The organism is bacterium (assembly GCA_026416715.1).
In the GTDB taxonomy this organism is placed as follows: Bacteria; UBP4; UBA4092; order JAOAEQ01; family JAOAEQ01; genus JAOAEQ01.
On the sequence record JAOAEQ010000010.1, the window covers coordinates 1 to 57,671 of the forward strand.

A 57,671-nucleotide genomic window follows, 5' to 3' on the forward strand; every position below is an offset into this window, starting at 1 on the left:
GCTAGAACTCGACCCCGTCCTGATTCAGGTAACCAAACCTTATTTAACCGCAGATGACCGCAGTGCATTATCCGATGCCCGAATAGAAATTATCCATCAGGATGGAAGACGGTATCTGAAACGAACTGCGGAACGATTCGATATTATCATCGTTAATTTAACTGACCCGAAAACGGCGCTGGTTAACCGATATTATACGCAAGAGTTTTTTCAGGAAATTCAAGGGAAATTAACCGACACCGGGATTTTCTGTATTGGGTTGCTTGGTGGCGAAAATTATCTTGGTCCGGAACTGTTAAACCTTAATCAAACAATATATCACACGCTACGAGTAGCGTTTAATCAGGTTGTTATTATTCCCGGCGACCGTAATCTTTATTTCGCATGCCAAGATGAACGTATCATTTCTGATAAGCAACCGGAACTTATCGCACGATGGATTGCCCGCAAGCGTAACCTGCCGACTCAATATTTCAATGAATATATGATTGAAGTAGTGGTTCAACCGGAACGGGTCAAGTTTATCCAGGAACAATTGGCGAAACCAGCGGGGATCGTTATCAATCAGGATTATCAGCCTACCGCATATTTCTATACGCTCCAACTCTGGGTGAAACAAAGTAAAGGGATAATCAAATCAATATTTACTATTGTAGCTACGCTAAAGTTGTATCAAATTATTTTGGTTATAAGCATCGGTTTCATTTTGCTGGTTATGGTAATGATGAGAAAACGCCATTGGCAGAATCCGATCGCTATTGTTACGGTAGCTCTTTCAACCGGATGTATTGGAATCAGTTTAGAACTAATCTTTATCTATACATTTCAAGCGCTATATGGATATGTATATCAATGGATAGGATTTATCATAGCGCTTTTTATGCTCGGATTAGCTCTCGGTAGTTTGCTCGGCACGAAACTGACAAACTATCAGCCACGCAAAATGCTGCTTATTGCAGAATTATTTATCCTTTTACTGTGTTTACTTAATCCGATTATTTTGAATGCTATCAAGAATCAAGAGAGTGCAGTATTTATCCTACCCCTATTAACCCTGATTATTGGCGGTGTGGTCGGAAGCGAATTTCCATTATGTGTCGCAGCATATCAGTATCACCATGGCAAAACTCAGCGGATAGCGGTTGGAAAAGAAGCTGGCGGATTAATGTATGCGAGTGACTTGATTGGTTCAGCGGTCGGTGCGATAACCGCAGTGATTGTTTTGATTCCGATATTCGGAATTATTGCTAGCATTTACTTAATGGCAATCCTGAAACTCGGGAGCATAATCGTATTATCTATCCCAAATTTTACCAACTGATTTCACGGTTTGTTTTTTGATTTTCAGTTACCATCTTGTAACGCTACGTGGTTTCATCAGGTTGACAATTGACCGTATTTCGCGTTAAGGTATTCAAATAAATATGGAGGTAACGAACTATGCGTAAATGGGTATTGTCCCTTTTTATTAGTATCGTAGCCGTTAGTTCAATTCCATCGTTTGCGGATATAATCACGTTAACCAGCGGGAAAGAACTGTTCGGTGAAATTATCTCCGAATCAAATGGACTGGTGAAAATAATGACACCGACCGGAACATTTGCACTTAATACCGCACAAATCGCAACGATGACCAAAGAAACGATAACTGAAACGCAACTGCGCTTTGGCGATTATTATTTCGAACGGAAAGATTATTATAAAGCGGTAACTGCATACCAGAAAGCGATAGCGGCGGATTCAACTAGTTTGATTGCTGCGGCGAAATTAGCGCAAGCGCAACAGTTTCTTAAAGATATCTGGTTAAAATCGATTGCGGATAGAATCACTGCAATAGATGAATTGGTTAAACAAGGGAATTTCAAAACCGCTTTGGAACAATATGCGGAAATTACTACGTTCGAACTCGATTCCAGCTGGATTGCGCAGGTGCAAAATAAGATGGCTGATGTGTATGTTCAGATATCAATGACTGAACCCGACCTAAATCTGCGAATAATGTATGTCCAACAAGCGCTGGATATTTATCCCGAATCCGCTTCCGGAAACTATATGATGGGCAAATTGCTCCTTCAGCTAGGTAAACTCGACAATGCGGAAGCATACTTAGAAAAAGCGGTTAAATTCGACCCGCAATCTGCTGAAAAACGGATTACGTTAGGTAACGTATATTTACAACGGGAAAATTATTTCGGTGCAGCACAGGAATTCGAAGCCGCTAAACAGATTTCTCCAGCGCGATTCTATGAAATTAAAGATGAATTAGCGAAATCGTATTTCAAACTCGGTGAACAGAAATATCGTGAACGGGACTATGCGGATGCGGTGAAATGGTTAGCCAAATATACGGCTACAGACCCTGCTGGGGATTGGAAACTGTATTATCGCGCGCAATATCAGCAACGTGCACAGGAAATTGACCCGAATTCACCGAAAGACCATTATACCGTAGCGTTATTCTGTATCGAAAAATCGTTGTTTGAAGAAGCAATTGCTGAACTACAAACCGCATTGAACCTTGACCCGGGCTATGCACTCGCGCGGAGTAAACTGGTTGAAATCTATGACCGGTTTGCAACGCCGATATTTCAACAAGGAGTAACTTTTTTCAATCAGCGCAATTATGAGAACGCATTAGAGCGGTTTAGTCTGATAACAGCTAAATATCCGTTAAGTACACTCCGCCTCTCCGCTAACCAATATATTGCGCAGGCACGAGAAGCGTTAGCGCAACAGATATACGAGCGCGCAAAAACTGATTTTAGTAAAGGGTTGATTGATAAATCGTTCTACGAACGCGCGTATGACGGGTTTAGTGAAATTGTAGAAAATTATCTGGATTATTCCGGATGGCAGAGCGCGAAACAGATGCGTGACCGAACCTTAACTGAACTCCAGCGCGCGCAATTATCGCCGGAAGATGTGCGTCAGCAGAAAATAAGAGAATTAGCAACGTATATCGATAGTATGGTCGGACCGGAAAAAGCTACCTGGCAACGAATTATCAGTTTAGCGCAGTTTGACGCTACCGATTTTGAACGGAATATCCTCGGACTTGATGAACCAACGAAAAAAATTATCCGGCAGGAAACCGCACGATTAGTCTATTTATTTAATAATCAATTAGATATATTATCTGAAAAATTGCAGATTCGACGTGACCGGATTCGCACCGAACGCGACCGGATTAAACGACTTGAGTTAACCTTATATATTCTCGCATGTCCCGGTGGCGATTATCCGGTCTGGATGGAAATCAAGGATTATTTCAACGGCGGTCGCGCAGAGTTTGATGAAGCGAAACCGAACTTTTCATCATTTACACAGCAACGGATTCAAGATATCGGAGTAGATGAAATATATCGGGTGCTTAACTTGAAATAATGATTGGTTGTTCGCAACGATTCTAAAACCTAATGGTTGCAGCGATTTATTTTTACTCTAGGTAATCGGATTCATTTAATTGCTGTAATCGTCGCGTTAATAATGGATACTACCAAATTCGTTAATCTCACCGCATATGCTGAACGAAAAGAAGTTATCGGTAAAGTGATAACCGTTCTTGATGCAATGGCGGAATCTCGCGGGTTATGGCTGATATCAACCTATTCCCGTGCGGTACCGAAATACTCAATTCACGAGCTGATTCTAACTGATGAAGCCGAGCCGAAACCTGGAGAAGCGGTTAATCGCATAGCCTATCTCTGTTTTTTTGAAGTAGCTGAAGGTGGTGTTATTCCGGTCGGAGATAAACTCTATCTCAATGACCAGTTTATCGGAACGATTAAAGGATTCGATGAAACGCATCTACCGAATCATCTGAATATTATCGTTTATGCGGAAAAACGGCAAACCGGCAAAGAATTGGGATTTACGCTCGGCGCCCAGTTATCCTTTAAACCGAAATAGAAAATATATTTCTCATTTTGATATAGTGTAATACCAAATGGTACCATCTCAATGTCAAATCAATGTCACAATGACTTGATACCGAAACTATTTTGGTTGTTGGGTTTTGCCATTTGAAAATTAATAAATAATATTTATTTAGGAGAGAAGAATCATGGCTAGTTATAAATATCGGTTTCAGATGTATAAAGAGTTACATAAACAAATCCCACAGATTTACGCTGAAGCGAAAAAATTCGCTGATGATATCGGTTTGCCACCGACATTGAAAGGGAAAATTGGGTTAACTGGTGCGGTATCGAGCTGTCATGGGTTATTAAGTCGTGAAGTGAAAGAAGCGATGGATAAAGCGAGTCGGCAAGTGATTGAAAATAAGTTTCTTGCGGAAGAAATTCGCGAACTGGTTAAAGATGTTTACGGTGACGAATATGACGCCGCAGCGATTAATACCTGTGAAGCTGCATTATGGGTTACGTTCGATTGTTTAGCGAGTCCGCCGATGCAAGGGCGCGGTGATAATTATCAAGCGCGATATATTGCACTCTACGAACGGCATTTGCATCATCAAGGAGCGTATGGAAGACCGTTCCCACCACGATATAAAGATATATTCGCTGATCGGGGCGTTACCGCTGGTGAACTTGGGTTCTATGGAAAACGATTAGAAAATCTCTCGACGGTTATCGTTCCGTTAGTCGGTGCAAAATATCCGGTTCATGGAATTAAAGGATACCCGGTAATATTGTTGAGTCAGGTGAATGCACAAGCGTCGTTAGAGAAAATCGAAGATGTAGCAGAGTTAAATTCCTGCTATCTCACGGCGATAACTTCGCTCGGTTATGATACGGTCGGATATGGGTACGGTACTAAAGATAAAAATGGAACGCCGGAACTGCAAAAAGGATTATCGGTTATCGCGCGGGAGTTTAATGTTCCGTATATCATTGATAACGCGTGGGGTATCCCGTTTATCGGCGCGGATATCCGAAAACTCGGTGGCGATGTTATGGTGTATAGTATGGATAAAGCGAGTGGCGCGCCTACCGTCGGTCTGATTATCGGAAAAGAAGATTCGATGGTGCCAATTCGACGAGCGCTTGGGATGCATAGCGATCGTTCCGGTGCCGGTTTTGCGTATGGAAAAGCAGCGTATGTTACCAACGATCCGGGAAAAGAAGCGTTAGTCGGGCTTATTGCGACTTTAAAAATCCTGCGGGATAAACCGAAAATGATAACTGACCCGGTAGATAAACTATTTGAAATTGTTAAACAGGAATTCTCGAATATCCCGGCGAAATTCCAACCAGATCTGTTAATTAATAAAACGTATAATAGTGCTGCAGTCGAAATTAATTATGAACGGACGTGGAAAGATAACCAGATGGGAATCCCGATTTTCTCGATTGAAGATATGTATGCCGGAACGAATATTCTCCAGTCCGGATTAGCACAAATGGGGATTATCCCTACCATAGGCTACGATGCGAATATTTTCATTTCGTTAGGATTAGGAACTCTCGATGAAGAAGGGAATTTGTTAGAAAATGAAACCCGGATTATTGTTCGCGCGTTAGTCGGATTGATTAATATCATCTGCAAATACGCCGGAGTAGTGTAATATCATTAGTCTCTAGCCCGTAGTTCTAAGAAAAAAAGGAGTTTATTTTATGGCAAGAAATGTTATCAAGACTAACCATGCACCGGAAGCGATCGGACCGTATTCGCAAGGGATACGAATCGGGCAATTTATTTATACTTCCGGCCAAATACCGATAGACCCGAAAACGAACACGATTGTCGGTGGTGGTATCAAAAACCAAACGAAACAGGTGCTTGAAAATATTAAAGCGGTTTTAGCAGCGAGTGGCGGTACTATGCAGGATGTGGTTAAAACGACGGTATATTTAACGAATATGCTCGATTTTGCTGCAATGAATGAAGTCTATGCGACCTATTTTACTGAACCCTATCCTGCGCGAACTACCGTTCAAGTCGCTAAACTGCCGAAAGATGTTGCGATTGAAATCGATGTTGTTGCTTATCTCGGGTAACCACTAAATAACGGAACAATTTGAGAATTGAAGAAAAAATTTAAATAGGAAATTTATATTCTTTCGTTCATCCGTTCTTACGTTATTTTCATTGTTATGAACGTAAAAAATAAAATACTCGATGCAATAGATATCGAAACATTTTTCATCTGCCAGGATGAATTGGAAGCGAAACAGCTGGTTCAAGAGCTATTGAAAGAATTAAATCTGGAACATGGTGATATCGTTTCGCTAGAACATAACGGGCTCGGTGCACAGGTGCGGATTCGTGTGTATATCCATCATCCGGGTTTAAAATACGCCTGGCTAGAAAAAGAAAAAGAATAATGATTACACCGATTGAGTAATATTGATTACATAGATGTTAATCGCTGTAATCGTTTCTATAATCAGTGTAATCAGATTTTAGAATTATGAAAGTACTCCTCGCTCCACTCGACCCTGTCCACGATGTCGGATTGAAACTTATCAAACGTAAACTTGACGATCGTGGACATCGAACGATATTACTACCGCCGGATGTTTTTGCAGAAGAAGTCGTTGATGCGATTACATTACATCAGCCGGATGCGGTGCTAATCAGTCGAACCGTTGGATATGATGCAACAACATTACTCGGTAACCTAATGAATCTCATTAAAGCGAAAGGGTTACGTGATAAATCACGGTTTGCTATCGGCGGGATGGCAGTAACCGCAGAAATGGGTACCCAACTGGGGTATGACGCTTGTTTTCCACCACGGACACCAATTGAAGAAGTTATTGCGTTCGTTGAACAGGCGAAAGGAGTCTCCGTTGGACTTGAACGGAAACCGAAACAGAAACGAGATTTAACCGCAGGGTTTAGTTTTACGGTTAAAGATAATGAGGTAGAAGAATTACTTAACAAAATCACTGATGCAATTATTGAATGGACGAAAGGAAAAACGTCTCCGGGAATTAAACGTGCGCGAATAACCGAATCGCAATTAGAATCGCTTGGCGGGTCGGTCGAAAAATATACCGCACTTCCGTTCACCCGGGAATATCTAGAATTAAGCGACCAAACTATCGTTGATTTCTATCGTCAAGGGAAATTACCGGCACATACTCGGCTTATTGAACGGAAAGAAATCGAACAACTCTATACGTTAATCAAGCAGGCGAATAAAACTATCCATCCGCAAATTCTCCAGTATAAAACGGAAAAACCGGTTGTGTTTATTCAATACGGAACGGGATGTCCTATCATGGATGCGGTACATATCAAAGTTTGCGAAGCGTGGGGAGCTGATGGCGTTTTACATTTCGACCCCGCTTGGGGCGCAAGAACGGAAGGACTGCCTGACGGTTATCTCGCAGACGCAGTTGATGGGACTCCAATAACCTACGCCAATTTAAGTTTGATTAAAGATTCGTTATTACCGTCAACTCTATGGTCAGTTCGAGCGCATCGTGGATTGAATACTCCGGAAATAATTGTTCTCGCCGGGTTCCTCGGTGCGGATTTAACCAAAATAAATATTGCGTACGGTTCGTTAGGAGCGGGAACCGACCCCGCACGGTTGACCGTTGACGGCGTTGAATCGTTACGACTTGCCGCAAAATATCATATGCCGTTCGACATCCCGACTAATGAAGAGTTATGTGGTGTTCCGGCATATAAAGCGTTCGCGGGGATGCTGATTATGGCTGCGCTCGGGTTGAAACTTGGTGCGAAACCGTTATTGAAACCGCTCATCTGTTATTCGCCGGAAATGATTATCAGCGGTAAAATGGAACAGAATTATGTTGATTATAACACCGCGAAAATTCTCGCGTTGCGTGAACTCGTTGATATCCCGATTTGGGCTGGTGAACCTATCGGATTTATGACCCATACCGAAGAGAAAGTACAGTCTGCTAGTGCAACGGCATATCATTTTTCGTTAATGGCAGGGTTAGGAGTTGACGTTGCGACTATCGCATCAACAGATGAAGTTTATTCTCGCGGACCGATAACCGGTATCGGGCGGATCGGAACGTTGAACGCCGTTAAAGAATCGTTCCGCTTCTTCGGGGGAACGAAAATGCTTCCGTCTGACCAGGCACTCCAATGGAAAGATGAACTGAAATCGAATATTAAAGAAACGTTGAAACAGGTTGCTAATGCTCCGTCATTTGTTGATGCGCTTTACGCCGGTATCCTCGGTAGTAAAGAAGACGGCGCTTATCCCGGTCGGTTTGGAAAAAATACTGTGACCTTGATATAGACCTTAAAATATTATTTGGAAACCAGAAATCTAAGAACTGCTTAAACTTCAATGTTCAATATTCATTTTAAATTAAAAATTGTTAATTGAACATTTTTGCATTGTACGTTTTATTTTGCTTTTCGCTCTTCTTCGAGTCGTTTTCTACCATCTTCGAAAAACGGTTCCGCGAATTCAGAATCCCAGGTTCGCTCTTCAAACGTCCGATTGGTAACGGTGTTCAGGAACCGGTCGAAATCGGCAAAATAACTGCCGTAAATATGGAAACTATCCGCAATATCAACATACCGACCGACTTTAACCTCTTGATTGATCCTATCGCTGATTTGGCTCGCGATTCGTTTCTGCAAATCTGTTAATGCGAAAATGTTCATAAACGCAGCTTTATATCCATCTCGGGAACGCCAATGCGTATTCATATTTAGAACCGGGATACCAGATTCATTGGGTAATAACCGACACCAGACACGCTGTAAACATGGCGGATCTTCAGTTGGCGGGTCGGTTAATACGTTCCAGGTTATCGCTTGCGCTCGACGGGAATATCCCGCTTCTGATAGTTTTTTAACGATATACTCAATCTGATTAATTACTTTCCCACCGATTTTATAATTGAATAACCGTTCGTGGTAAGTATACGTCCATTTCCCTTCTTCCGGTTTAATCCAATGGTCATGCACTCCTTCAACTACTTCCTGCCGATATATTTCTAAATCTTCTAATCCCGCAGGAAACGACCGATGGATTCGTGGTTCTTTAAACGGGTCGAGACAAACCATAACCATGGTACAATCGCGACTTGGCGGGTCGTCCGGCTTATCATATTCAGTTTTAATCGCAACGCCTTGCTCCCAACAAGCTAGTACCGCTTTCTCCCATGTTTCTGGTAACGTCTCTCCTTGAACCATTAAAACAGGTATATTCCCATTTTGCATGTTGTTGTATTCCTTTCTGATGAATGATAAGTTACTTAAAAATATCTGCTAAAATGTATTTATTAATTTTCCTACTCTAGAAGCAAGTTCGCCAATGGAGAATTTGCTCTTCTGCTGATATTATTTAAGTTAAACAAACGCCCTAATGGTGAGTTTACTGCCGAATTATTGTCGCTGTGTAACGCTTTTGTACTCGCTTGTCCCGTATAGTTCTTTCATTATTATTTTTCAAATAATTAAAAGCATATCATAAAATAAATCAAAAATACTATATCAAATTTAACCATAAAGTCACTTAACACAAAGTAATCCTATTCAATTTATCTTAGTATCTTCGTATCGTGGTGGTTTGACTTAGGTTTTAATGTAGTTAATATCAGTTAATATTGTTAGTTACTCTAGTTTAAGCTATAATTATCTATTACGTTATCAATATAAAATCCATTTAGGAGGATTTATTCTATGAAATTAGCGGCACGTACTACCCGGATCGAAGCATCACCGACGCTAGCGATTTCTGCAAAAGCTGCACAGATGAAAAAACAGGGGATTCCAGTCATTGATTTCGGAGTCGGTGAACCGGATTTCGATACGCCGGAAAATATCAAACAAGCGGGAATTAAAGCGATTCAAGATGGGTTCACCAAATATACTCCTGCTGCAGGGTTGCCAGCGTTAAAAGAAGCGATTTGTGAAAAACTGAAAAAAGAAAATGGGTTAGAATATACTCCGGCGCAGATTATCGTTTCCTGCGGTGCGAAACATGTTTTATATAATATCATGATAGCGCTTCTTGAAGCTGGTGACGATGCATTACTCCCCGCGCCATATTGGGTAACCTTCCCGGAACAGATTAAACTAGCGGATGCGAATGTTATTGTAATTAATACCGAAGAGAAGAATGATTTTAAGATTACCCCTGACCAGTTGAAACAAGCGATTACTCCGAAAACTAAACTGCTGATTCTAAATAGTCCATCGAATCCTACCGGCTGCGTATATACTAAAAAAGAATTAGAAGCTATCGCTGACATCTGCGTGAAAAACAATATCGTGGTTGTTTCAGATGAATGCTATGAAAAAATCGTTTATGACGGTGTTGAACAGGTCAGTATTGCTACGTTAGGAAAAGAAATATACGATTTAACCATCGTAGTTAATGCGGTTTCAAAAACATATTCGATGACCGGCTGGCGAATCGGGTTTGCTGCCGGGCCGACCGATGTTATTAAAGCGATGAGTGAAATTCAGAGTCATGCGACCAGTAACCCGACAACCTTTGCGCAGATTGGCGCTATTGAAGCGTATAAAGGACCACAAGATAGCGTAAAAATGATGGTTGCAGAATTCGATAAACGACGGAAACTGTTGGTGGATGGATTAAATTCGATTCCAGGCGTTTCCTGTCGGGTGCCAAAAGGCGCATTTTATGCGTTTCCGAATGTTAGCGGATTGTATGGTAAAACATTTAACGGGAAAAAAATAACCAATTCGCTGGAATTATCCGCATATCTGCTTGATGTCGCGCAAATAGCAGTCGTGCCTGGGTCAGCGTTCGGTGCAGATAATTATTTACGGTTTTCGTATGCTACTGCAACGAAAAATGTTATTGAAGGTGTAGAACGAATGAAAAAAGCGGTCGCATTCTAAAAGAGTTTGCGTTAAATGGGATACCGCAGCGGCATTTCCAAATGCTCCCGCAGCGCAGGTTAGAACGTTATCATAATTATATAAGTTTCGGGTAATTTGCGGAATAATTTAAGTTTCGTAAGCGCAGAGGAACCAGTTTTCTGCGCTTTTTTATAAATTATAAATAGAGAAGAGAGTAGATTGGTTTTTGTCGAGCAATTTGCTTTCGGTAAACGAAATCAATCGGTGGTTCGTTTTAGAAAACGATATACCATGTTAACCGTGAGCGAAAGATTCGGCGAAGATTTCAAGCTGGTTTAGCTAAGGATGACATGAGTTATTCACGTTAGAACTTGACAGTTTGATTTCGATTGAGTGTAATAAAATAAATCTGCGGAATCGGTGTTTTATGAATTTAAAACAATATTTTCGAGAACGGCGGAATCTGGTTAATCACTCGTTACGTCGCTGTTTCCCGAAAAAAGAGAAGTATACCAAAACTTTATGGAACGCAATGCATTATTCGGTGTTTACTGACGGGAAACGGTTACGTCCGATACTGGCGATTGCAGCGTATGAAGCGGTAAACAAACAATCTGATGCGAAACACAATGAAGCGTTACTAGCCGCATGCTGTGCATTAGAGTTTATCCATACCAGTTCACTCATTTTAGATGACCTACCCTGTATGGATAATTCTGATATCCGTAGGGATAAACCGTCAAACCATATCGTTTTCGGAGAAGGACCGGCGCTGCTAGCAGCGGATGCGTTATTAACCTACGCTTTTGAAATTTTATCCGCAAAAGTTCCGCCGAAATACTGTATTCCGATATCAGCGATATTAGCTGAATCTGTCGGTCCGAAAGGAATGATTGGCGGGCAGGTGATTGATATCAAATATCGCGGACGTCCTGCGAGTTATAAAACGTTAAAATATATTCATACCCATAAAACCGGAGCGCTATTTGTAGCCGCAGCAACTATCGGAGCGACATTAGCGAATGCAAATGCGAAACAAATCAAATCGTTAGTTGATTACTCTTCTCATATCGGGTTAGCATATCAGATAACCGATGATATTTTAGATGTTATCCAAGCACCGCATCATCCACGGATTGTTCATCCGGAAGTTAATTTCGCGTCTACGTTAGGGGTTGATAAAGCGAAAAAAACGGTGGCTACATTGGTTAATCAAGCGTTGGAGAGTATACAACAGTTAAACCATCACGCAGACCCATTACGCGAAATCGCTAAGTATATTGGAAAAAGAACTCAATAATAATTACACGGATTCACCGTCGCTATAATCTTGTTTGAAAGGCGCTGTAATCATTTTCAATTATGTTATTTGAGAACGGTAAACTTAATCCTGGATATCTAAAACTCGATTTATATTGTCGAGGAATTAAAATAGATGCAAGTTGTGAACTGGAAAAAGATGCCCGAACTGTGCTCCGAACCCGAGCAGGGTTGGGTAGCGGGCTCGAAGCTATCTTGCCGGATAACCTTTATACCAACATTCCGTTAGAAGAACATTTTGTTGCTCATACCCCTTACGTACTCAAGAAAGAAAATGGACAATATGCGATATATCGCGATGGACAATTTGTATGTCAAATTCGTCTGCCGAAACGACCGAAATTTTATGATATGAAAACGAGTAGCGGAAAAATCATGTCATCAATTGGGGTGATGCAAGGAACGTATCTCGGAATATATCCAACAGAAACCTGCGGGTATTGGAAAGAAGATATAAACTGCAAATTCTGTTCAGTCGGACTAAATCTCGGAGTACAGGATTCAGCAGAGAAATCAGTACAGGATGTTCTAGAAACTGTTCTTGCCGCACATGAAGAAGAGAAAATCACGTTCGTTCACTTTAATACCGGAACCTATCAGGTCGGGTTATGCCCGAAAATCGAACTGGATGAATTAGAACCTTATATCACCCCGGTTAAGAAAAAAACCGGATTATTGGTTGGAGTGCAAACTCCGCCTGCACCGGATTTAACCCGATATAATAAACTTCGGGATATGGGGGTTGACCACGTTTCGTTCTGTTTCGAATTATGGAACGATACAATCTTGAACGAACTCTGCCCAGGGAAAGCTACGGTTATCGGAAAAAAGCGGTATCTTGACGCCATTGAATATTGCGCGAAAATATTCAAACCAGGTGCGGTTTCCGGAGAGATTATCGCTGGATTAGAACCGGTTGAAGATACGCTCGCTGCAATTGAATGGATAACCGACCATGGCGCATTTCCGACCATTTGTATTTTTCGACCTTGTGTCGGGACAAAACTGCAAGATTGGAATCCACCGGATACCGATGCTATGGTTCCAGTATTTCGGAGAATGTATGAAGCATGTATTGAAAAGAATGTGCCGATTGGAATTGCGCCGAATGTTCATGTGAGTTTGGTGCTGTTACCGGTTGAAGGTAGATATTTTGTCACCCAGAAAACCTTCAGCTTCCGCACGAAAGAAATGATGATGAATTCACTTAAATATCTCTTCCGCGGATATTTCTATACCCGCCTGTGGTTGCATAAAGTAACGCATTAATCTATTTTCCTAAAAACACCGCATGTTATCTTTCTTTATTCAGAATTATTTTTTTTAATAGTGTAGACCATGAACCACATGTAGCGAAGAAGCAAATTTATTTAACCATAGCAAAATATAAGCGGAATTATACTGTGGATTCTTTAGAATGATCGATTTAATATCTTCAATATCTCGCGGTCTTCCAGCAATAATTTTATGGATAATAACATCTTCAAGCGTTGCAAATTTAACGTTTACTTTACCAATTTTAATCGATCGCGCTCGCTGTATTGCTTGATGCTCATACGGAGAAAAAGAAAAAATAAAATCAATATCAATTTCCTAATGTAATATCAATATCCTTCGTCAACCGAGGTTCGCCATAAATTAACACCGCTTGTCCCCCGATGACCATATATGGCATATTATGTCGATTTAATTCAGTGACTATTCTTTGAATGAGTTTGTCGAACACTATTAACCACCTTTGCAATTTTAATTTTTATTTCTAGCCCTTCAAGCGGATCCTTAACCGGAAGGATTCCAAGCGATTTTGCTTCTTGATACAATGCATTAACAATCTGAAAATTTCTCCTAATATCAACTTTTTCTTTGCGAATTTCTGCCCGTCTAAATTGTTCCCACATTTTAGTATTTTTTATCATAGTTTTAAAATTATGCTTTTATTGTAAACCTTTTTATGTTATTAATCAAGTTGAATTAAATTTTTTAACGCATAACACTGTTCAAATAAATTAACCATTTTCTTTGTATTTTTAACGGAGCGAAAACGGAATTGAACGGAACAATTCCGTATTTACTCCATTCACTCCGTATCAAAACTATATACTATAAAAATTTTCTGAATTTATCGGGGTTCATAATAAACTAAAATTATTGTAAATATTAAATTTAAGCCGTTGACAATAAAGCAAATGTATGGTAGAATATTTATGGTAAAATAATTAATATAAATCTATGATTTTATTAGAGTTAAATTGTTTACGTTACAAAAAAGTACACAAAATGTAAATCTGTTATTTTTTTATCAGAAATAAGTCAAGTTAATTACCTTAAATAATTGAAAAAAAATTATTTTAAAGAAAGTAATGATGATAATTTTATCCCATAAGTTTGTTAGTCAAAATTTCGTTTGATTTGAATGAAAAATAAAAGGGAGTGATACGTTTTGGCGAATAACCATCAAACAAATAATAATGTCGTGTATGATGCATCGAAAATTCAAGTTCTTGAAGGGCTCGAAGCGGTACGAAAACGACCAGCGATGTATATCGGTAGCACGGGCAGTCCTGGTCTCCATCATTTAGTATATGAAGTTGTTGATAATAGTATTGATGAAGCGCTTGCTGGATTCTGTGATGAAATTAATGTTTTCGTCCATGTAGATAATAGTATAACTGTTATCGATAATGGGCGTGGGATACCGGTGGGTATGCATCCGGTACATAAAAAGAAATCAGCGGTTGAAGTTGTATTAACGATGTTACATGCTGGTGGGAAATTCGATGGCCAGATATATAAAGTTTCCGGTGGATTGCATGGAGTTGGTGTTTCTGTGGTTAATGCGCTGTCTGAGTGGTTGGAAGTTGAAGTAAAACGTGATGGTGGCGTTTATTTTCAGCGCTACGAACGTGGGAAACCGGTCTGTCCGTTGGAACAAATTGGAAAAAGTAAAAAACATGGTACCAAAGTTACCTTTAAACCCGACCCCGATATTTTCGAAGTGTTAGAATATAATAGTGATATTCTCGCAAATCGCTTGCGGGAATTAGCGTTTCTGAATGCAAATGTCAAAATCACGTTGGAAGACCAGCGGACGAATCGAAAAGAAGAATTTAAGTATAGTCGCGGAATTAAAGAGTTCGTTGAATATCTTAATGAAGGGAAAGAAGTTCTCCACGATAAACCGATTTATTTCCAGAAAGATAAAGAGTTTACCAACGGCGATAAATTAGACCGAGTTGAAATTGAAATTGCAGTCCAGTATAACGATTCTTATACTGAGAATGTATTTTCCTATGCGAATACGATCAATACTTCTGAAGGTGGAACCCATCTTACTGGATTCCGAACCGCATTGACCCGCTGCGTCAACGATTATGCGTTCAAGAATAATCTCCTGAAAAAAGATGAACCAAGCTTGCAAGGTGAAGATGTTCGCGAAGGACTCACTGCGGTGATAAGTTTAAAAATCACGAATCCCCAGTTCGAAGGACAGACGAAAACGAAACTCGGAAATTCAGAAATAAAAGGAATCGTTGATTCGATTGTGTATGAAGGGTTAACCGAGTTCTTTGAAGAGAATCCAGGCATAGCGCGTCGAATTTGCGCGAAAGCTATTAATGCGGCACAGGCGCGAGAAGCAGCACGAAAAGCAAAACTACTCGCACGACGAAAAGGAGCGCTTGATGTTAGTTCTCTCCCCGGTAAACTTGCGGATTGTTCAGAACGGCAACCAGAATTATGCGAATTATACCTGGTGGAAGGTGATTCCGCTGGGGGAACCGCAAAACAAGGACGAGACCGCCGATTTCAAGCTATCCTACCGTTACGAGGGAAAATTATTAATGTAGAAAAAGCACGGTTAGATAAGGTGCTCTCAAATGAGGAGATTCGAACGATGATTACTGCAACGGGAACTGGTATCGGTGAAGAAGATTTTGATATTTCGAAATTACGGTATCATAAAATTATCATTATGACGGATGCGGATGTTGATGGCGCACACATTCGTACACTCCTATTAACCTTTTTCTATCGGCAAATGCCGAAACTCATCGAACAGGGATATATTTATATTGCGCAACCGCCATTGTATAAAGTTAAACGGGGAAAGAAAGAGCAGTATATCGAAAAGGAAGAAGAATTAGCAAAATATTTAATTGATTTAGGTTCTGATGATGTCGAACTTTACAAACTGAATGGAAAGAAAGAAACACCGGTTGATCCTGCGGTATTCCGGAAACTGCTAGACGATTTACTAGAATTAGAAAAAATTGCGCAAGTGTTAAATCGGAAAGGACTAACATTACAAGAGTATCTTGATTTAAGAGAAAAGAAAACTGGTCGGTTGCCGTTATATAAGGTCATGATTGGCGATGAGGTTAATTATATTTACGATGAAAAAGAATATATTAAACTCATGGAACAACTTGAGGAACAAGAAATCCAGCCTAGTCTTTTTGATGCAAAGAAGGAGGAACAACCCGGGGTAGAACTCGCACTGCCTAAATATACGGTAACTGAATTTGCTGAAGCGCGTGAACTTGATGTGGTGATTAAACGGTTGGAGAAAAAAGAAATTCCGTTAACGGTATATGAACTTTCAGAAAAACCCCAAGATGCTAAACCATTATTCCGTATTGACGATAACGGAAAACAGTATCTGTTATATAGCGTTAAAGAAATTTTAGATAAAGTGAAAGAAATCGGACGACGTGGTTTAACCATAACTCGATATAAAGGGCTAGGTGAAATGAACGCTGACCAGCTCTGGGAAACCACGATGAATCCAGAAACGCGAACGATTCTCAAGGTGAAAATGGAAGATGCAGTTGAAGCAGAAAAGATTTTCAGTGTATTAATGGGTGACCAAGTTGAACCACGACGGAAATTTATTCAAGAGCATGCTCCGGAAGTTCGCAATCTCGATATTTAAATAACCTATACCACGGAGAAACGAACCAATGAAAGAACAGAAAATCGATATTTTCTTTCATTCTTTTCGTTTTTAACTGAACTATGTTTGACCAACGAGAACGAGTTGTTTCAGTACATATTGAAGATGAAATGAAGAAGTCGTATATCGACTACGCAATGAGTGTTATTGTCGGTCGTGCGTTACCGGAGGTACGCGACGGATTGAAACCGGTCCATCGTCGGATTATCTATGATATGTATCTGCAGGGGATGATGTCAAATAAACCTTATAAAAAATGTGCCGCTATTGTTGGTGATACGATTAAGTTATTTCATCCCCATGGGGAAATGGCAATCTACGATGCGTTAGTTCGATTCGCGCAAGATTTCGCCTGCCGGTACCCGTTAATTGATGGTCAAGGGAACTTTGGTTCAATTGACGGCGACCCACCAGCTGCATATCGGTATACCGAAGCACGATTATCTGCTATTGCGGAAGAGATGCTTGTAGATATTGATAAAGATACGGTTAATTTTGTTCCGAATTTTGATGAATCTACGACCGAACCTACCGTGTTACCATGCCGGATTCCGAATCTCCTCATCAATGGGTCATCTGGAATAGCCGTCGGTATGGCAACCAACATTCCACCACATAACCTCAATGAAGTTGTTGACGCTTTAATTCTTCTGATTGATAAACCAGAAGCGAGCTTAGAAGAAATTATGCAGGTTCTTCCTGGTCCTGATTTTCCGACCGGCGCACAGATTCTCGGTCGAGAAGGTATTATCGAAGCATACCGCACGGGCAAAGGAAAAATTGTTATCCGCGCGCAAGCGATGATTGAAACGTTAAAGGGCGGGAAAACCCAGATTGTTGTAAATGAAATCCCCTATCAAGTGAATAAAGCGAATTTGATTGAATCCATTGCGAGTTTAGTCCGAGAAAAAAAGATTGAAGGGATTTCCGATTTGCGCGATGAATCGGATCGAGAAGGAATGCGCATTGTTATTGAGTTAAAAAAAGATGCGATTCCGCAAGTGGTGCTGAATCAGTTATACAAACATACCCAGTTACAGGATTCTTTTGGTATTATCAATCTCGCTCTGGTTGATGGCAGTCCACGATATTTATCGCTGCCCAAAATGCTCTTATTATTTATTGAGCATCGGAAAGAAGTGGTTACGCGAAGAACGAAATTCGAGTTGCGTAAAGCGCAAGATCGAGCGCATATCTTAGAAGGACTAAAAATTGCGCTTGACCATCTAGATGCGGTAATTAACCTTATCCGAGCATCGAAAACGCCGGAGGAAGCTCGCGATGGGCTTATGACAAAATTCGGATTAACGGAAACGCAAGCGTTAGCGATATTAGCGATGCGGTTACAACAACTAACTGGGCTTGAACGGCAGAAAATTGACGATGAATATCGTGAGTTGATCAAAACGATTGAATATTTAAATTCAATATTGCGGAACCCGAAAATGGTCTTAGATATTATTAAAAAAGAATTGCGTGAAGTTAAAGAGAAACATGGAGATAAACGGCGAACCCAAATTGTGGATGCAGAAGGTGATTTTGAAATGGAAGATTTAATTGCTGAAGAGAATATGGTCGTAACCATTACGCACGGGGGATATATTAAACGGATATCACCGTCAACCTACCATACGCAACGGCGTGGTGGAGTCGGAGTAACGGGAATGGAAACAAAAGAAGAAGATTTCGTTGAGCAGCTTTTCATAGCGTCAACGCATGACTACATTCTCTTCTTTACGGATAAAGGTAAAGTGCATTGGTTGAAAGTATACGAAATCCCGCAAGGTGGTCGAGCTGCAAAAGGGAAAGCGATCGTGAACTTGCTTGAAATTTCACCGGAAGAAAAAATCACTGCGGGCATCCCGGTTCGAGAGTTCGATTCAGAACATTATATCGTTATGGTAACTGAACAAGGAATCATTAAAAAAACCGAGCTTGCGGCATTCAGTAATCCGAGAAAAGGCGGGATTATCGCGGTATCACTCGAACCCGGCGATAAATTGGTAGAAGCGAAATTAACTAATGGACATCAGCAGATTCTCATTGGAACCAAACAAGGTAAGGCGATTCGCTTTCCAGAAACAGATGTTCGTCCCATGGGCAGAACCGCACAAGGGGTTCGCGGAATCCGATTAGAAAAAGATGATATTGTTATCGGTATGGAAATTGTCCAAGAAGGCGGAACCTTATTAACCGTTTGTGAAAATGGGTATGGTAAACGAACTGAAATTAGTGAATATCGCATTCAGAGTCGTGGCGGCAAAGGAGTGATAAATATTAAAACTGATGAACGTAATGGAATGGTGGTTGGAATCAAAGAAGTTATTGATTCGGATAAAATGATGCTTATCACCAGCAAAGGTATGGTTATCCAATGTCCGATATCTGAAATTCGGTCAATTTCGCGAAATACAAAAGGGGTTCGATTAATCCGATTGGAAGAAGGGGATAAAGTCGCTGCCGTAGCTCGACTCGGAGAAAAAGAAAATGAAAACGGAGAACCCGAACCTGCTGCAGCGAAACTATAACCTTATCATCATTGAAGTTTCCAAATGTAAGCGAATTGAGAATGCAATTCTTAATTCGCTTTTTTTATTGGTGGTATTCGTTCTAACATGGTCATCGTTTTGAATTTTGAATCGTGACCAAAACTTTTTTAATGCAAAAACTCTGCTGTTATAGTAAACTAATTTAGGGGATTTAACAGCAAATATAATTTAAATATAGATTAACATGACCATTCAATAGCAAATATTATGGGGAATATATGCCAAAACAGACCCTAGTAAAAGATAAACGGAAAGAAACGATTTCCATTTTAGAAACATTATTACAATGCAGTAACGTCTTAAATTCAACCTTACATGAAGAAGAAATCTTTGCCATGGTTATGGATATGTCGAAGTCATTATTGAATGCGGAAGCGAGTTCGTTATTTGTCATTTCACCTACCGGAACAGAACTCTATGCAAAAACCGCTCGTGGGAAAAAAGGCGAATTAATCCAGGGAGTAACCCTTAAATTGGGACAGGGCATCGCGGGTTGGGTAGCGAAAACCGGGAAACCACTATTAGTTCCAAATGTAGCAAAATCGAAATATTTTAATCCTTCGTTTGATAGTAAAAGTGGGTTTGAAACAAAGTCAATCATTTGTGTTCCATTGAAACGGAAAGATAAATGTATCGGTTGTTTAGAGGTGATCAATAAAAAGGATGGAAAGGAATTTACGTTACAAGACCAAGCGATTTTATCAGCGCTCGCTGACCAGATAGCTATCGCATTACAGAATGCTCATCTGTATGAGGAATTGAAGCAATCATATCTTGCAACGGTACAAACGCTTATTGGGGCAATCGAAGCGAAAGACCGATATACGAAAGGGCATTCCCAACGGGTTTCCGAGTATGCGGTAGAAACTGCAAAACAGCTCAATCTTCCGGAAATGACTATTGAAGCGATTCGGATAGCTGCGTTGCTCCATGATATAGGGAAAATCGGGATTAGCGATAGTGTGCTCTGGAAACCAGATACCTTAACTGATGGAGAACGAGCGATGATTGAACAGCATCCGAGTATTGGCGCAAAAATATTAAGTGGTGCGGCTTTTCTTGCCGATAAAATTGATATGATTCGGTATCATCAGGAACGATATGATGGTCGAGGATATCCGGAAAAAATAAAAAAGGATAAAATTCCGCTCGGGGCTCGAATTATTGCTATTTGTGATACGTTCGATGCATTAACTTCAACGCGACCGTATCGGCGAAGTAAATCTGGTGATGAAGCGATGCAAATTATTTTAAAAGAAAGCGGTACCCAGTTCGACCCAAAAGTTGCACAGGCATTTGAAAAAGCGTATCTGTCGACTATTCGAAATCGGGTAAAGGAAAAAGAGGAATTATTAGCCCCTGTTTAATGTTTGCTTAGATATCCATTGATAGGCATTAATTATAGGAATCTACGTTCTTAGCGGAGTATCTACAAACTCTTTAGGTACAGTATGCAAACTACATTAGCGATGATATTAGCCGGAGGGAAAAGTTCTCCGCAAGATATTCTTTCCCGAAAACGAGCGAAATCAGCGATTCCATTCGGTGGGAAATACCGAATCATTGATTTTGTACTTAGCAATTGTGTTAATTCGGGTATATATGACATTGGGATTCTTGCGCAATATGCGCCGAAGTCGCTTGCGGAACATATTAAAGCAGGAAAACCGTGGGATTTAGACCGTCAGGTTGGCGGAGTTAGAATTCTGCAACCGTATCTTGGTCGAACTGAAGAAACTGGTTGGTATCGTGGAACCGCTGATGCGTTGTATCAGAATCTCGATTTCATTACTCAAAAGAATCCAAATTTTATCCTTGTTCTTTCTGGTGACCATATATATAAAATGGACTACCGGAAAATGCTCGAATTCCATCAGCAGAAAAATGCGCCGGTCACCATTGCTATTACGGAAGTATCGGAGTCTGATGCGAAACGATTAGGTATTGTTCAAGTTGATAGTCGCGACCGGGTCGTTCATTTCGAAGAGAAACCGCAATATACGAAATCCAACCTCGCTTCAATGGGAATATATTTATTTAACACCGACATGCTGTTAGAAAAATTGAATGATATTGGAAAGAATGAACGGTATGATATTGTTTTCCATATTCTTATAGAACTAATTCAACAACGGCTCGTGTATGCATATCGGTTTTCAGGATATTGGAAAGATATCGGGGCAAACGCAGATTACTGGCAGGCAAACATGGATTTACTTGACGCATCAGACCGAACGGTTTTATATAATCCTAGCTGGATTATTCATACTACTTCAGAACGAAAACCGCCGGTGCGATTTCATTCCAACGCTACCGTGCTCAACAGCCTTGTCGCCAATGGTTGCGTGATTGATGGATATGTAGAACATTCGATTCTTTTTCCTGGGGTACATGTTGCACGTCATGCTCGCGTAACCAACTCGGTGGTCATGCATCGAACCATGATAAACGAGAATGCGACTATTGATTATGCGATTTTAGATAAAGATATCTGGATTGGTGCCGATAGTGTTATCGGCGGAAACGATATCCAACCGCAACCTTATGACCGGCAACAATTAGAACAATATATTACGGTGATTGGGAAAGGTGTCCAAATCCCATCACGAATGCACATTGGTCGAGGATGTCTACTTGACCCTGATATTCCGAGTGATTTTTTCACAAATTTAGTTATTCCGAACCATTCATATATCAAGTATCAAAAATAACGATATTGCTGATTACATACTATTATGCAGTTAGAGCGGTAAGAAGGCTATTTCTTTCACCTCTAACGACAAATAAATTAATGTTATGCGCCAGATAGTAGCTATGATTTTAGCCGGTGGTCAAGGAAACCGGCTATCCATTCTATCTGAAGAACGAGCAAAACCTGCAGTTCCGTTTGGCGGAAAATATCGACTGATTGACTTTACGTTAAGTAATTGTGTTAATTCCGGAATTGTTGATATCGGTCTATTAACTCAATATCGACCGAGGTCACTCTATGAACATATTGAAATCGGTCGACCGTGGGACTTAGACCGTATGGATGGTGGGATAACCATTTTACAACCGTACCTTGGGCAGAAACATGCTGAGTGGTACTCCGGTACTGCAGATGCAGTATATCAAAATTTATCTTTTTTAGAAGGGAAAAAATGCCAATGGGTTTTTGTCCTTTCCGGTGACCATATTTATAAAATGGATTACACGAAAATGCTCGATTTTCATCGGGAACATTCTGCAGAATTAACCATTGCGGTTATCCCCGTTCCTATGCAAGAAGCATCACGGTTCGGTATAATGCAACTCGATGCACAAAAACGGATTATTGATTTTGAAGAGAAACCTGCGAATCCGAAAAGTAACCTCGCATCGATGGGAGTATATTTGTTTCAAAAAGAATTATTAATCGATGCGGTAACTAACGATGCTCAAGATGAATCTAGCGATCATGATTTCGGAAAAAATATTATCCATAAATTAATTCATCACCATCGAGTATTTGGTTTTGAATTTCAAGGGTATTGGCGTGATGTCGGAACCGTTGCTTCGTATTATGAGGCAAACATGGATTTGTTAACCACACCGCCATTACTTGACCTTGATGATCCAGATTGGGTCATCCATACTAAAAGTGAAGAACGACCGCCCGTTAAACTCAATAGCACAGCAACAGTCAGACGAAGTCTCGTTGCAAATGGATGTGTGATTAGCGGGTATGTCGAAAACTCGATATTATTCTCCGGTGTAATTATCGAACCGGATGTGGTGGTTAAAGATTCGATTATTATGACTGATACTAAAATCAAACCACATACTATCATTGACCGTTGCATAATCGATAAACTCGTCGAAATTGGAGAAAATAGCTATATCGGGTATGGTGAAATTGCAAATACTCCAAATTCGGGAATAACCATTGTTGGTAAAGCAGCGCAGATTCCGGCTTCGACCCGTATAGGACGCGGATGCATAATCGACGCAAAGGTTCAGGAAGCGGATTTTCCTAACCGCAATATTGAATCAGGTACCGTGATTCATCATAGGTAGACCTCCAAAAACTAATTGTCAAGCGCAAAAATATCTCATAACCATTAAGCTACTTTAACGCAATCTTACTGTTGCAATCTAATATGGTAACAATTCGAATTCGGGCTTCAACTTCGATATCAGTAACCTATAAATTTGATATTGGTATTCAAAAATGGCGATTATTGAAGTAAACCAACTCTATAAAACATTTCGAGTACATAAAAAAGAACCGGGGTTATGGAATTCGTTAAAAAGTTTGGTTTCGCGAAACTATCAAACTATTGAAGCGGTTAAACAGATTAGTTTTCAGATTGAAGAAGGTGAATTGGTCGGTTTTATTGGACCGAACGGCGCTGGAAAAACGACTACCCTCAAAATGCTCTCCGGACTCCTATATCCAACAGGAGGCACCGCTCGCGTTCTTGGATATATTCCGTGGGAGCGACATAATTCGTATCGCCGTCAGTTCTCCCTGGTTATGGGGAATAAAAACCAATTATGGTGGGATCTACCGGCAATAGAATCGTTTTTGGTTAATAAAGAAATCTATGGAATCACGAACAACGAATATCATTCGTTATTAGACGAACTGGTAACGATGCTTGAGGTTAAAGAGAAATTGAAGGTTCCGGTTCGCGAACTGTCTTTAGGAGAACGAATGAAACTAGAATTAATCGCTGCATTACTCCATTCGCCAAAAGTCTTATTTCTAGATGAACCGACTATAGGATTAGATGTTATTTCACAAAAGAAGGTTCGCGATTTTGTCCGTGATTATAATCGAAGGAAAAAAACGACGATTATCCTTACCAGTCACTATATAGGAGATATCCAGGAACTTTGCCACCGAGTGATTATCATTGACCACGGTCGGATTATTTTCGATGGTGCATTAGAAACAATTGTTAATCAAGTTGCGGATTATAAATTGGTAACGATTGATTTCGCTTATAGGATAACGAAAGAAGAACTTGAACCGTTCGGTGAAATTGTACAAATCCATGATTCTCGCGCGATTATGAAAATCAAACGAACTGATACTACACGAGTTTCCGCACAGTTACTCAGCCAATTTGAAATTAATGATATTGATATCGAAGAAGAACCGATCGAAGATATCATCCGTTCGGTTCTATCTGGAGATAAAACAATAAGAGATCCGACGGATTCCATTCCAGCGTCACCATAGAATACGTTAAGTCTAAAACGTAAAAAATAATTATTCGTTTTAACTATGTTCACTCCGACTAAACTTTTTTATCCAATGAAAAAATATATTAAAGTAATTGAAGTCGGAATGCAAAATAGTTTTGTTTACCGATATAACTTTTTTATTCAAACAATATTCCAATTCGTTCCTTTGATAACCACAATTTTGCTTTGGTCAGCAGCATACGAAGGGAAAAATGCTACGGCTACCATTGCGGATTATACCTTGAAGAATATGATTGGATATTATATTATGGCGATGATTGCCGGAAATGTGGTTGGAAACTGGTGGCAAGATTTCCAGATTAGTGAGGAAATCAGAAATGGGCAATTGAATAAATATTTGATTCGCCCAGTGAGTTATTTAGGATATCGGTTAAGTATGGTTATATCAAATAAAATGGTGTACATAGCCGTGATTACCATCCCGCTTGTGGTCGGATTATTTTTCTTCCGTCGTTATTTTCCTTTGCCAGTAAACTTGGTGATACTAGGGTTATTTATCGGTTCACTTCTGCTAACCTTATTAATGAATTTTTTGCTTTCATTTTGTATCGGATTAATCTCTTTCTGGATGCTAGAAGTTTCGACATTATTTTTTATTTTTTATGGTTTACAATATTTATTATCCGGCGGGTTATTCCCATTGGATCTATTACCTAAACCAATTTATACCATCACTACCTATCTCCCATTTTATTATCAAACATTTTTTCCCGTTTCGATGTACATGGGCAAATTCACTATGCCCGAAATTATTCGCGCGATTTCGATTCAGATTGTTTGGGTAATTGCGATGTATCTTTTAGCAAAATCTCTTTGGCATCTTGGCTTGAAACGATATTCCGCAGCCGGAGGATAGGGTTTGCTTCGGGGAAATTCATACGATTGGGTTTAAACAATTTATTTGATTGTTGAATTTTAGATTTTATAACTACCATGAAATATTTCAAATTATATTTAAGTTTCTTTCGGAATTGTTTAATTCGTGAGATGATGTTCCGCGGGAATTTCGTTATTCGGATACTAACGGAAATTGTCTGGTTAGGATTATATATTGTGTTTGTAGAAGTATTATTTTCGCATGTTGAAGTTCTTGCAGGATGGACAAAATTTGAAATGTTACTTCTTTTCGGAACAAGTCATATCATTAGTCAAGCGTTTGAAGGACTGTTCTTTGTCAATTGTATCGAATTGCCGGAAAGCATCCGAACTGGTAACCTCGATTTTGCTCTAATTAAACCAATTAACGCTCAATTCCTCATTTCAACTCGGTTTATTGATTTAGGTGCAATCACAAATATTTTCATCGGATTTATTGTCGTCGGATATTCTTTGCTTAACTTACCCTATACCTTCAGCCTATCTAACATGCTGCTCTATCTCTTATTAATTATCAACGGAATGATGATTTATTATGCAATAATGTTTATTCTAATGACCATTAGCTTCTGGACGATTCGCGGGGAAGGCATGATTTCGGTATACTATCAATCAACGAATTTCGCACGGCAACCAGCTGAAATATATCGTGGGCTCCTAAAACTTATTCTAACGTTTGTATTCCCCATGCTAGTTATCGTTAATTTTCCTGTTAAAGCAATTCTGAACGCATTATCCGGCTGGTTGGTTCTCTATGGTTTAATTGCGGGATTAATTCTTCTGTACGCCAGCCACCGATTCTGGAGTTTCGCGGTTAAAGACTATCGAAGCGCCAGTAGCTAACTAAGGGCTAAACCTGCCTTAAAAGTAAACCGCAACCAAATACCTAGTTCATACATACGTAGTGTAACAAAATCATCTTGCGCTTTGCGATTAAGAATTTATTTATTCGCTGCGAATAGTGCTTTAACCGAATCCCGCATTAAAACGATAATCGTTAACACGCCGAGGATGGTTCCGAACGGCGTAAAGATACATTCAATTCCAGCGATTACCATACAGAACATCCACGATTTGCGTTGTTTAAGTTTCCTTGCGTTAATGAACATTAGAATAGCGAGCGTCCATCCGGCTAAAATTAACGATAAACCAAAAAATAAGAAAAACCAGCCTAAAAATGTTAGTGGTACATCTCTAGTTTCAAATTCCCCCAGTAAAAAGACTAGTCCTACTCCAACATAAATGAGAAATATACAAGAAAATAATATCACTAACCCACCGACAATATAATGGAATACAGATAAAATATTCAGATGCTGTTCATCTTGGGTCATAACGTAACCCTCTGGTATTAGCTATGAAACGATATGAACTCATTATAGATAGTAACGATACTCTCGGTCAAATTGTTCGCCTTGATTCTATCCATGTGGTGTTGAACTTTTCTATTATTTTTCTCCGCTTGACAGAGGTAGCATTGTAGTTTAAGTTAGATTGTCAAAATTACTTTCTGTGTTTTCTATTACAAACGTTTTTATGCCGAAATCTGATTTCGATAAACTCGTTGAATTGATGGATAAACTGCGTGAACCTGGCGGATGTCCTTGGGATCGCGAACAGACCGCAGCTTCTTTAAAACCATATATTATTGAAGAAGCGTATGAGGTGGTTGAAGCGATTGATAACCCTGACCAGAATATACTGAAAGAAGAACTAGGCGATTTATTATTTCAAACCTTATTCTTAGCGCGAATCGCAAAAGAAAAAAAGCTGTTCGATATTTACGATGTTCTTCGGTATGCCTATCAGAAGATGGTGAACCGGCATCCGCATGTTTTCGGTAAGAAAACTTTAAAAACAGCGGAAGCGGTTCTCCAGAACTGGGAACGAATTAAACGGAAAGAAAAAGGGAACTCGCAACAGTCTATTTTTGAAGGGCTACCTAAAAATCTGCCGGCGCTGATTAAAGCGCATCGGGTACAAGACCGGGTTTCTCGAGTCGGATTCGATTGGGAACATATCGAACCAGCATTAGCAAAAGTTGAAGAAGAACTAGCTGAGTTTAAAGCATCGATCTCTCATAACCAACTCGACCGAGCACAGGAAGAACTGGGCGACCTATTTTTCGCTCTAGTTAACGTTGCTCGGTTCATGAAAGCTGACCCGGAACAAACCTTGCATCGAACGGTGGATAAATTTATCCACCGGTTTGCATATATCGAAAAGAAAGTTGCCCGTTCAGGGAAAAAATTCGATGAATTTACTTTAGAACAACTCGATAAATTTTGGGAAGAAGCAAAAAAGACCGAGTTGAAGAACGGAAAAAGGAAGTCTACGTCGCTACGAAGAAAAAGAAACTAAAAATATTCAATGTACCATGAGCAATGAGCAATTAAGTTCATAAACAGTATAATCTGAGCAATCTGCGGATAATACTAATTGAAAGGGGTTTTATAATATGAAAGTCCATTATCAGATACGCGAGATGCATCCAGTAGTCCCGTTTCGGATATCGCGAGAAACGAAAACGGTTGTTCGCAATTTATTTCTGGAATTAGATGAAGGGATTGGTGAAGCATCACCCTGCCCTTATTTCGGGGATACGCTCGATACTCGGTTCGGTGAAATGGCAGATGTTATCAGCCAGCTTGGCGATGAGCCGTTTGAGATTGAGGAAATCATGCGCCGGGTATCGCGAATAACAAGTAGCCGGGTTCTCCGTGCAGCAGTGGATATTGCGCTTCACGATTTAATCGGCAAAAAACTCGGAAAACCGTTATATCTTCTCTTCGGCTTGAATCGAAAACGGGCACCGCAAAGCACGTTCACTATCGGTATTGATAAAACTGAAACGATGGTTGAACAAGCGGTTAAAGCTGCAAAACAGTTCCCGCTATTAAAAATCAAACTTGGCGGACCGGATGATTTAAATGTGATGCGGAAAATGCGGGAAGCGTTACCGAAACATACATTCCGTGTGGATGCAAATGGCGGATGGCATGATGCGAAAGAAGCATTAAAGTATATTGACGCATTAGCGGAACTGAATATCGAATTTGTTGAACAGCCGTTACCACCGACCGCAGCCGAAGATTTGAAGAAAGTATTTCAGAAATCAAAATTGCCAATTATCCTTGACGAAAGTGTCCGCGAAAGTAGCGATGTCCCGAAAGTTATCGGACAATGTCATGGAATTAATATTAAACTGATGAAGTGCGGCGGGATTCGGGAAGCACTACGAACCATTCATACCGCCCGCGCACATGGATTGCAAGTTATGCTCGGATGTATGCTCGAAAGTTCAGTTGCAGTAACTGCAGCTGCGCATATTTCGCCGTTAGTCGATTATGCAGATTTAGATGGTGCGATACTGCTCGCTGATGACCCATATATCGGAATGAAACTTGAACATGGTTGGATTCGGTTGCCGGACGCACCAGGACTCGGTGTCCATCTGCGAAGTAACCAAAATCATATGGGGGTAAAATCAGATGTTAAAGTTATATAAATTTCCTATCGGCTTTACCTGGTTTATTGGATATCTTAAATATCGGAAAATCTTCGTCTCATTATTAATCGGGATAATTATCGTTAGCGTAACCTATTCTTCTAGTTTTTCGGTAAAAACAGAACCTATTGCGCAAGCGAAAAACATCATTCTTCTAATTGGCGATGGTATGGGTATCGGCCAAATTACCCTAGCGCGAGTCGCGCTTGTCGGTGCTGACGGTAAGTTAAATTTGGATAGATTTCCCTACGTCGGTCTGGTAAAAACCCATGCGGCAGACGATATCGTTACCGATTCCGCAGCTTCTGGAACCGCATTAGCTACCGGGCAAAAAACCGATAATGGTAAAGTCAGCGTTAGCTCTGATGGACAACCAATAAAAACGGTGCTTGAACTCGCGGAAGAACAGGGGAAAGCGACCGGATTAGTTACTACGGTTCAAATCGTTCATGCTACCCCAGCAGTTTTTGCCGCACATCAATCTAGTCGAGCGAGTTTATCTGAAATTGCAGTTCAGATGCTAGATAAAAACATTGAAGTTCTGTTCGGTGGTGGCATGAATTATTTTATTCCTGAAACCGAATTAGGTGGTAAACGAAGTGATACCGTGAATTTGCTGCAAGATGCGGAAAAAAAAGGATATAGTCTTATCAGTACTAAGTTGCAGTTATCAACCGCAACTAGCGGTCGTATTCTAGGTTTATTTGCTGGAGAAGCATTTATTGGAGCTGAACAAGAGCCATCGTTGGCTAATATGGTTGAACGTGCGATTTTTATATTATCCCGTTTTCCAAAAGGTTTTTTCTTAATGGCTGAAGGCGGACAAATTGATTGGAAAGCGCACGGAAATGACCAAGATGGACTAATTAAGGAAATGCAGGATTTCGATACCGCAGTGGGAAAAGCGCTCGAATTTGCTAAGTCTCGGAAAGATACATTAGTCATCGTTACCGCTGACCATGACACCGGTGGATTATCGGTGTTATCGGATAAAGATAAAGGATTGAAAAGCAGTTGGGCAACTAAGAGTCATACAGGAAACATGGTTGCTGTGTTCGCTTACGGACCAGCGGCAGAACGGTTTACTGGCGTACTCGATAATACTGATATTGGAAAAAATATCCGTGAAATAATTAAAGAGAGAACAAATTGAACGAATTACTGCGAAGGAATCGAATGAAATTGGGGGCATTCGCTCACATTCGAATAATGCAAAATTATAAGGAGGAATTATTTTATGGCAGGAGCAACAGTAGAAATTACTGATACGAATTTCGATTCTGAAGTAATTCAATCATCCATTCCGGTACTCGTTGATTTCTGGGCAGAATGGTGTGGTCCGTGCAGAATGATTGCACCAACCTTAGAGAAATTAGCTACAGAATATGCTGGAAAAATCAAAATCGGCAAATTAAACGTTGATAATAATCCAAATATTCCTAGCAAATTCGGGATTCATTCTATTCCAACATTAATCGCATTTAAAAATGGTAAGCAGGTAGATATGATAGTTGGTGCTGCTCCAGAAAAAGAAATCAGAAAAAAACTTGATGCGTTGTTGGTATAAGATAAAGATTCAAATGGATGGAAGCAAAGTTAAACGGATTCTCCATTTATAAACACTTACACATTTATTTGTCAGCATGGTTGTCTTATGGTTGAAGCTCGCGAATATATCTCGCTTGATCATAACAGGGTTCAATGTCAGCTTTGTCCGCATCACTGCATGATAGCACCGAACAAAAGCGGAATTTGCGGAATCCGGAAAAATATTGATGGGAAACTTTATGCGCTGATGTATGCCCGAGCTTCTTCAGTCTCACTCGACCCGATTGAAAAGAAACCGTTATACCATTTCTATCCTGGTTCCCAGATTTTGTCTATGGGAACCTATGGCTGTAACTTCCGTTGTCCATGGTGCCAAAACTGGACTATTTCCCAAGAACACGATGGACCAACCCATACAGTTCCACCCGAAACTGCCGTAACACTGGGTAGCCGGCAAGGGTCAATCGGTATCTCATATACCTATAACGAACCATTAATTTGGTTTGAATATGTCTATGACACGGCAAAGTTAGCCAAAGAAAAGGGGCTGGTTAATGTTGTGGTTACCAACGGATATATTAATGCAGAACCACTGCAACAGCTTTTACCTTACATCGATGCGATGAACATAGATTTAAAATCATTTTCAGCAGAGTTCTATAAAAAATACTGCGGTGGAACATTAGACGCTGTTCTTCAGACAATAGAACTAGCAATCAAAGCCAACGTACACGTGGAATTAACCACCTTACTTATCCCAACGTTGAATGATAATGAGCAAGAGCTAATTGCTATGGTTGATTGGATAGCGAAATTAAACGATACTATCCCGCTCCATTTTTCACGGTATTTTCCGCAATATCAATGTGAGGTATCACCCACACCTATAGCTACCCTGAAAAAAGCGCGACAAATCGCACTCCAGAAATTGAAATATGTTTTTCTAGGGAATGTTCATGACCCAGAATCGGATAGTACGTTCTGCCCAGCTTGCCATAATCTCTTAATTAAACGAGAAGGATATTGGACGAGTATCATAGGGATTAAGGACAAAAGATGTAGCAGATGCAGTCGGCAGGTAGATATTGTTTTATAAACTCAATATGTAATGTAAAATGAGCATTGCATAATTTTCAATGTTTCTAAATTTGACATTTGAGTTTTAACATGTGATATTGCTTCATCGGAACCGGTACCACTGGTCTGGATATCGTTCGATATATTTTCCTAATGCGGTTAAATATGCTTTCGTATTCGCGACAATATCTGCCTCCGGATTATCAGTTTTCTGCGATTCTATTGGTGGGTCAAGGTGGATTTCTAGTTTATCATTCGGTTGCCGGATCATAACTGCAGGAATAACTACCGCATCGGTTCTGCGTGCAAGCATAGCTGGTCCTTTAGGAACACGAACTTTTTCTCCGAACCATTCAAGTTCTATTCCGCCGGGACCGAACTCTAAATCGCCGATTAATCCTACTAACCGTTTTGCTTCCAACGCTCTATAACATTCACGGACACCAGTGAGATTTGGAGAAAACACCTTTATACCGGCTAATTTTCGCCGGTATAAAAATAATTTATTCACGCGTTTGTCTGGATGGTCTAGCGCAATTACCGTCATTCGATACCCGAGTTTTGCAACGACAATCGCGCCTAATTCCCAATTCCCAAAATGACCGCTTAGGAAAATGATACGTTTCCCTTCAGCAATGGCATTATCCAAATATTCTTTGCCATAAATCGGAATATGTAAACGAATATATTCTTGCGTTAATTTCGGTACTCGGAAGAAATCAACAAGATATTTAAAAAAATTAACTATGGTATTCCTCGTTAAGGTATTAATATTTAGGTTCTGTTTTGTTGCTTGTAGCAGGAACTGCTGATGTTGCCGGATAATGCGGCGTAATCTGAAATTAAATAAATAGCAGAGATATGCGAGAAGCGTTGCTATTTGATAACAGAGTTTCAATGGAAGTCGCAAGGTGATAAAGATAGCTATACTATACCAAAAATAAAGCATAGATTTTTCGAGGCATCTTTGCAGTTATAGGTTTGTTCAGAATTTTAGGAATTGTTAAGTTGGAAAATGAATATCGTTGACTTGATTGTGCCAGATTCAAAATTATCGACAGCGATAATTAGTTCAGTGGTTCCATCACCGTTAATATCGCCTGTTGCCAAGTGGGTAATACTCCCAGAAATCGGATACGTTAATTTTAGTTGTGGAATTCCATTATTCCAGGTATACATATATACAGTGTCATTTTCTCCATAAACTGATGAAGATGAACAAACAATTTGAACGTTCGCGACGGTATCTCGGCTGCGAAAAACGGATAAACTGTTGCCGTGCGTTGTAGCACTTGTCCAAATCAGGTTAAACGTATCGGTATATGCTTGGAGTTGATAGTCTTCATTAATTAAAAACCATAGCGGCGATTCACTATCAGGAGAATAAACGCCAGCAATGGTATAAAAGTTTACTGGAACTGAATAAGTTTGAGTATTAACCGTACCGTCAACATCAATATTCATTACATATATTGTTTCACCGCTATACATATTCGATAACGGAGATAAATCCGCTGTAACTACAACCGTTTTCCCATCCGGAGAACGTAAGGTTCGAAGCGCTAAATGGTCAAGGCGAGTTAACAGCTTAAGCCGATTACTATTCCATTCATAGACTTCACTTTTAGTCATTCCGGAATGATGAATACTTACTGCCTGCCATAACTCAATAATTGTTGCCTGCCGAATCCAATCTCGCACTCGCGCAGTAGGTAGATTCACTCCAAACGGTAGGGTATATTTCTCCTGCAGAGTTTCGTTATTCCATTTAAACAACCTCATTTTATCTGCGGTAAATAACACTACCTCTGCCTGATTATCTTTATCAATATCCCCGGCAGTAAGTCCGAAAATCTGTTCATTGAACGGAATCCGGTCGAACAATTGCAATAAACTCGGTTCTGACGAAGTATTTTCTACAACTACCGGCAGCGGTTCTATTCTCTGAGCGGTAGTATCATCTGTGACCAACGGTTCTGGTTTCGGCGGGACTAATCGCTGAACTGCAGGAAATAATAATTGATATAACGGAATATTTTTATCAAGTGTTAACATAACCGGTGGATGAATAATTCCGCCATACCGATATATCTGATAAACGATTCGGCTGCTTGCTGCTTCATGTTCCCAATGCCCGACTAAAATCGTTGCATAGTCGGTTTCACGGAATATCTGCTGCGCAACGACGGTATCAAGAGTAAGCGACGCTAACGTAGCGGTATCCGTTGCAGTTGAATAAAGTTGATTAATTCGTTTCTGCCATAACCCGCTTAATTCAACTGATGCCGTAGCAGTATATCTACCGGAAGCGGTCAACTGCCCTGCTAGCATTTCGCTAATCAACTGGATTCTACCCTCCTCGCCAAGACTAATCACCGCAACTTTTTCCGGTCCGCTGACGACTCGGTCACCTTTCCGAATTGGATACGGTTTGAACATACGACTAATTCTCCCTGCTGGGAACTGCCGAGATAGTCGGGTTATTTCCAATTCTGCGGTTGGGGTCAGCGGACTTGCGGTATCCGCAGCGGAATAGATATAGAATCGCGAACGAAGAGTTATTTTCGATGGGTCGAGAAAAAAGAGATAAATCGTATCTTTACGAACCTCATAAACGCTACCGACAGCTGTGCCTAGTTCTTGCTGAATTCGCGTTTCCAGTTCAGTCACCAATCCCGGAAGGTCAAAGTCCTGCGCGCCAGCAAGTTGACCGAGAGCAATAATGAAAAACAGTTTCACGAAAAAACGAAAGAACGAAAGCATCTGGAATGTTAAATTAAAAATTTACAATGCTAATTTTGCGTTCTGAAATGAGTTTAATAAATCACTTTATTCAGTGGATATTCAATTATCCCCTGGGCACCGGCGCGTTTAAGTTGCGGGATAAGACTCCGCGCAATCCGTTCTTCGATAATCGTTTCGACATCAACCCAATCAGGGTCGGTTAACGGTGCAATAGTCGGCTTCTTCAGTGCTGGGAGAATAGCAAGAACGTTCTCTAGATTCTTCTTGTTAACATTCATTTTTAGTCCAACCATTTCTTCTGCAACCAACGCTCCTTGCAAGAGCATCGCCAGATTCTCGATTTTATTCCGTTTCCATTGGTTCTGCCAGGAATCGAAGTTAGCGATTAATCGTGTCGTTGATTCTAGGACAGTTTCAACGATCCGGAGATTATTCGCCGCTAACGATGACCCGGTTTCAGTTAGTTCAACAATCGCATCAACTAACCGTGGCGGTTTAACTTCAGTTGCACCCCAAGAGAACTCGACTTCCGCTTTAACTCCTGATTTCGCCAGATATTTCTTGGTTATATTCACCACTTCGGTTGCAATACGTTTTCCTTCCAAATCTTTAACCGATTTTATCGGTGAATCGACCGGAACCGCTAAAACCCATCGAACTGGACGCAATCCACCTTTCGCGTAGACCAATTCACAGACTTCTTTAACCTTCGCATTCGATTCTACTATCCAATCTTTCCCGGTTAATCCGACATCAAGTACCCCTTCTTCAACATATCGCGCCATTTCCTGCGCACGTATCAGGATAGCTTCCATTTCCGGGTCGTCTATATTCGGGAAATAGGATCGCGCAGTTTTCGTTATTTTATACCCTGCGTTCCGAAACATCGTGAACGTTGATTCTTCTAAACTCCCTTTCGGCAACCCCAGCCGTAATACATTATCTTTTTTCTCTAATCGTTTCATAGATTTTTCTCCTAACCAACAGATTGATACGTTAAGGTTTTCTAATTTGAATTTGGTACTTTGAATTTAATGCAACTATTGTAGCAGACAATCGAACCCTTTACCAGACTGGGAAGTAAGCCTGGGGAAGGAAACCTCCTGTAAAAATGTTACCTAATGGTTATAATCTAAACCCCAAGCCCGGATAAGTCCCAGTACTCTTACCGAGTTCAAACCATTTTTTAACGTAGAGATTCTGTCCGGTTAACGGTGGGAATTTTTTTGCTTTCTGATTCCATATTGCCTTAATCTCATCCGATTCATTCTTCCACTGGTGCATAACCTGGTTAAATAATGCTCGATGCTCCTGCTGTTTTGCAGTTTGCGGATTCGGCGGAATAACCCATCTCCGAGTATATGGTTTATGTTTTTTCGTCCCCGGAACATACACAATGGTTCCGGCATCTTTCTCCGAAAATTTCCCACTGGCGGATAAAGCGCCTAATGGAAACTGTATGAGTTCGATGTTTCCATCAACCGCAAATTTCTCTGCCATAATTTCGACAAACGCAGAGTGTAATGCCGTCTTAACCTGTTTCGTTTTCGCAGAATCAAGTTCTATCTTTCGAATTCGTTGATTAAATCGGTCTTCAACCATCTGCTGAAACTTCTTCAGCGGGATGCGTAACCCGACGTAAGGTAAATCGGTGCTTCTCGTCCGTTTCATAATCTCTCCTGGTGTCGAATATAATACGGAGAGGAACAAGAGCGGGTTAAAGCCGCTCTTGTTCCTCTCTGGTATCAATTCTTCAATAAAAGCATATAAATTATACCAAGGTAGGATTCAAATATGATAGCAGTCAGCATTGAAATAGTTTATGCTATAATGGAGAAAGTAACCAGATACTATTGAGAATCATCGGTTGGTATGTAAGCGGATATGAAACTAAACCTATTAAGTACTCTCGGATTAACAAAACCCGCTGTGGTAAGCATTATCGGAACCGGGGGTAAAACTACTCTGATGTATCGCTTAGCAAAAGAATTGGTTACACGCAAACATACGGTGATAACAACGACTACCACTAAAATATATCCCCCAGAACCAGAACAATCGCCTTGTTTAATCGAGGTATCGAAAATCACCGCTGATAAAATCCGGTTTATAAACGGGCTGATTAATAAAGAACGGCATATAACCCTTACTGCTGGCAGAAATCAGGAAGATAAACTTGTCGGATTCAAACCTTCGGTAATAGATAAACTCGTTAATCAGTTACAGCCGGATTATCTGCTGATTGAAGCAGATGGTGCCAGAGGAAAATCGCTTAAAGCGTATCGCTTGGAAAATCCGCAATCCGTAATCCAAAACTCGAAACCAAAATCTGCAATTTTAAATCTGAAATCTCACATTGAACCCGTTATTCCTCGATCGACTACATTGTGTATTCTGGTAATTGGGTGGGATGTTTTGGGAAAGCCGTTGAATGAACGGTATGTCCATCGAGCGAAACTCCTCGCTAACCTAATTCATGCTCAATTGAATTCGAACATCTCAATTGCGCACATCATTGATGCATTATGTCTACCCGGCGGGTATATCTCTCGAGTTCCAACAAAATGCACATTAACCGTTTTTATCAATAAAGTGGAGGTAGAAAGGAATTCCAAGAACCTAGTTGATTTCTGCGCTGAACTCAATAATCAATCGCCTAGAAGAATTAATCAGATTGTTATAGGTTCATTATTAGATGAACATCATAAATTTATCGTCGTTCAATCAAAAACTAACCGCTAAGCCAAAAAGAAATCATATTCATTAGCGAACGTTGCGATTAACTAATCGCGCTTTGCGGGTAACTATTATCGTATGCTCCAATTAGTGCTCAAAAAAAACGAAGAGAAGCGCATTCGAGCGGGTCATCCATGGATATTTAGTAATGAACTTACTAAAATCGAAAAATGCGTTCCCGGTGAACTGGTTGATGTTTATGATTACCGGCATCAGTTTATCGGACGGGGATACTATAATCCCCATTCGTTGATAGCTGTCCGACTATTAACCCGAGTCCAAACAGAAGAAATTAACGCCGTTTTCTTCAAGAAGAAACTACTTGCTGCAATTGAATATCGGCAACAGATTTATCCGCATGAAAACTCATATCGAGTTGTTTATAGCGAAGCGGATGGGATTCCTGGCTTGATTATTGATAAGTATGAACATTGTCTCGTTATGCAAATCCTAACCGCTGGGATGGAAGTATGGCAGCAAACGATTATTGATCTTCTCATTGAACTATATCAACCTAATTGCATCTATCTCCGAAACGATTCGCCATTTCGGACGCTAGAAGGACTGTCTCTTGAAAGTAAACTGATTTATGGAACGGTACCTGACCCGCTGATAATACAACAAGATGGATTGAAGTTTAAGGTCGATATTGCGCATGGGCAGAAAACTGGGTTCTTTTTTGACCATCGAGATAATCGAAAATCAATAACTTCCTTTATTGCAGGAAAAACTGTTCTCGATGCATTTTGTGGAACCGGTGTATGGTCTATTTATGCGGCGAAATTCGGCGCGCGATCTGTGCTTGGAATTGATAGTTCCGAATCTGCACTTGCAATAGCGCAAGAAAATGCAGCATTAAATGAAGTAACGAAACTCTGTCAATTTCAGATTGGAGAAACATTTGAAACTCTAAAGAGGTTAGAAAATGAAAAGCGACAGTTTGATTGTGTTATACTTGATCCGCCGGCTTTTGCGAAAAGTCGAACCCATATCCCAACTGCAATTAAAGGATATCGCGAACTTAACCAGCGCGCGATACGATTACTTCCTACCGGCGGATATCTCGTAACCGCATCCTGTTCGCATCATATCAGCCGTGAACGATTCTTCGAAATGCTTAAATCGGCTGCGGAGAAAGAAAAAGTGTTTCTTCGTTTAATCCGGTTCGGACAACAGGCGCTTGACCATCCGATTCTGCTTACCATTCCGGAAACCGAATATCTCAAATGTGTTACCGTTCAAATCATTCGGTGAACCAACTCTGGTTACGGTATCTTGACGAGTCGTTGCTCGGCATACGCAATGCGGCGTTCGGTATAAACTTACAACAATACTTTTTCTGAAACCGAAATCCTGTTACGGTACCTATTCTCCTTTTAGTTCAACCGCCATTCCGGATTAGTTAAATCAGGAAGTTTGCCATATACGACCGGAGCATCACCCCAGAGTCGTTCAAGTTCATAATATTCCCGCGTTTCTGGTTCAAGAATATGAACGACAACCGAACCATAATCTAAAATAACCCAATGACCGTATTCATATCCTTCCCGATGAAGATATTTAACCTGATAATCTTTTTTCAGTGTCTCTGCTATATATTCCGCTAGCGCGCGAACGTGGGTATCGGAATCCCCACTACACAGAACGAAAAAATCAGTGAAATCAGTCAGTTGCCGTAAATCAAGTACCGCAATGCCGAACCCTTTTTTATCCGCAGCGAGTTTTGCAACGCGGATCGATAGATGTCGTGCCAATATTGGTGACTCACCTCCCATCAAAACCGATACAATCGGATACGAACTTTATCCGTTTGTATCCGCTGTTCTATCTGTTTGAACCATATGTTTTAAGTATTCAACTGCCTCTATTCCCCGCGAATGTATCCGCTGGCGTTGTTTTTTTAAAAAATCTAATTTCGCTTCTAAAACGGCTAAGGTTAATTCGGTTAAACTATGGCTCATACTTCGTTTTATAGTATCTGGTATCTCGAACGCACGATATGGCTCAATATAATCGGCAATAAAAATGACTTTCTCCAATTCACTCATCTGAGCTCTTCCGGTAGAATGATAGCGAATCGCCGCTAATATGTCCGGGGCATGAATGTTAAATTCGGTTTGCGCTATCAGTGCAGAAATAGGTGCGTGCCAGAGTTCTGGAATCAGCTGTTCTTCAGCATCAATTACATCAGGATAGGTTTGCAGAATTGCTTTTTGTTTAGTGATAGGAAAACAACGGGCGCAATCATGTAAGAGCCCAGCAATTTGGGCTTGATGACCATCTACTGCAAACTGTTTCGCTAAACGTAATGCTGTTGTTTTCACACCGAGTGAATGGAGATATTTTGGCTGGTCAAGATATGTTGCTAGTTTATGTTCTATCTCTATAACGTCTATTGGCTACTCCTATACCATCAAAACATTAAAACCAATTTCTTGTATTTCATTATATATTACAATTTTAATGTAAATCAATACAGTTAATTCCAGAGTATAGGAATGGGGATAATGTTATATTAAAATAACATTATCCCTATCCCGTATCCTCTACGCCGGAAAATTAGACGGCAGGGCGCGAAGCTTGCCGTCGTCGCAAATATGCAGGAATTTCGTAATCTGTTGGGGAAAATGCCGGCGTCTGCGGTATACCGATTTCCGAGTCATGTACTCCGGACTTCTCCGATTCAGGCGGTGCAAATAACGGCGTATCGGTATAAGGAGAACTTTCGAGCTCAGCTGGTTTATCGGAATCATTTTTTGATGTCGTCACCGTGGGCTCTAGAATCGGCACCGGAGTAAACGGTTCTACTATTGATTCAGATGATTCAGATACTTTTTCTTCAATCTGTTCCAGCGGTATCGATTTCGCTTTCGTCTCAGAAAAATCCTGGTGTATTTCACTCAATGCATCTTTCCCTTCAAACCCAGTTGCAATCATAGTGACTTTTATTGCGTCACCGAACTGCTCATCAATCACTGCGCCAAATATGATATTCGCTTGCGGATTTGCTAAAGTCGCTACAGTACCTGCAGCTTGATATATTTCACCTATCGTCAATGAAGGACCACCGGTAATATTAAGTAAAATATTTTTCGCACCAGCGATTTTCGATTTCTCTAACAATCCAGATTCACTTGCGGATTTAACTGCTAACGTCGCCCGGTTCTCCCCCGTTGCTGTCCCAATACCAATAACCGCTCCACCTTGATTCCCCATAACTGATTTAATACTCGCAAAATCGACGTTGATTATCCCAGGAACATAAATCAAATCTGAAATACTGCTTACCGCCTGATAAAGCATATTATTTGCGGTAGCAAATGTTTCTGCTAATGTAGCTGTTTCACCAACTAGTGAAATCAAGTAGTCATTCGGAATAATCATCAGCGCATCGATTGTATCTTTCAACTCGGTTATTCCTTGTTCCGCAATTTTAACCCGGTTTATTTCAAACTTGAACGGTTTGGTTACTACTCCAACGGTTAGAATGCCGAGTTCTTTTGCCAGTTTCGCAATTACCGGCAATGCTCCGGTACCGGTTCCGCCACCTAACCCTGCAGCGAGAAAAACGATATTCGCACCAAGTAATGCATCTCGAATTAGGTCGAGTGATTCTTCAGCAGCTTTTTTCCCGAGTTCGGGATCGCCACCCGCACCTAATCCACGGGTAACCGTTTCTCCGAGCTGGACTTTATATGCAGTTTTCGATTTCAGCAGACTTTGTACATCAGTATTCATAACCATTAACTCGACTCCGCTTAATCCAAAGTCGAGCATCCCGTCAACTGCATTGCATCCAGCACCACCGATACCAATCACTTTAATCTTACCATTACTTTGTGCTTCATTAGAAAACTCTAATATCATGATATCCTCCTTTTACCCTGAACAAAGTCGAAGGTAATAAATTTTTATGTTCGCTGTTTAAAAATTATTTAACCAACCAGAGATTTTATCCCACCACTTCCACCGTCGTAGCGGTTTCTGCAATCGTAATTCATAACCAAATAGCAATAGGCCAACTCCGGTTGAATATATCGGACTACTTACCGGTTCAGTTAATCCCCGGATACCAAAGGGAGCACCGATTCGTATCGGGAGCTGGAACACTTCTTTCGCCAACTCTTTTACCCCGGGCATTAAGGTCACCCCACCGGTCAACACCACACCCGCTGGTCGACGATATCGATGCGGAACATGGTCTAACTGCTCTTTAATCAAAGTATAAATCTCTTCCATCCGGGGTTGAATAATTTCCGCAAGTTTTTTTCGTTCAACCATTTGCGGTTCTCGGCCAACCACATCGTTAATTTCAAATTGTTCTTCATCTCCTACCAAAGCAACATACGCACAGCCATATTTCCGTTTAATATTTTCGGCATCGAATCGAGTTACCCGTAATCCTTCTGCGATATCCTTGGTAATATAATTGCCACCGAGTGGAATAATCTGGGTATGCCGAATCCCATTCTTCCCAAAAATCACTACATCGGTCGTGCCACCACCAATATCCGCCATAATTACACCTAAATCCCGTTCATCATCATTCAGTATTGCACGGCTTGAGGCTAACGGTTGTAATACGATATCTTCTACCTCAACTCCTGCTTGATTAACTGATTTCGCAATATTATTCGCTGAAGTTAAAGCTCCTGTGACCACGTGGATTTCAACATCTAGTCTTGTCCCTGCAAAACCGATGGGATTCTTAATTCCACTCTGTTCGTCTACAATATATTCTTGAACTAAAGTATGAATTATTTCACGACCAGCAGGAGTAACCATTGCCATTGCTTTTTCGCGAGCGCGCGCGACATCTTCTTCCGTTATTCCACGTAAGGGAGCAACCACCTCAATTCCAGCTCGCGCATTCTGACATTGAATATGATTTCCGCTAATGCCGACAATTGCTTTTTTTACTTCAACATTCGCTATATCTTGTGCTTTCTGCACAGACCGTTGAATTGACCGGGTTGTACTCTCTAAATCTACTATCATTCCACGTTCGAGTCCTTCCGAGGGAACCGTCCCTATCCCGATAATACTCATCTCTCCATCTTCGTGTATTTCAGCAATCAATGTTCTGACTTGCGTAGTCCCGATGTCTAGCCCTACAATAAGATTTTGTTTTGTTTTAGCCATACTTAATGTTCCTTTAACGTTTACACGTTTCAAGTTCTAGCTATTGTTGGTACTTATGTTTGTACCTTATTGGATTCCGTTCCTTTATCTCGCTTTTTATTCACAATTTTGGGCTTCGTTACAATGCCTTGTTTATCAAATCGTAAATCTATATATTCTTCTTCCAGCTGCTGCTGTTTTATTATCTGCCAGATGTGTAACAATTTGTTTAATCGTTCTTCAAAATTTTCTTTCCCAAGACGAATTTCTGTCCCTTCATGCAGCGTATACAACAAAAGGTTATCCGGTGCAGTAATATTGAATTCTGATATTTCCTTCAGAAACCATGGCGCATTTTCTTTTAAATAGGTGATAACCGTTAGAACATTCCGCATTCCGTCTGAATTGATACGGGTTGGATGTTCAACGAGTACATTCTCTGGGACTGTAACTATCGGTAATTCTTGTAACGATTCCGGATATATTCCTGGTAGCAGATATCCTTCAGCATCAACACCATACATTTCTTTTCCGCATACTACTGCGATAGGACTACGTTCAACTACATCTATTCGTATCGTAGCTGGAAACCGTTTTTGTATCCGAACTTCTTTTACCCAGGGATGAACCATAACTCGCTTAATAATATTCCGTGTTGGTAAAGTGACTAGATTCTTTTGCAACTGTACATCGGCTAAATTAAGTATTTCGGTTCTATTAATCTGTTTTGTTGTACTAATTTCGACTTTACGCAGCGAAAAATAATTAGACCAGAATACAAACATAGTTAATTGAATCCCTACAAGAATTACGATCAACATCAACAATCCAGTTAATACACCATGCAATACCTTTTTCCAAATATAGTGTGGTGGAATGTCTTTCTGAACTTTACGTTTCTTCTTTTTAAGATGTTCATTATTGATTTTTATATGGGTATAGATGGATTTCATATGATTGTATTTCCATAAACTTCATAACCTTACGGCGTCAGATTACTTCATTATCATCTGTGGCAATTTGGATGAAATTATACACTCAGCTCGCGCCGACTATCTTAACTTCTAGCTCTAAATCAATATTAAATTCTCTTTTCACCTTTTGCTGAACAAGGTTAATCAGTTCTAGGCAATCCTGTGCTGTCGCATTACCAACATTAACGATATAATTTGCATGTTTCTCTGAAATCATCGCTCCACCTATTCTGGTTCCTTTCAATCCAGCACGGTCAATCCATCGTCCTGCTCCTTCACCTTTCGGATTCCGAAAAAAACAACCTGCGCTCGGATATTCTAACGGTTGTGTTGCCGCTCGCCGGTCGGTATATTGCTGCATTTTGGCTAATATTTCCTGCTTATTACCCGGCAGCAATTTCAATAAACATTCTACAATAATTACTTTATCAAGATTGGTTTTATGTTCATCAAATGTTACTTCTTCTTTTGTTAAAACTTTAATATTTCCTTCAAAATCTACAATCGTTATCGTAGCAATACATTCACTAATCGAATGGTTAAAAGCTCCAGCATTCATATATATCGCTCCACCAACGGTTCCAGGGATGCCAACAAGCGCTTCCAATCCGGTTAATTCCGCAGCCGCAGAAAATTTTACTAAATCCGGTAACATAACTGCGGCACCGCAACGGATTAACAGCGTATCCACTTGCTCAATGTGTTTAAATCCTTCACCGAGTTTAATCGTTATCCCAGGGATACCGTTATCTCGCACCAATATATTCGACCCAGCGCCAAGGATAAATGGCGTAATTCCTTTATGTTTCGCATAGTGGAGAATTTGAGTCAAGGATTCGATGTTTTCCGGGATAACTAATAGTTCTGCTTTTCCTCCGATTTTAAGCGTCGTATAATCTTTCATTATCGCTTGCGAAATGACTTTTCCCTGTATCGGCGGAAAAGGGTCATCGACACTCAGCCTAGTTTGCATTTTTTGTTTCAAGCGAGCCACCAAATCATCTGCCAATCGCCAAATATCTCCCGCACCTAAATAAATTACAATGTCACCAGGTTGAACGGTTTTAATAAGATAATCATTAATCTCGTCACGGTTAGGAATATAAGTGATACGTTCAAATCCATTGATTTTAGCAGCGTCAATAATTGTCTGACTTGATATACCCGGAAGTGGCGTTTCTCCAGCAGCATAAATTTCTGTAATAATCAATTCATCGGCAGCTGTAAAACTTTGTCCAAACTGCTCTGCTAGAAATTTGGTACGAGTATATCGATGCGGCTGAAACACAGCTATAACCCGTTTTGCATCACCGGTTCTACACGCGGCAATCGCTGCTGCAACCTTACTTGGGTTATGCGCATAATCATCGACAACGGTTATACCATTCACTACACCCTTAATTTCAAACCGTCTCCCTACCCCGTTGAATCCTTCCAATCCCGGAAGAATTTGCGCAATATCGAGTTCTAAAACGATACCAACCGCAATCGCAGCTAATGCATTCTGTACATTATGTTTACCTGGCATTCGAATAGCTACTTCCGCTTTCTTTTCATTCTTATAAATTAAATCAAATCTACTCCCGAATTGGACGTATCGAATATTTTCTGCACGAACATCAGCTTCCCGATGTAAACCAAAAGTCACCACCGGCCGAATTGACTTTTCGACTAATGTTCGTGCGGTCGGATCATCATAGCCAATCAAAACAAAACCATCCGGTGGTACTAAATGCATGAATTGAATAAATGCGGTAACGATATTTTCAAATTTTCCATCGTAATGCTCTAGATGGTCTGCTTCAATATTATTAACAACCGCAATTTTGGGGGTTAGCCGCAAGAACGATTTATCACTTTCATCGGTCTCCGCAACCAGCCATGTCCCTCGTCCGAGCATTGCAGAACTGCCAATTTCTTGAACCTTCCCACCGATAATTGCTGTTGGTTGTAATCCCGCATGGAGCAACATTGAGAATATCATCGAACTAGTAGTAGTTTTACCATGGGTTCCTGCGACAGCGATAACCTGTCGCGTTTTCATTAAATCAGCTAATAAATCTGCCCGATGCCAAATTGGAATATTCCGTTTTTTTGCTTCGACTAATTCTGGATTTTCTGGATCTATTGCGCTCGAATAAACGACTAAATTTGCCCCGTTAATATTTTCGGGTGCATGACCGAAATACACTTTTGCCCCTAACTGTTGCAACCGCTGTGTCGCTTCAGAAACAGATTTATCAGAACCGGACACTTCGTACCCTAACTGGAGATATACCTGAGCTAGTCCATTCATACCTGTTCCACCGATTCCGATAAAATGAATATGTTTTACTGCCGAGGATATCTGTTGTTGCTGCATATTATTTTACAAATATTCATTCACTTAATCTGCTGTAGCGGATATAAACTTATTGTTCGCTAATTGCTGGATAAGTTTACAAAGGTCGAACGTTGCATTCGGTTTACCTAATTGCCGACTTTTTTCAGCCATTATTGACAACTTTTGTTTGTTTTGCATCAATGCGGCAATTAATTCGACCAAGTTTGATGTAGTTAATTCACGCTCTAGAACCACTTTCGCTGCACCGTGTTGTTCAAGCATTCGTGCATTTTTTTCCTGATGATTCGCCGTCGCATAGGGATATGGAATTAAAATTGCAGGCACCCCACAAACCGTAATTTCTGCAATAGAAATTGCTCCAGCTCGACAAATTACTAAATCTGCTGCGGTATATGCATTCATCATTTCATGAATATACGGAAGAATAATCACCTTTATTTTTGAGGTTTTCACTTGCTCAACTATGTTAGGATAATTTTTTTGGCCGGTCTGCAAAATAATCTGCAATTTTATATTACGCTCTTCCAATATTGGTAACGCAGAAACTATCGCCCGGTTGATCGTTAATGAACCTTGACTGCCACCAAACACTAACAGAGTAAACACATCTGGTTCAAGTCCGAATAATTGTCTCGCTTCTGCTTTGGATACCGTTTGTTTCGGTAATCTCACCGGCGTTCCGGTAACGGTTACTTTCCCTATCGGAAAATATGCGCTCGTCTCAGGAAAACTAACTGCAATTGCGGTTGCTCGTTTCCCAAGGAATTTATTCGCTAATCCTGGAATCAAATTCTGTTCTAAAATCAACGTAGGGATTTTCTTCCGTTGCGCAGCATACACGGTGCTCACGGAAACATATCCACCGGTTCCGAAAACCACATCCGGTCTAAATTGCGAAATAACTTGCGTCGCTTGTTTGTAACCGTAATAGTTTTTAAATAATGCACGAACGTTAGTTACCGATATTTTTCTGGATAACCCCTGCGCTTCGATACCAAAGAACGTTATTGGCAATCCAGAATTAGTTACTATCTGTTCTTCTAATCCATTTTTTTTACCAACATACCCGAATTGCGCATTTGGTTGTATTTGCAATAATCCCTGGATAACCGCTATTCCCGGATAGATATGACCGCCGGTTCCTCCGCCAGAAATCAATAGCTTCATCCCGTTAGATACAGTATTTTGCGCCATAGATAATCAACGGATGTCTTTAACTCGTTCAGTGGTATATTTCGCAACATTAAGCAAAATTCCTATACCGAGTAACATAAATAATAACGATGACCCACCGTAACTGATAAGCGGTAATGGCATTCCTTTAGCTGGTAATAAGCCCGAAACAACACTAGTATTAATTATTACTTGCATAGCAATAAGCGAAATTACTCCTGCAACCAAGAGCGTTCCAAATAAGTCTTTAGAGCGAATTGCTACGACAGCTCCGAGTATGATTAACAATAGGAAAGTGGAGAGAACCGCTATAGTTCCAATAAATCCTAATTGTTCGCCAATAATCGAGAAAATAAAATCTGTATGACCATCGGGGAGATATCCAAATGCCTGAAGACTTTCGCCTAATCCTCGACCGGTTAAACCGCCGGAACCTAGCGCAATAAATGATTGGTTGACTTGATATCCCGCACCCATTGGGTCACTGCTCGGGTTTAAGAAAACTAATATTCTTTTCCAGCGATACGGATGTTTAATCAGCTCATAAATCAATACGGGAATTGCTAGCGCAATCAATAAATATAATTTTCGCATTCCTGAAATAAAACAGAGTGCCGATGCTATCGCAACCATCACCACCGCAGTTCCTAAATCCGGCTCCAGCAACACTAATATTGCTAATAATCCCATAACTACCGTGACAGGAAATAATCCGGTAGAAATCTTTTTTAATTGGTCACCTTCCTGCTTTCTCGTCAAGACATCTGCCATATAGATAATCAAAGCTAACTTCGCAAATTCTGATGGTTGAAAGCTAATTGGACCGAAGTAAATCCAGCGAATTGCACCATTAACCCGTTTCCCTATTATGAGCACAACAAAGAGTAACAATAATGCAACAAGTAAAACAAACCGACTTACTTTTCGTAATTGTTGATAGTCCAAGCGCATCATAAGCAACATAGCAAAGATACTGATTATTGCCCAGATTAATTGACGCATAAAGAAATAATATGGATTGTGATATTTCTTTTCACCTAAATAAAAACTTGAATTTAATACCATTACTAGACCAAAACACACGAGAATAATCGTTACAATAAATATTGTCGCTTGTATTTTCGTCTTAAACTCTAACATATCATTTTTCCTCCTATTTTTTTAATTGTTCTGCTAATGTATCCGTTCGAAAATAACGTTTATTCTTGGCAATTGCTATAGTTCCATTACTATTTGTTTGAATATGCGTCCACGTTCTTCAAAATCGGTAAACATATCATAGCTTGCGCACGCCGGAGATAATAACACTGTATCTCCATTCACAGCTTTTTCATACGCAAGTTTGACCGCTTCTTGCATCGAATCAGCTTCAAGTATTGGACAGCTACTCTCTAACGCAGTTCGCATTTTCTGCCGCGCTTGACCAATCAGAATCAACTGTTTAACTTTTTTTTGCAATAACGGACGTAACGGAGTATAATCGCTTCCCTTGTCTTTCCCACCAGCAATGAGAATGATTGGTCCTGAAAGGCTTTTAAGTGCGGTTATCACCGCAACCACTGTTGTTGCTTTAGAATCATTGTAATATTTGACGCCGTTTAATTCGCGAACAAACTCCAACCGGTGTTCTACTCCTTTAAATGCTTTTAGCGGCTCGACCAGTTTGGAAGGAGCAATACCACAACATACCGCAATAGCGACTGCAGCGAGTGCATTTTCAACATTATGTTCGCCAGGAATATTTAATTCTTTCAGCGGGATAACCGCTTCGTCCCAATTGCCAAACTTGACCCAAACATTATGCTGGTTAACAAAAACTCCTTCCTTCAAGTTTGTTAATCGGGAAAAAAAGATTTTTTTCGCTTTAACTGCAGATACATACTTCTGCGTTTCAATATCATCCGCATTCAATACTGCAAAATCGTTTCCGGATTGATATTCAAATATTCTGATTTTTGCTCGGGCATAACTTTCAAAATCCGGATATCGGTCAAGATGATTCGGCGTTAAATTTAACAGGGCACCGATATAGGGTTTAAATGTCGTTATCGTTTCCAATTGGAAACTGCTGATTTCGGAAACGATTAAACCTTCCTTCGGAACTTGTTCAGCTACATTGCATAATGCAAATCCGATATTGCCAGCAACTTCGACTGGAGCTGACCATGCTGATTTCAACAATTCACCGGTTAACGTTGTCGTCGTGGTTTTTCCGTTCGACCCGGTAATAGCTATCCAGTTCGCTTGCGAAAATTGATATGCTAACTCGATTTCGCTAAGCACCGGAATGTTTCGGTTTTTCGCTTCTTGCACCGCTGGAATATCCGTTGGAATACCAGGACTTAATATAACCAGTTCTGCGGATTTAATGTCTTCGACCTGATTGGCTGACGTTGAGATTTCAATTTCCGGACTCACTAATTGCTGAATGAATTTTTCTAAACTCTCACGGGGTTTAATATCGCTGATTTTAACTTTTGCCCCGTGTTTAGCCAATAAATTTGCTGCAGCAACTCCGCTTCTTGCCATTCCTAAAACTGTAATGTTCTTGTTCGTAACCGATAAACCTAACCTTTGCATTATTTCTTATGAAAAATCAGTCTTCTCCGTGATTATTTCTTCTCGATTTTTGAATGGAGCGGAGTGGGTATTGCTCTGAGCAATTCCCACTATTCACCTGTTCGAAATAAGGTAAAATCCTACCTATTTTTACCGTAATTTTAGCGTGCTTAACCCAATCATCGCTAAGATTGCCGCAACAATCCAAAATCGAACAATGATTGTCGATTCATGAACACCGGCTCGTTCAAAATGATGATGTAATGGTGACATTAAAAATACCCGTTTGCCGCGCAGTTTATACGAAGCAACCTGAATGATTACCGAAAGAGCTTCAATCACAAAAACTCCACCAATGATAACCAGAGTCAATTCCTGTTTAATCAGAATGGCGATGATCCCGAGTGCTCCTCCTAATGCTAATGAACCGGTATCACCCATAAACACTTTAGCGGGATGTGCATTAAACCATAAAAATCCTAATCCGGCACCGACGAGCGCTGCTACGAAAACAGTTAGCTCACTTGCTTCTTTAACATACGCAATTTGTAAATATGCGCTATAATCTGCTCGACCAACAATATATGTCATCACGACATACGCCAACGCGCTAATCGTTACACAACCGATAGCTAATCCATCAAGTCCATCGGTCAAATTCACGGCGTTCGAAGCTCCAACTATGACTAACACCACAAAAGGAATATACCACCAGCCTAGCGTCGGATGGAAGTTTTTGAGGAACGGAAAATAAAGTTGGGTGGCTTTATCTGGAATAATAGGATAATAATAAAGATACAGGCCAACGGCGATGCCTAAGCATATCTGCCAGAATAATTTATTCGCAGCGGTTAATCCTAGCGACCGACGCATAACCAATTTGATATAATCATCTAGAAATCCAACCGCACCAAACCAACAGGTTACAATCAACATCAAAATGACTAGTCGATTCGTCAAATCGCCTAATAGTATCACTGGTACTAAAATCGAAATTAGGATTAATATCCCGCCCATGGTTGGCGTTCCGGCTTTGCCTTTATGCATCTCGCTAAGATCAGGTCCTTTTTCTTGGTCAATTTTGCGGATATATTGACCGATTTTCATCTGCCGCAATCGTGCTATAACTTTTGGTCCGAGAAGTAAACTGATTAATAACGCTAAAAATGCGGCTGTCGCTGACCGGAACGTAATATACCGGAAAACATTAATTCCAGGAATATCATAAAGCTTATTGAGATAATGGATGAGAAAAAGATAGAGCATAATTGTGTCAATTTATACACAATTGGCTATACAGTTTTTGCAAATCGAATACAATCTCTTCGAATTTAAGTTTCCGTGAAGCTTTGACCAAAACTAAGTCGCCAGAATGAATTAATCCGCTTAATACCTCAACTGCTTGCTGATTGGAATCTAATTCAAATATCCGTTCCGGAGCCATACCTGCTTGTTTTGCGCCATCCGCTATCTGGCGGGCTAATTCGCCGACCGTAATTAAATAGTCCAAGTTCAGGTTTGCAACCTTTATGCCGACTTGCTGATGCGCTGAAACTTCAATCTGACCTAGTTCTCGCATCGTTCCTAGCACCGCTATTTTTCGACCGGTTACCTTCAAATTAGCAATGGTTTCCAAAGCGGAATGCATTGACTTCGGATTCGCATTATACGCATCGTTGATGATGATTATCCCATTAAGTTCAATCAATTCCATTCGCATTTTCGCCGGTTTAATGGTAGCTAATCCGGCAGCAATTAATTCAATATCTGGCATTAAACTCCACACTGCTGCCGTGGATGCTAGTGCGTTATATACATTGTGTTGGCCAAGAATGGGCATGCATACCTGGTGGTATCCTTGGGGACTAAGTAACTGAAATTCTATCCGCATTTTTTCCTGGTTGAACCTTATTTCTGTCGCTCGAAAATCTGCTCGATTTTGAATCCCAAAGGTTAAAATTTTCGCTTTGGTCAATTCTTTAAACCGCGCTACCCGTTCGTCATCAATGTTCAGCACAGCGGTGTGATTTTCGTTCAACGAGGTGACTAATTCCGACTTCGCCATAGCAATTTCATCAACTGATTTAAAAAATTCTAAATGCGCTTCCGCTACATTAGTTACAACTCCAATAGACGGCTGGCTGATTTCGGCTAACCGCTTAATTTCTCCAAGGGCACTCATTCCAAGTTCAATTACTGCAACTCGATGCTTCGTTCCCAACTGAAATAAAGTGAGCGGTAATCCGATTTCATTATTTAAATTCCCTTCGTTTTTCAGGACACTAAATCGCTGATTTAATATCTGCGCAACCATTTCTTTAACCGTAGTTTTTCCGTTACTACCGGTTATCGCAATCACTGGAATGTCAAATTGCGCTCGATAATGTTTCGCTAAATCGCCTAAGGCTCGTTTCGTATCTTTAACTTGAATCACGAAATGATTTTGCCATTGGATATGTGGTAATGGATTTCCTTCGGCAATTAGAATTCCGGCAGCACCTTTTCGAATCGCTTCTTCGAGAAAATTGTGTCCGTCGAAATGCTCGCCTTTAATGGGTACAAATAAATCACCGATGGTAAGGGTTCGCGTATCCGTGCTAATGTTCGTTACCGGTAATCCCCATGTGTCATGGATGAGTTTCCCTTGTGTCCATTGTACAATTTGCGTTACGGTAATTGATTCCAAAGGTCTACCTCAATATTTTTTGGGTTAATATTTCTCTAGCTACTTCAGCATCATCAAAATGAATCGTTCGATCGGCAAATATTTGGTAGGTTTCGTGTCCTTTTCCAGCAATAACCACAATATCTCCTTTTTTTGCTAATTCAATTGCGGTTGCAATTGCCGTTTTTCGATCCAGAACCACTTGATATTTATCGGCTCCATTACTAACCCGTTTAATCCCGATTTCGATATCTAATGCGATTCGGGCTGGGTCTTCAGACCGGGGATTATCTGAAGTTATGATAACTAGATCAGCTAACTTTGCTGCTATTTCTCCCATCTTAGGTCGTTTACCTCGGTCTCGGTCTCCACCACAGCCGAAAACGACAATTAGTTTCTGTTTAGTTAACTGTCGAGCCGAACGGAGTAAATTGAACAATGCATCTTCCGTATGAGCATAATCGACAATTACCATAAAATCTTGACCAGCATCAACCAACTGAAATCGACCTGGAACGATGGAGACTGATTCTAATCCCGATTTAATCTGCTCTAATGAAATATTGGCTTTCAATACTGCAGCTGCTGCCGCAAGTGCATTATAAACGTTAAACATACCGGCAAGCTGTAACTGGATTTCGGTTTTCCCGAGCGGAGTTATTAAATCGAACACTAATCCTGTTTGACGTGGTACGATATTTGCAGCTCGAACTTCCGCATCATTCGCTACACCATATTTCACTACCGGAACGGCACTAGCGGCAATAACCTCAGCTGCGTATTGGTCATCAATATTAACTACTGCAAATTTAGGATATTTTTTATCATATCCCTGTCCGAGTTTAACGAATAGAATACATTTTGCTTTAAGATATTCTTCTAACGTATTATGAAAATCGAGATGGTCTCGGGTTAGGTTGGTAAATATTCCGACATCGAAATCTATTCCATCGACCCGTCCTTGCGATAACGCATGCGATGAAACTTCCATAACTAGATAATCACAGCCGATTTCAACCATTTGCGCCATGATTTGATTTAGCTCTAGCGCTGACGGTGTCGTATTTTTCGCAGGTATAATGTTCCCACCAAACCGATATGCAATCGTTCCAATGACACCAGGACGATATCCGGCACTTCGTAAAATTGATTCAATTAAATAGGTGGTCGTCGTTTTCCCATTGGTGCCAGTTATTCCAATAACCGGCATTTTCTGGCTCGGGTAACCATAGAATTTTGCTGCTAAGCTAGCTTCTGCAGAACGAGTGTTTGGCACTTTAATAAGCGCAATCTGCTCCGGAATTCCAGCGAGTTCTTTATTAATTACAAGCGCAACCGCTCCGTTTTCAATAGCTTGTGCTGCATATCGATGTCCATCGGTTTTATATCCTTCAATACAAATAAACAACGAACCGGGGGTAACTTCCTTCGAGCTATGCGCAAGCCCGAGAATTTCAAGTTCAGGATTACCTTGAATAAACTCTTTTTGTGGCAAAACTGAAATTAATTCACCTAATCGCATAATCAGATATTATCGCTCCTGCAAATTTGAAAAATAAATTACACAATTCGTACCAGGTTTGAGCGCTTCACCAGCAGGGGGATTTTGAAATACTGCAATCCCACTACCGACATACCGAACTGGTATTTTGTATTGTGCGAAGAGATAGGCAACCTTCCGTTTAGTCATTCCTTTAACATCAGGCATCAATACTAACGATGACGTTGGCACGGAATTAGGTATCTTTCCATCTAAATTTACCAACTGAATATTTCCATCTATAATACGTTGCCCTTCTGGGCTATCTGATGGATATGGAACATCGGAAACTATCGGTTTATCAACATTGTTTTTATCGTTTCCTATGGATTCTGGAAGTTTTTGCGCTATCGTTAGATCACTATTACCCTTCGTACTATCAGTATCAATTACCGGTAACGGTAAATTTACCCCTAACTGGGTTAATACTTCACATGCGATTTTTTTAAATGCTGGAGCGGCTACTGTTCCGCCATAATACCCATTACAACTCGGTTCATTAATAATTACACTAATGACTATTCGGGGAGATTCTGCGGGCACGAATCCAATAAACGACGAATTATATTTACCACTTTTATATCCGCGACCATCATCTGATACTACCTGAGCGGTTCCGGTCTTACCAGCAACTCGATATCCGTCAAGTTTCGCTAATGTACCGGTTCCTCGTTCAACTACCCCCTCCATTATTCGAGCGAGTGTCTTTGCAGTTAATTCACTTATCACTCGCCGCACCGGTTCAGGTTTTGATTCTTTAATTTTATTTCCTTTAGCATCGTAGATTCCTTTCACAATTCTCGGTTTCATAAGCATTCCGCCGTTTGCTATCGCAGCTAATGCACAGGTTATCTGAATGGGACTCATCGAAATACTTTGTCCAAATGCGATCCGTGACATGGTTAACGGTGTCCATTGGTTCAATGCAGGAACTACACCATAGGTTTCTCCGGGTAATTCGATGCCGGTTCGATTCCCAAAACCAAAATTTATTAGATATTGGCGAAATGTTGCGGGAGGTATTCGCTGCGCTACTTGATGTATTCCAATATTACTACTCACTTCTATTATCTCCGGAAATGTTAACCATGCATACGGATGGGTATCGCGTAATACTCGATTGCAAAATACTATTTTTCCATTATATCCATAAAATTTATCAGTTAGGCTAACTACGTTTTCTTCTAAAGCTGCAGCAGCTGTGAATATTTTAGCTATTGAACCAGGCTCGATTACATCTTCAACGGCACGATTTCGTGAAATGTTTTTCCAAAGTTCTGGCTTTTTTGCGTATTCGCAAAACCGATTTAAATCATATTTTGGTTCATTCGCTAATGCTAATATCTCGCCCGTATTTGGTTCCATAACAATTACACTCCCGCCAGCAGCTTTATGCTTCTTGATAGTCTCTGCTAAAACTCGTTCCGCAACATATTGAATCGTCTCATCAATGGTTAGATATAACTGTTCCCCTTGAACGCTTAGTAGTGAGGAATCATCTACCGGCGTAATCGGTTTCCCTAAGGCATCAACTACGGTTTGTATTACTGCAAATGATCCGCAAATATTTTTTTGTTGTTTTTGTTCTATCCCTGTTAATCCGCGATTTGCATGTCGGACTTTATAGCGTTCATCACTATATCCTATCCCAACTGAACCAATGATATGACAGGCTAGTTCTTTTTTGGGATAGTATCGTTTTGAGACGGGTTCAAATCCTATTTCATTACGAATCCGATATTTAGCGATGATGTTTTGTAGTTGCTGATATTGAGCAAGGTCTATTTCACGGGCAATAATTCTTCGCTGGGAAGTGGTATCTGTTGTAAATAATTTAAGCAATTCGGGTTCGGGTTGATGGAGTATACTCGCTAACTCTTTTGCTAATTTTACATCAATATTCTTTTTTAATTTATCTGAACCTTTTTTAACCTGAGCAATTGCTTCCGGACTACAAATCACATCATAAGATTCAATACTAATCGCTAATTCTTTTCCATTACGGTCGTAAATTGCACCACGTTTTGCTGGCAACTGCGATTTAACAATATGCTGGTTATCAGCGAGTACGCGATACTTTTTATATTGTATACATTGGAGATGATAAAGTCTTAGACCTATTGAAGCAAAAATGATGATAAATCCAAGTAGAATGAATAGAATTCGGATTTGATGTGCTCGTGATGTTACATGAACTGATGGTTTCGTTCGCCGCATATATCCTGAAAAGATAATGTTTCTCTTTTGTTGATGGAAAACAAATTGACTGATACGTTTATGTACACCGGCTTTCCCCTAAACAATCTATGGTTTTGCTTCCGCCCTCTGGTAGTAAATAGCAAATTTGGCTAAAATTGCTCCCAGACGATTTCTTTTTTTCTGAACCTCTTGTTCTCCACTATTAGACAATTCTTTCACTGACTGATTACTTGCAGCATAGAGCACATTATACATTTTTTCTGTTTTCTGTGCGCTTGGCGGAAACATCCCCATAGCATTGGCTAATAGTTCAATTCGTTGCGGATGTTTTAATGTTTCAATTTCTTGGGTTAAGTATAGTGCTTGATTTTTTAAACTAAGATTTACTTTTTTTATTTCAGCAATTTGACTTTTTGTTATGTCTATTTGGATCCGGAGAAATTGATGAATTAAAACCGTGATCAGAAAAACAATCACTATGAATAAACATCTTTTTATTAACCGAGAAAACACTGTCGATTGACGTTGAACGCACCGACTTCGACTGATGGTATAGTAGTCATTATGGCGAGCTATGGAATAATTCATTAGATTCACCTCCTTTTGTATTTATTTGCGCGTATCGAAAGTTTTACCTAAAGCATACATTAATATAAAATCAGGAAAAAAATAACCCATCATTTCTTTTCAACAGTATAGTTAAGCGATTCGTTCAACCGCACGTAATCTTGCGCTGCGTGCTCGCGGATTAAACGCGAGTTCTTGCGCACTTGCTCGGACAGGTTTTTTAGTTAACACTCTAACCCGATTCACGCGCGGGCAAGAACATCCTTCCAGCCCTTGCCCGCCACAAACACACTCCCCCTTCAACAATTTAAACTGAATCTTTACTCTTCGGTCTTCTAACGAATGAAACGAAATAAATACTGCTCTTCCATGGAGTGATAAACAATCTATAAACTGCGCTAATGCTGCTTCCAGATTCGCTAACTCTTGATTTACATAGATTCTGATAGCTTGAAAGGTTCTCGTTGCCGGATGGATTTTATTCCGCCGATACCTCGAGCTACGCGAAACCGCAGCACTAATAATTTTAGATAGTTGGTCAGTAGTTCGTATCGGTTTAATAGAACGACTCTGTACAATAGCTCGAGCAATTCGTCCCGCATATCGCTCTTCGCCATATTCTTGGATTATTTTTTCTAGGGCAGATTCTGTTACGCTATTCAACCAATCTGCAGCTGTCATTCGGTTAGAGGTATCAAACCGCATATCTAACGGTCCCGATTGTTGAAAACTAAATCCACGCTTAGGATCATTGAGTTGTAAACTTGACATACCCAAATCAAATAACATTCCATCCACGTGCGAAAATCCTTGCTGGCTTAAAATTTGAGTTAAATTCCGAAAATTGCCGTGCACGAAAATTACTTTCGAAGATACTGCTTGTAATCTTTTTTTTGCAATTTCCAGTGCAGTGGGATCGCAATCAATCCCAATGATGGTTCCCCCACTTCCAATTCGTTTACTTATTTCAAGCGCATGCCCGCCAAGTCCAAGTGTTGCATCCAGATAAACCCCATTCGGTTTCGGGTCCAAATACTTCAATACTTCATCAACCAAAACCGGAAAATGAATTTGCGGCTTATCATGTATCATGCATTTAGTAAGTTATCCGCCGTATCTTCAAATAACGGTTGATTACTAACAGACTGTTGTTCAAATAATGCGGACATTTTTTCTGCGATGACATCAGTATTAGTATTAATTCGTTCAAGGAAATGCTGCCAATTCGATGCACTCCATAATTGCAA

At 40.3% G+C, this 57,671-nt stretch carries 49 protein-coding genes (1 of these 49 running past the window's edge); 26 read left to right on the forward strand and 23 right to left on the reverse strand.

The features are described 5' to 3' along the window. The 7 genes from N3A72_05520 to N3A72_05550 form a co-directional block, all read left to right on the forward strand. Window positions 1-1,321, forward strand: a 1,321-nt coding sequence (locus tag N3A72_05520; GenBank protein MCX7919060.1) for a hypothetical protein, incomplete at its 5' end; no start/stop codon positions are given. 119 nt (window positions 1,322-1,440) lie between these two features. Beyond that, entirely contained in the window at window positions 1,441-3,384 is a 1,944-nt protein-coding gene (locus N3A72_05525) for a tetratricopeptide repeat protein (GenBank protein MCX7919061.1), read from the forward strand. Between the two features lie 102 nt (window positions 3,385-3,486). Continuing rightward, complete coding sequence (locus N3A72_05530) at window positions 3,487-3,909, forward strand: hypothetical protein (GenBank protein ID MCX7919062.1); 423 nt, start codon at window positions 3,487-3,489, stop codon at window positions 3,907-3,909. 154 nt (window positions 3,910-4,063) lie between these two features. Next, the gene (locus tag N3A72_05535) at window positions 4,064-5,527 is read left to right on the forward strand and encodes a hypothetical protein (protein ID MCX7919063.1); all 1,464 of its coding nucleotides are present in this window, start codon (window positions 4,064-4,066) and stop codon (window positions 5,525-5,527) included. Between the two features lie 49 nt (window positions 5,528-5,576). Further along, the gene (locus N3A72_05540) at window positions 5,577-5,960 is read left to right on the forward strand and encodes a RidA family protein (protein MCX7919064.1); all 384 of its coding nucleotides are present in this window, start codon (window positions 5,577-5,579) and stop codon (window positions 5,958-5,960) included. A 96-nt stretch (window positions 5,961-6,056) separates the two neighbouring features. Continuing rightward, the gene (locus N3A72_05545; GenBank protein MCX7919065.1) at window positions 6,057-6,287 is read left to right on the forward strand and encodes a hypothetical protein; all 231 of its coding nucleotides are present in this window, start codon (window positions 6,057-6,059) and stop codon (window positions 6,285-6,287) included. An 86-nt stretch (window positions 6,288-6,373) separates the two neighbouring features. Then, on the forward strand, window positions 6,374-8,191 hold the full coding sequence (locus tag N3A72_05550; GenBank protein ID MCX7919066.1) for a cobalamin B12-binding domain-containing protein: 1,818 nt from the start codon (window positions 6,374-6,376) through the stop codon (window positions 8,189-8,191). 110 nt (window positions 8,192-8,301) lie between these two features. On the opposite strand, the gene N3A72_05555 is transcribed toward N3A72_05550, so the two are convergent. After that, window positions 8,302-9,126 (reverse strand): thymidylate synthase, encoded by an 825-nt coding sequence (locus N3A72_05555; protein MCX7919067.1) that lies wholly within the window; start codon window positions 9,124-9,126, stop codon window positions 8,302-8,304. Between the two features lie 462 nt (window positions 9,127-9,588). Between N3A72_05555 and N3A72_05560 the strand changes: the two genes are divergently transcribed. The 3 genes from N3A72_05560 (at window position 9,589) to N3A72_05570 (ending at window position 13,326) form a co-directional block, all read left to right on the forward strand. Continuing rightward, a complete protein-coding gene (locus N3A72_05560) occupies window positions 9,589-10,776 on the forward strand; it encodes a pyridoxal phosphate-dependent aminotransferase (GenBank protein ID MCX7919068.1) in 1,188 nt (395 codons plus the stop codon). 388 nt (window positions 10,777-11,164) lie between these two features. After that, window positions 11,165-12,037, forward strand: a complete 873-nt coding sequence (locus N3A72_05565; protein ID MCX7919069.1) for a polyprenyl synthetase family protein — start codon at window positions 11,165-11,167, stop codon at window positions 12,035-12,037. Between the two features lie 62 nt (window positions 12,038-12,099). Continuing rightward, complete coding sequence (locus N3A72_05570; protein MCX7919070.1) at window positions 12,100-13,326, forward strand: radical SAM protein; 1,227 nt, start codon at window positions 12,100-12,102, stop codon at window positions 13,324-13,326. Window positions 13,327-13,748: 422 nt separating this feature from the next. On the opposite strand, the gene N3A72_05575 is transcribed toward N3A72_05570, so the two are convergent. Then, window positions 13,749-13,973 (reverse strand): hypothetical protein, encoded by a 225-nt coding sequence (locus N3A72_05575; protein MCX7919071.1) that lies wholly within the window; start codon window positions 13,971-13,973, stop codon window positions 13,749-13,751. 524 nt (window positions 13,974-14,497) lie between these two features. On the opposite strand from N3A72_05575, the gene gyrB reads away from it, so the two are divergent. The 8 genes from gyrB to N3A72_05615 all read left to right on the forward strand — a co-directional run bounded on the left by gyrB (window position 14,498) and on the right by N3A72_05615 (window position 26,511). Continuing rightward, the gene (gene gyrB, locus N3A72_05580; GenBank protein ID MCX7919072.1) at window positions 14,498-16,987 is read left to right on the forward strand and encodes a DNA topoisomerase (ATP-hydrolyzing) subunit B; all 2,490 of its coding nucleotides are present in this window, start codon (window positions 14,498-14,500) and stop codon (window positions 16,985-16,987) included. Window positions 16,988-17,070: 83 nt separating this feature from the next. Then, a complete protein-coding gene (gene gyrA / locus N3A72_05585; GenBank protein MCX7919073.1) occupies window positions 17,071-19,536 on the forward strand; it encodes a DNA gyrase subunit A in 2,466 nt (821 codons plus the stop codon). A gap of 239 nt (window positions 19,537-19,775) precedes the next feature. Continuing rightward, the gene (locus N3A72_05590; GenBank protein ID MCX7919074.1) at window positions 19,776-20,924 is read left to right on the forward strand and encodes an HD domain-containing protein; all 1,149 of its coding nucleotides are present in this window, start codon (window positions 19,776-19,778) and stop codon (window positions 20,922-20,924) included. Window positions 20,925-21,008: 84 nt separating this feature from the next. Further along, a complete protein-coding gene (glgD, locus tag N3A72_05595) occupies window positions 21,009-22,268 on the forward strand; it encodes a glucose-1-phosphate adenylyltransferase subunit GlgD (GenBank protein MCX7919075.1) in 1,260 nt (419 codons plus the stop codon). 85 nt (window positions 22,269-22,353) lie between these two features. After that, window positions 22,354-23,595, forward strand: a complete 1,242-nt coding sequence (locus N3A72_05600) for a glucose-1-phosphate adenylyltransferase (GenBank protein MCX7919076.1) — start codon at window positions 22,354-22,356, stop codon at window positions 23,593-23,595. A 154-nt stretch (window positions 23,596-23,749) separates the two neighbouring features. Next, a complete protein-coding gene (locus tag N3A72_05605; protein ID MCX7919077.1) occupies window positions 23,750-24,766 on the forward strand; it encodes an ABC transporter ATP-binding protein in 1,017 nt (338 codons plus the stop codon). A gap of 75 nt (window positions 24,767-24,841) precedes the next feature. Further along, window positions 24,842-25,648, forward strand: a complete 807-nt coding sequence (locus tag N3A72_05610) for an ABC-2 family transporter protein (protein MCX7919078.1) — start codon at window positions 24,842-24,844, stop codon at window positions 25,646-25,648. A gap of 77 nt (window positions 25,649-25,725) precedes the next feature. Continuing rightward, complete coding sequence (locus N3A72_05615) at window positions 25,726-26,511, forward strand: ABC-2 family transporter protein (GenBank protein MCX7919079.1); 786 nt, start codon at window positions 25,726-25,728, stop codon at window positions 26,509-26,511. 98 nt (window positions 26,512-26,609) lie between these two features. Here N3A72_05615 and N3A72_05620 read toward each other — a convergent pair whose 3' ends face one another. Beyond that, complete coding sequence (locus N3A72_05620) at window positions 26,610-27,002, reverse strand: hypothetical protein (protein MCX7919080.1); 393 nt, start codon at window positions 27,000-27,002, stop codon at window positions 26,610-26,612. A gap of 23 nt (window positions 27,003-27,025) precedes the next feature. Here N3A72_05620 and N3A72_05625 point away from each other — a divergent pair, with 23 nt between their 5' ends. The 6 genes from N3A72_05625 to amrS all read left to right on the forward strand — a co-directional run bounded on the left by N3A72_05625 (window position 27,026) and on the right by amrS (window position 31,820). Beyond that, window positions 27,026-27,151: a hypothetical protein gene (locus N3A72_05625; GenBank protein ID MCX7919081.1), complete on the forward strand. Its 126-nt coding sequence runs from the start codon at window positions 27,026-27,028 to the stop codon at window positions 27,149-27,151. 53 nt (window positions 27,152-27,204) lie between these two features. Then, window positions 27,205-28,029: a nucleoside triphosphate pyrophosphohydrolase gene (gene mazG / locus N3A72_05630; GenBank protein MCX7919082.1), complete on the forward strand. Its 825-nt coding sequence runs from the start codon at window positions 27,205-27,207 to the stop codon at window positions 28,027-28,029. A gap of 97 nt (window positions 28,030-28,126) precedes the next feature. Beyond that, window positions 28,127-29,176 (forward strand): dipeptide epimerase, encoded by a 1,050-nt coding sequence (locus N3A72_05635; protein ID MCX7919083.1) that lies wholly within the window; start codon window positions 28,127-28,129, stop codon window positions 29,174-29,176. Beyond that, window positions 29,160-30,329, forward strand: coding sequence for an alkaline phosphatase (locus N3A72_05640; protein MCX7919084.1), 1,170 nt, complete (start codon window positions 29,160-29,162; stop codon window positions 30,327-30,329). Before N3A72_05635 ends, N3A72_05640 begins: the two co-directional genes overlap by 17 nt. Window positions 30,330-30,413: 84 nt before the next feature. Continuing rightward, window positions 30,414-30,743, forward strand: a complete 330-nt coding sequence (gene trxA / locus N3A72_05645; GenBank protein MCX7919085.1) for a thioredoxin — start codon at window positions 30,414-30,416, stop codon at window positions 30,741-30,743. 87 nt (window positions 30,744-30,830) lie between these two features. Beyond that, window positions 30,831-31,820, forward strand: coding sequence for an AmmeMemoRadiSam system radical SAM enzyme (gene amrS / locus N3A72_05650; GenBank protein MCX7919086.1), 990 nt, complete (start codon window positions 30,831-30,833; stop codon window positions 31,818-31,820). An 84-nt stretch (window positions 31,821-31,904) separates the two neighbouring features. On the opposite strand, the gene N3A72_05655 is transcribed toward amrS, so the two are convergent. The 4 genes from N3A72_05655 to N3A72_05670 all read right to left on the reverse strand — a co-directional run bounded on the left by N3A72_05655 (window position 31,905) and on the right by N3A72_05670 (window position 36,217). Beyond that, complete coding sequence (locus N3A72_05655) at window positions 31,905-32,750, reverse strand: lysophospholipid acyltransferase family protein (GenBank protein MCX7919087.1); 846 nt, start codon at window positions 32,748-32,750, stop codon at window positions 31,905-31,907. 44 nt (window positions 32,751-32,794) lie between these two features. Beyond that, a complete protein-coding gene (locus tag N3A72_05660) occupies window positions 32,795-34,564 on the reverse strand; it encodes a VCBS repeat-containing protein (GenBank protein ID MCX7919088.1) in 1,770 nt (589 codons plus the stop codon). 53 nt (window positions 34,565-34,617) lie between these two features. Further along, complete coding sequence (hisG, locus tag N3A72_05665; protein ID MCX7919089.1) at window positions 34,618-35,511, reverse strand: ATP phosphoribosyltransferase; 894 nt, start codon at window positions 35,509-35,511, stop codon at window positions 34,618-34,620. Window positions 35,512-35,671: 160 nt separating this feature from the next. Beyond that, a complete protein-coding gene (locus tag N3A72_05670; GenBank protein ID MCX7919090.1) occupies window positions 35,672-36,217 on the reverse strand; it encodes a hypothetical protein in 546 nt (181 codons plus the stop codon). Window positions 36,218-36,430: 213 nt separating this feature from the next. On the opposite strand from N3A72_05670, the gene yqeC reads away from it, so the two are divergent. Next, window positions 36,431-37,288 carry a selenium cofactor biosynthesis protein YqeC gene (gene yqeC, locus N3A72_05675; protein MCX7919091.1) on the forward strand — a complete coding sequence of 286 codons (858 nt, stop codon included), beginning with the start codon at window positions 36,431-36,433 and terminating at the stop codon, window positions 37,286-37,288. A 72-nt stretch (window positions 37,289-37,360) separates the two neighbouring features. Continuing rightward, on the forward strand, window positions 37,361-38,536 hold the full coding sequence (locus N3A72_05680) for a class I SAM-dependent rRNA methyltransferase (protein ID MCX7919092.1): 1,176 nt from the start codon (window positions 37,361-37,363) through the stop codon (window positions 38,534-38,536). A 122-nt stretch (window positions 38,537-38,658) separates the two neighbouring features. Here N3A72_05680 and rsfS read toward each other — a convergent pair whose 3' ends face one another. The 16 genes from rsfS to mraZ form a co-directional block, all read right to left on the reverse strand. After that, window positions 38,659-39,036 (reverse strand): ribosome silencing factor, encoded by a 378-nt coding sequence (rsfS, locus tag N3A72_05685; protein MCX7919093.1) that lies wholly within the window; start codon window positions 39,034-39,036, stop codon window positions 38,659-38,661. Between the two features lie 48 nt (window positions 39,037-39,084). After that, window positions 39,085-39,663, reverse strand: a complete 579-nt coding sequence (gene yqeK / locus N3A72_05690; GenBank protein ID MCX7919094.1) for a bis(5'-nucleosyl)-tetraphosphatase (symmetrical) YqeK — start codon at window positions 39,661-39,663, stop codon at window positions 39,085-39,087. Window positions 39,664-39,841: 178 nt separating this feature from the next. Further along, window positions 39,842-41,149 (reverse strand): cell division protein FtsZ, encoded by a 1,308-nt coding sequence (gene ftsZ, locus N3A72_05695; protein MCX7919095.1) that lies wholly within the window; start codon window positions 41,147-41,149, stop codon window positions 39,842-39,844. 57 nt (window positions 41,150-41,206) lie between these two features. Continuing rightward, a complete protein-coding gene (gene ftsA, locus N3A72_05700) occupies window positions 41,207-42,424 on the reverse strand; it encodes a cell division protein FtsA (protein ID MCX7919096.1) in 1,218 nt (405 codons plus the stop codon). 53 nt (window positions 42,425-42,477) lie between these two features. Further along, a complete protein-coding gene (locus N3A72_05705) occupies window positions 42,478-43,356 on the reverse strand; it encodes an FtsQ-type POTRA domain-containing protein (protein MCX7919097.1) in 879 nt (292 codons plus the stop codon). 85 nt (window positions 43,357-43,441) lie between these two features. Further along, entirely contained in the window at window positions 43,442-45,739 is a 2,298-nt protein-coding gene (murC, locus tag N3A72_05710) for a UDP-N-acetylmuramate--L-alanine ligase (GenBank protein MCX7919098.1), read from the reverse strand. Window positions 45,740-45,763: 24 nt separating this feature from the next. Further along, window positions 45,764-46,915 (reverse strand): undecaprenyldiphospho-muramoylpentapeptide beta-N-acetylglucosaminyltransferase, encoded by a 1,152-nt coding sequence (murG, locus tag N3A72_05715; protein ID MCX7919099.1) that lies wholly within the window; start codon window positions 46,913-46,915, stop codon window positions 45,764-45,766. Window positions 46,916-46,921: 6 nt separating this feature from the next. Then, window positions 46,922-48,034 carry a putative lipid II flippase FtsW gene (ftsW, locus tag N3A72_05720; protein MCX7919100.1) on the reverse strand — a complete coding sequence of 371 codons (1,113 nt, stop codon included), beginning with the start codon at window positions 48,032-48,034 and terminating at the stop codon, window positions 46,922-46,924. Between the two features lie 75 nt (window positions 48,035-48,109). Beyond that, a complete protein-coding gene (gene murD, locus N3A72_05725; protein ID MCX7919101.1) occupies window positions 48,110-49,474 on the reverse strand; it encodes a UDP-N-acetylmuramoyl-L-alanine--D-glutamate ligase in 1,365 nt (454 codons plus the stop codon). 129 nt (window positions 49,475-49,603) lie between these two features. Next, window positions 49,604-50,719, reverse strand: coding sequence for a phospho-N-acetylmuramoyl-pentapeptide-transferase (mraY, locus tag N3A72_05730; protein ID MCX7919102.1), 1,116 nt, complete (start codon window positions 50,717-50,719; stop codon window positions 49,604-49,606). A 7-nt stretch (window positions 50,720-50,726) separates the two neighbouring features. Continuing rightward, entirely contained in the window at window positions 50,727-52,139 is a 1,413-nt protein-coding gene (locus tag N3A72_05735; GenBank protein MCX7919103.1) for a UDP-N-acetylmuramoyl-tripeptide--D-alanyl-D-alanine ligase, read from the reverse strand. A gap of 4 nt (window positions 52,140-52,143) precedes the next feature. Beyond that, complete coding sequence (locus N3A72_05740; protein ID MCX7919104.1) at window positions 52,144-53,640, reverse strand: UDP-N-acetylmuramoyl-L-alanyl-D-glutamate--2,6-diaminopimelate ligase; 1,497 nt, start codon at window positions 53,638-53,640, stop codon at window positions 52,144-52,146. Between the two features lie 9 nt (window positions 53,641-53,649). Next, a complete protein-coding gene (locus tag N3A72_05745) occupies window positions 53,650-55,875 on the reverse strand; it encodes a transpeptidase family protein (GenBank protein MCX7919105.1) in 2,226 nt (741 codons plus the stop codon). A gap of 87 nt (window positions 55,876-55,962) precedes the next feature. Further along, on the reverse strand, window positions 55,963-56,445 hold the full coding sequence (locus N3A72_05750; protein ID MCX7919106.1) for a hypothetical protein: 483 nt from the start codon (window positions 56,443-56,445) through the stop codon (window positions 55,963-55,965). Window positions 56,446-56,556: 111 nt separating this feature from the next. Beyond that, window positions 56,557-57,516, reverse strand: a complete 960-nt coding sequence (gene rsmH / locus N3A72_05755; GenBank protein MCX7919107.1) for a 16S rRNA (cytosine(1402)-N(4))-methyltransferase RsmH — start codon at window positions 57,514-57,516, stop codon at window positions 56,557-56,559. Beyond that, window positions 57,513-57,671 carry the 3' portion of a division/cell wall cluster transcriptional repressor MraZ gene (gene mraZ, locus N3A72_05760; protein MCX7919108.1) on the reverse strand. It continues 354 nt past the right edge of the window, so only the last 159 of its 513 coding nucleotides appear in the window; its start codon lies off the right edge, out of view; it ends in the stop codon at window positions 57,513-57,515. The genes rsmH and mraZ overlap by 4 nt, the downstream gene beginning before the upstream one ends.

Coding starts and splice junctions, on each gene's coding strand:
- N3A72_05570 (MCX7919070.1), top strand. CDS start 12,100: ATGTTATTTGAGAACGGTAAACTTAATCCTGGATATCTAAAACTCGAT.
- gyrA (MCX7919073.1), top strand. CDS start 17,071: ATGTTTGACCAACGAGAACGAGTTGTTTCAGTACATATTGAAGATGAA.
- N3A72_05680 (MCX7919092.1), top strand. CDS start 37,361: ATGCTCCAATTAGTGCTCAAAAAAAACGAAGAGAAGCGCATTCGAGCG.
- ftsZ (MCX7919095.1), bottom strand. CDS start 41,149: ATGATATTAGAGTTTTCTAATGAAGCACAAAGTAATGGTAAGATTAAA.
- N3A72_05625 (MCX7919081.1), top strand. CDS start 27,026: ATGAAACGATATGAACTCATTATAGATAGTAACGATACTCTCGGTCAA.
- N3A72_05750 (MCX7919106.1), bottom strand. CDS start 56,445: ATGAATTATTCCATAGCTCGCCATAATGACTACTATACCATCAGTCGA.
- murD (MCX7919101.1), bottom strand. CDS start 49,474: ATGCAAAGGTTAGGTTTATCGGTTACGAACAAGAACATTACAGTTTTA.
- N3A72_05540 (MCX7919064.1), top strand. CDS start 5,577: ATGGCAAGAAATGTTATCAAGACTAACCATGCACCGGAAGCGATCGGA.
- hisG (MCX7919089.1), bottom strand. CDS start 35,511: ATGAAACGATTAGAGAAAAAAGATAATGTATTACGGCTGGGGTTGCCG.
- glgD (MCX7919075.1), top strand. CDS start 21,009: ATGCAAACTACATTAGCGATGATATTAGCCGGAGGGAAAAGTTCTCCG.
- trxA (MCX7919085.1), top strand. CDS start 30,414: ATGGCAGGAGCAACAGTAGAAATTACTGATACGAATTTCGATTCTGAA.
- N3A72_05670 (MCX7919090.1), bottom strand. CDS start 36,217: ATGAAACGGACGAGAAGCACCGATTTACCTTACGTCGGGTTACGCATC.
- N3A72_05575 (MCX7919071.1), bottom strand. CDS start 13,973: ATGATAAAAAATACTAAAATGTGGGAACAATTTAGACGGGCAGAAATT.
- N3A72_05610 (MCX7919078.1), top strand. CDS start 24,842: ATGAAAAAATATATTAAAGTAATTGAAGTCGGAATGCAAAATAGTTTT.
- ftsA (MCX7919096.1), bottom strand. CDS start 42,424: ATGGCTAAAACAAAACAAAATCTTATTGTAGGGCTAGACATCGGGACT.
- murG (MCX7919099.1), bottom strand. CDS start 46,915: ATGGCGCAAAATACTGTATCTAACGGGATGAAGCTATTGATTTCTGGC.
- N3A72_05550 (MCX7919066.1), top strand. CDS start 6,374: ATGAAAGTACTCCTCGCTCCACTCGACCCTGTCCACGATGTCGGATTG.
- N3A72_05620 (MCX7919080.1), bottom strand. CDS start 27,002: ATGACCCAAGATGAACAGCATCTGAATATTTTATCTGTATTCCATTAT.
- rsmH (MCX7919107.1), bottom strand. CDS start 57,516: ATGATACATGATAAGCCGCAAATTCATTTTCCGGTTTTGGTTGATGAA.
- N3A72_05535 (MCX7919063.1), top strand. CDS start 4,064: ATGGCTAGTTATAAATATCGGTTTCAGATGTATAAAGAGTTACATAAA.
- N3A72_05655 (MCX7919087.1), bottom strand. CDS start 32,750: ATGCTTTATTTTTGGTATAGTATAGCTATCTTTATCACCTTGCGACTT.
- N3A72_05565 (MCX7919069.1), top strand. CDS start 11,165: ATGAATTTAAAACAATATTTTCGAGAACGGCGGAATCTGGTTAATCAC.
- N3A72_05705 (MCX7919097.1), bottom strand. CDS start 43,356: ATGAAATCCATCTATACCCATATAAAAATCAATAATGAACATCTTAAA.
- N3A72_05525 (MCX7919061.1), top strand. CDS start 1,441: ATGCGTAAATGGGTATTGTCCCTTTTTATTAGTATCGTAGCCGTTAGT.
- N3A72_05635 (MCX7919083.1), top strand. CDS start 28,127: ATGAAAGTCCATTATCAGATACGCGAGATGCATCCAGTAGTCCCGTTT.
- N3A72_05640 (MCX7919084.1), top strand. CDS start 29,160: ATGTTAAAGTTATATAAATTTCCTATCGGCTTTACCTGGTTTATTGGA.
- N3A72_05560 (MCX7919068.1), top strand. CDS start 9,589: ATGAAATTAGCGGCACGTACTACCCGGATCGAAGCATCACCGACGCTA.
- N3A72_05615 (MCX7919079.1), top strand. CDS start 25,726: ATGAAATATTTCAAATTATATTTAAGTTTCTTTCGGAATTGTTTAATT.
- amrS (MCX7919086.1), top strand. CDS start 30,831: ATGGTTGAAGCTCGCGAATATATCTCGCTTGATCATAACAGGGTTCAA.
- yqeC (MCX7919091.1), top strand. CDS start 36,431: ATGAAACTAAACCTATTAAGTACTCTCGGATTAACAAAACCCGCTGTG.
- ftsW (MCX7919100.1), bottom strand. CDS start 48,034: ATGTTAGAGTTTAAGACGAAAATACAAGCGACAATATTTATTGTAACG.
- N3A72_05555 (MCX7919067.1), bottom strand. CDS start 9,126: ATGCAAAATGGGAATATACCTGTTTTAATGGTTCAAGGAGAGACGTTA.
- N3A72_05740 (MCX7919104.1), bottom strand. CDS start 53,640: ATGCGATTAGGTGAATTAATTTCAGTTTTGCCACAAAAAGAGTTTATT.
- N3A72_05600 (MCX7919076.1), top strand. CDS start 22,354: ATGCGCCAGATAGTAGCTATGATTTTAGCCGGTGGTCAAGGAAACCGG.
- N3A72_05660 (MCX7919088.1), bottom strand. CDS start 34,564: ATGCTTTCGTTCTTTCGTTTTTTCGTGAAACTGTTTTTCATTATTGCT.
- murC (MCX7919098.1), bottom strand. CDS start 45,739: ATGCAGCAACAACAGATATCCTCGGCAGTAAAACATATTCATTTTATC.
- mazG (MCX7919082.1), top strand. CDS start 27,205: ATGCCGAAATCTGATTTCGATAAACTCGTTGAATTGATGGATAAACTG.
- N3A72_05545 (MCX7919065.1), top strand. CDS start 6,057: ATGAACGTAAAAAATAAAATACTCGATGCAATAGATATCGAAACATTT.
- N3A72_05530 (MCX7919062.1), top strand. CDS start 3,487: ATGGATACTACCAAATTCGTTAATCTCACCGCATATGCTGAACGAAAA.
- N3A72_05590 (MCX7919074.1), top strand. CDS start 19,776: ATGCCAAAACAGACCCTAGTAAAAGATAAACGGAAAGAAACGATTTCC.
- mraY (MCX7919102.1), bottom strand. CDS start 50,719: ATGCTCTATCTTTTTCTCATCCATTATCTCAATAAGCTTTATGATATT.
- N3A72_05605 (MCX7919077.1), top strand. CDS start 23,750: ATGGCGATTATTGAAGTAAACCAACTCTATAAAACATTTCGAGTACAT.
- N3A72_05745 (MCX7919105.1), bottom strand. CDS start 55,875: ATGCGGCGAACGAAACCATCAGTTCATGTAACATCACGAGCACATCAA.